At 46.1% G+C, this 56,117-nt stretch carries 72 protein-coding genes and 1 other annotated feature (1 of these 73 running past the window's edge); of the genes, 69 read left to right on the top strand and 3 right to left on the bottom strand.

The genetic code is table 11. The features are described 5' to 3' along the window. A protein-coding gene (gene disA, locus ACFTRD_RS31770) for a DNA integrity scanning diadenylate cyclase DisA (protein ID WP_062329505.1) crosses the window boundary here: on the top strand, positions 1-949 show its 3' portion. Its footprint begins 128 nt before the window's first position; the window shows 949 of its 1,077 coding nt (coding positions 129-1,077); its start codon lies beyond the left edge, outside the window; it ends in the stop codon at positions 947-949. 43 nt (positions 950-992) lie between these two features. After that, positions 993-1,724 (top strand): CDP-diacylglycerol--serine O-phosphatidyltransferase, encoded by a 732-nt coding sequence (gene pssA / locus ACFTRD_RS31765; protein WP_379386936.1) that lies wholly within the window; start codon positions 993-995, stop codon positions 1,722-1,724. Between the two features lie 110 nt (positions 1,725-1,834). Here pssA and ACFTRD_RS31760 read toward each other — a convergent pair whose 3' ends face one another. Beyond that, on the bottom strand, positions 1,835-2,230 hold the full coding sequence (locus ACFTRD_RS31760) for a nucleoside triphosphate pyrophosphohydrolase family protein (RefSeq protein WP_192271108.1): 396 nt from the start codon (positions 2,228-2,230) through the stop codon (positions 1,835-1,837). A gap of 174 nt (positions 2,231-2,404) precedes the next feature. Between ACFTRD_RS31760 and ACFTRD_RS31755 the strand changes: the two genes are divergently transcribed. From ACFTRD_RS31755 to ACFTRD_RS31445, 63 genes are all read left to right on the top strand, one after another. Continuing rightward, complete coding sequence (locus ACFTRD_RS31755; protein ID WP_379386934.1) at positions 2,405-3,490, top strand: PIN/TRAM domain-containing protein; 1,086 nt, start codon at positions 2,405-2,407, stop codon at positions 3,488-3,490. Positions 3,491-3,592: 102 nt separating this feature from the next. Further along, positions 3,593-4,285 carry a 2-C-methyl-D-erythritol 4-phosphate cytidylyltransferase gene (ispD, locus tag ACFTRD_RS31750; RefSeq protein ID WP_379386932.1) on the top strand — a complete coding sequence of 231 codons (693 nt, stop codon included), beginning with the start codon at positions 3,593-3,595 and terminating at the stop codon, positions 4,283-4,285. After that, positions 4,282-4,758, top strand: a complete 477-nt coding sequence (gene ispF / locus ACFTRD_RS31745) for a 2-C-methyl-D-erythritol 2,4-cyclodiphosphate synthase (RefSeq protein ID WP_379386930.1) — start codon at positions 4,282-4,284, stop codon at positions 4,756-4,758. The genes ispD and ispF overlap by 4 nt, the downstream gene beginning before the upstream one ends. Positions 4,759-4,793: 35 nt before the next feature. Continuing rightward, positions 4,794-6,257, top strand: coding sequence for a glutamate--tRNA ligase (gene gltX / locus ACFTRD_RS31740; RefSeq protein ID WP_379386928.1), 1,464 nt, complete (start codon positions 4,794-4,796; stop codon positions 6,255-6,257). Positions 6,258-6,851: 594 nt separating this feature from the next. Continuing rightward, a complete protein-coding gene (gene cysE, locus ACFTRD_RS31735) occupies positions 6,852-7,520 on the top strand; it encodes a serine O-acetyltransferase (RefSeq protein ID WP_192271103.1) in 669 nt (222 codons plus the stop codon). 26 nt (positions 7,521-7,546) lie between these two features. Next, the gene (gene cysS, locus ACFTRD_RS31730) at positions 7,547-8,947 is read left to right on the top strand and encodes a cysteine--tRNA ligase (RefSeq protein ID WP_379386926.1); all 1,401 of its coding nucleotides are present in this window, start codon (positions 7,547-7,549) and stop codon (positions 8,945-8,947) included. 71 nt (positions 8,948-9,018) lie between these two features. After that, complete coding sequence (locus tag ACFTRD_RS31725) at positions 9,019-9,465, top strand: Mini-ribonuclease 3 (protein WP_379386943.1); 447 nt, start codon at positions 9,019-9,021, stop codon at positions 9,463-9,465. Positions 9,466-9,550: 85 nt separating this feature from the next. Then, on the top strand, positions 9,551-10,297 hold the full coding sequence (gene rlmB / locus ACFTRD_RS31720) for a 23S rRNA (guanosine(2251)-2'-O)-methyltransferase RlmB (RefSeq protein WP_379386924.1): 747 nt from the start codon (positions 9,551-9,553) through the stop codon (positions 10,295-10,297). A gap of 5 nt (positions 10,298-10,302) precedes the next feature. After that, complete coding sequence (locus ACFTRD_RS31715) at positions 10,303-10,824, top strand: NYN domain-containing protein (protein WP_379386922.1); 522 nt, start codon at positions 10,303-10,305, stop codon at positions 10,822-10,824. 171 nt (positions 10,825-10,995) lie between these two features. Continuing rightward, positions 10,996-11,640 carry an RNA polymerase sporulation sigma factor SigH gene (sigH, locus tag ACFTRD_RS31710; RefSeq protein WP_024633601.1) on the top strand — a complete coding sequence of 215 codons (645 nt, stop codon included), beginning with the start codon at positions 10,996-10,998 and terminating at the stop codon, positions 11,638-11,640. A gap of 303 nt (positions 11,641-11,943) precedes the next feature. After that, complete coding sequence (gene rpmG / locus ACFTRD_RS31705) at positions 11,944-12,093, top strand: 50S ribosomal protein L33 (protein ID WP_072735843.1); 150 nt, start codon at positions 11,944-11,946, stop codon at positions 12,091-12,093. Positions 12,094-12,114: 21 nt separating this feature from the next. Beyond that, entirely contained in the window at positions 12,115-12,306 is a 192-nt protein-coding gene (gene secE, locus ACFTRD_RS31700; protein WP_024633600.1) for a preprotein translocase subunit SecE, read from the top strand. Positions 12,307-12,328: 22 nt separating this feature from the next. Continuing rightward, on the top strand, positions 12,329-12,862 hold the full coding sequence (gene nusG, locus ACFTRD_RS31695; protein ID WP_024633599.1) for a transcription termination/antitermination protein NusG: 534 nt from the start codon (positions 12,329-12,331) through the stop codon (positions 12,860-12,862). Between the two features lie 68 nt (positions 12,863-12,930). Further along, positions 12,931-13,356 (top strand): 50S ribosomal protein L11, encoded by a 426-nt coding sequence (rplK, locus tag ACFTRD_RS31690; protein ID WP_024633598.1) that lies wholly within the window; start codon positions 12,931-12,933, stop codon positions 13,354-13,356. Positions 13,357-13,451: 95 nt separating this feature from the next. Then, on the top strand, positions 13,452-14,144 hold the full coding sequence (rplA, locus tag ACFTRD_RS31685) for a 50S ribosomal protein L1 (RefSeq protein WP_379386918.1): 693 nt from the start codon (positions 13,452-13,454) through the stop codon (positions 14,142-14,144). Between the two features lie 67 nt (positions 14,145-14,211). Next, positions 14,212-14,359 (top strand) — a sequence feature (ribosomal protein L10 leader region). 23 nt (positions 14,360-14,382) lie between these two features. Beyond that, a complete protein-coding gene (rplJ, locus tag ACFTRD_RS31680; protein ID WP_062329488.1) occupies positions 14,383-14,886 on the top strand; it encodes a 50S ribosomal protein L10 in 504 nt (167 codons plus the stop codon). A 74-nt stretch (positions 14,887-14,960) separates the two neighbouring features. Then, entirely contained in the window at positions 14,961-15,323 is a 363-nt protein-coding gene (gene rplL / locus ACFTRD_RS31675) for a 50S ribosomal protein L7/L12 (RefSeq protein WP_062329486.1), read from the top strand. Between the two features lie 95 nt (positions 15,324-15,418). Then, on the top strand, positions 15,419-16,036 hold the full coding sequence (locus ACFTRD_RS31670; protein WP_379386915.1) for a class I SAM-dependent methyltransferase: 618 nt from the start codon (positions 15,419-15,421) through the stop codon (positions 16,034-16,036). Between the two features lie 392 nt (positions 16,037-16,428). Next, positions 16,429-19,974, top strand: a complete 3,546-nt coding sequence (gene rpoB, locus ACFTRD_RS31665) for a DNA-directed RNA polymerase subunit beta (protein ID WP_062329482.1) — start codon at positions 16,429-16,431, stop codon at positions 19,972-19,974. Between the two features lie 112 nt (positions 19,975-20,086). Beyond that, positions 20,087-23,701 (top strand): DNA-directed RNA polymerase subunit beta', encoded by a 3,615-nt coding sequence (gene rpoC / locus ACFTRD_RS31660; RefSeq protein ID WP_192271099.1) that lies wholly within the window; start codon positions 20,087-20,089, stop codon positions 23,699-23,701. Between the two features lie 204 nt (positions 23,702-23,905). Next, entirely contained in the window at positions 23,906-24,154 is a 249-nt protein-coding gene (locus tag ACFTRD_RS31655; RefSeq protein ID WP_379386912.1) for a ribosomal L7Ae/L30e/S12e/Gadd45 family protein, read from the top strand. A gap of 153 nt (positions 24,155-24,307) precedes the next feature. Continuing rightward, entirely contained in the window at positions 24,308-24,730 is a 423-nt protein-coding gene (gene rpsL, locus ACFTRD_RS31650; protein ID WP_056697677.1) for a 30S ribosomal protein S12, read from the top strand. A 90-nt stretch (positions 24,731-24,820) separates the two neighbouring features. Further along, a complete protein-coding gene (gene rpsG / locus ACFTRD_RS31645; RefSeq protein ID WP_007432586.1) occupies positions 24,821-25,291 on the top strand; it encodes a 30S ribosomal protein S7 in 471 nt (156 codons plus the stop codon). A gap of 47 nt (positions 25,292-25,338) precedes the next feature. Beyond that, positions 25,339-27,417: an elongation factor G gene (gene fusA, locus ACFTRD_RS31640; protein ID WP_379386908.1), complete on the top strand. Its 2,079-nt coding sequence runs from the start codon at positions 25,339-25,341 to the stop codon at positions 27,415-27,417. 98 nt (positions 27,418-27,515) lie between these two features. Further along, a complete protein-coding gene (gene tuf / locus ACFTRD_RS31635; RefSeq protein ID WP_062329473.1) occupies positions 27,516-28,706 on the top strand; it encodes an elongation factor Tu in 1,191 nt (396 codons plus the stop codon). A 436-nt stretch (positions 28,707-29,142) separates the two neighbouring features. Further along, the gene (gene rpsJ / locus ACFTRD_RS31630; RefSeq protein WP_017692074.1) at positions 29,143-29,451 is read left to right on the top strand and encodes a 30S ribosomal protein S10; all 309 of its coding nucleotides are present in this window, start codon (positions 29,143-29,145) and stop codon (positions 29,449-29,451) included. A gap of 45 nt (positions 29,452-29,496) precedes the next feature. Further along, entirely contained in the window at positions 29,497-30,120 is a 624-nt protein-coding gene (rplC, locus tag ACFTRD_RS31625; RefSeq protein WP_090905287.1) for a 50S ribosomal protein L3, read from the top strand. Positions 30,121-30,145: 25 nt separating this feature from the next. After that, positions 30,146-30,769, top strand: a complete 624-nt coding sequence (gene rplD / locus ACFTRD_RS31620) for a 50S ribosomal protein L4 (protein ID WP_192271095.1) — start codon at positions 30,146-30,148, stop codon at positions 30,767-30,769. Next, positions 30,769-31,059: a 50S ribosomal protein L23 gene (gene rplW / locus ACFTRD_RS31615; RefSeq protein ID WP_024633586.1), complete on the top strand. Its 291-nt coding sequence runs from the start codon at positions 30,769-30,771 to the stop codon at positions 31,057-31,059. The genes rplD and rplW overlap by 1 nt, the downstream gene beginning before the upstream one ends. Before the next feature lie 31 nt (positions 31,060-31,090). Then, the gene (rplB, locus tag ACFTRD_RS31610; protein WP_379386904.1) at positions 31,091-31,921 is read left to right on the top strand and encodes a 50S ribosomal protein L2; all 831 of its coding nucleotides are present in this window, start codon (positions 31,091-31,093) and stop codon (positions 31,919-31,921) included. Between the two features lie 71 nt (positions 31,922-31,992). After that, positions 31,993-32,271, top strand: a complete 279-nt coding sequence (gene rpsS / locus ACFTRD_RS31605; RefSeq protein ID WP_024633584.1) for a 30S ribosomal protein S19 — start codon at positions 31,993-31,995, stop codon at positions 32,269-32,271. Between the two features lie 35 nt (positions 32,272-32,306). After that, entirely contained in the window at positions 32,307-32,639 is a 333-nt protein-coding gene (gene rplV / locus ACFTRD_RS31600; protein WP_024633583.1) for a 50S ribosomal protein L22, read from the top strand. Positions 32,640-32,654: 15 nt separating this feature from the next. Then, positions 32,655-33,320: a 30S ribosomal protein S3 gene (gene rpsC / locus ACFTRD_RS31595; RefSeq protein ID WP_024633582.1), complete on the top strand. Its 666-nt coding sequence runs from the start codon at positions 32,655-32,657 to the stop codon at positions 33,318-33,320. Positions 33,321-33,322: 2 nt separating this feature from the next. Further along, positions 33,323-33,757, top strand: coding sequence for a 50S ribosomal protein L16 (rplP, locus tag ACFTRD_RS31590; RefSeq protein WP_017692082.1), 435 nt, complete (start codon positions 33,323-33,325; stop codon positions 33,755-33,757). Continuing rightward, entirely contained in the window at positions 33,747-33,944 is a 198-nt protein-coding gene (gene rpmC / locus ACFTRD_RS31585; protein ID WP_017692083.1) for a 50S ribosomal protein L29, read from the top strand. The genes rplP and rpmC overlap by 11 nt, the downstream gene beginning before the upstream one ends. Before the next feature lie 48 nt (positions 33,945-33,992). Beyond that, entirely contained in the window at positions 33,993-34,259 is a 267-nt protein-coding gene (rpsQ, locus tag ACFTRD_RS31580; protein ID WP_017692084.1) for a 30S ribosomal protein S17, read from the top strand. A 35-nt stretch (positions 34,260-34,294) separates the two neighbouring features. After that, a complete protein-coding gene (gene rplN, locus ACFTRD_RS31575) occupies positions 34,295-34,663 on the top strand; it encodes a 50S ribosomal protein L14 (RefSeq protein ID WP_024633579.1) in 369 nt (122 codons plus the stop codon). A gap of 39 nt (positions 34,664-34,702) precedes the next feature. Continuing rightward, complete coding sequence (rplX, locus tag ACFTRD_RS31570; RefSeq protein WP_024633578.1) at positions 34,703-35,056, top strand: 50S ribosomal protein L24; 354 nt, start codon at positions 34,703-34,705, stop codon at positions 35,054-35,056. Between the two features lie 32 nt (positions 35,057-35,088). Beyond that, entirely contained in the window at positions 35,089-35,631 is a 543-nt protein-coding gene (gene rplE / locus ACFTRD_RS31565; RefSeq protein WP_062329467.1) for a 50S ribosomal protein L5, read from the top strand. 73 nt (positions 35,632-35,704) lie between these two features. Further along, the gene (locus ACFTRD_RS31560; protein ID WP_013312154.1) at positions 35,705-35,890 is read left to right on the top strand and encodes a type Z 30S ribosomal protein S14; all 186 of its coding nucleotides are present in this window, start codon (positions 35,705-35,707) and stop codon (positions 35,888-35,890) included. Between the two features lie 32 nt (positions 35,891-35,922). Next, positions 35,923-36,321, top strand: coding sequence for a 30S ribosomal protein S8 (gene rpsH / locus ACFTRD_RS31555; RefSeq protein ID WP_017692088.1), 399 nt, complete (start codon positions 35,923-35,925; stop codon positions 36,319-36,321). Between the two features lie 30 nt (positions 36,322-36,351). Continuing rightward, positions 36,352-36,894 carry a 50S ribosomal protein L6 gene (gene rplF, locus ACFTRD_RS31550; protein ID WP_024633576.1) on the top strand — a complete coding sequence of 181 codons (543 nt, stop codon included), beginning with the start codon at positions 36,352-36,354 and terminating at the stop codon, positions 36,892-36,894. Between the two features lie 117 nt (positions 36,895-37,011). Further along, positions 37,012-37,380 (top strand): 50S ribosomal protein L18, encoded by a 369-nt coding sequence (gene rplR, locus ACFTRD_RS31545; protein WP_062329465.1) that lies wholly within the window; start codon positions 37,012-37,014, stop codon positions 37,378-37,380. A gap of 27 nt (positions 37,381-37,407) precedes the next feature. Further along, on the top strand, positions 37,408-37,905 hold the full coding sequence (gene rpsE, locus ACFTRD_RS31540) for a 30S ribosomal protein S5 (RefSeq protein ID WP_024633574.1): 498 nt from the start codon (positions 37,408-37,410) through the stop codon (positions 37,903-37,905). Between the two features lie 12 nt (positions 37,906-37,917). Further along, the gene (rpmD, locus tag ACFTRD_RS31535) at positions 37,918-38,103 is read left to right on the top strand and encodes a 50S ribosomal protein L30 (protein ID WP_017692092.1); all 186 of its coding nucleotides are present in this window, start codon (positions 37,918-37,920) and stop codon (positions 38,101-38,103) included. A 43-nt stretch (positions 38,104-38,146) separates the two neighbouring features. Then, positions 38,147-38,587 carry a 50S ribosomal protein L15 gene (gene rplO / locus ACFTRD_RS31530; RefSeq protein ID WP_192271091.1) on the top strand — a complete coding sequence of 147 codons (441 nt, stop codon included), beginning with the start codon at positions 38,147-38,149 and terminating at the stop codon, positions 38,585-38,587. Then, on the top strand, positions 38,587-39,885 hold the full coding sequence (gene secY / locus ACFTRD_RS31525; protein ID WP_192271089.1) for a preprotein translocase subunit SecY: 1,299 nt from the start codon (positions 38,587-38,589) through the stop codon (positions 39,883-39,885). Before rplO ends, secY begins: the two co-directional genes overlap by 1 nt. A 90-nt stretch (positions 39,886-39,975) precedes the next feature. Further along, positions 39,976-40,620 (top strand): adenylate kinase, encoded by a 645-nt coding sequence (locus ACFTRD_RS31520; RefSeq protein WP_024633570.1) that lies wholly within the window; start codon positions 39,976-39,978, stop codon positions 40,618-40,620. A gap of 4 nt (positions 40,621-40,624) precedes the next feature. Then, entirely contained in the window at positions 40,625-41,377 is a 753-nt protein-coding gene (map, locus tag ACFTRD_RS31515) for a type I methionyl aminopeptidase (RefSeq protein WP_024633569.1), read from the top strand. A 10-nt stretch (positions 41,378-41,387) separates the two neighbouring features. Further along, positions 41,388-41,693 (top strand): KOW domain-containing RNA-binding protein, encoded by a 306-nt coding sequence (locus ACFTRD_RS31510; protein ID WP_062329458.1) that lies wholly within the window; start codon positions 41,388-41,390, stop codon positions 41,691-41,693. 3 nt (positions 41,694-41,696) lie between these two features. Beyond that, complete coding sequence (gene infA, locus ACFTRD_RS31505) at positions 41,697-41,912, top strand: translation initiation factor IF-1 (RefSeq protein ID WP_017692098.1); 216 nt, start codon at positions 41,697-41,699, stop codon at positions 41,910-41,912. Between the two features lie 152 nt (positions 41,913-42,064). Then, positions 42,065-42,178, top strand: a complete 114-nt coding sequence (rpmJ, locus tag ACFTRD_RS31500) for a 50S ribosomal protein L36 (protein WP_003333770.1) — start codon at positions 42,065-42,067, stop codon at positions 42,176-42,178. A 20-nt stretch (positions 42,179-42,198) separates the two neighbouring features. Next, a complete protein-coding gene (gene rpsM, locus ACFTRD_RS31495) occupies positions 42,199-42,567 on the top strand; it encodes a 30S ribosomal protein S13 (protein ID WP_062329455.1) in 369 nt (122 codons plus the stop codon). 19 nt (positions 42,568-42,586) lie between these two features. After that, positions 42,587-42,982, top strand: coding sequence for a 30S ribosomal protein S11 (gene rpsK, locus ACFTRD_RS31490; protein ID WP_017692100.1), 396 nt, complete (start codon positions 42,587-42,589; stop codon positions 42,980-42,982). Between the two features lie 136 nt (positions 42,983-43,118). Continuing rightward, entirely contained in the window at positions 43,119-44,063 is a 945-nt protein-coding gene (locus ACFTRD_RS31485; RefSeq protein ID WP_024633566.1) for a DNA-directed RNA polymerase subunit alpha, read from the top strand. 34 nt (positions 44,064-44,097) lie between these two features. Next, on the top strand, positions 44,098-44,463 hold the full coding sequence (rplQ, locus tag ACFTRD_RS31480; RefSeq protein WP_017692102.1) for a 50S ribosomal protein L17: 366 nt from the start codon (positions 44,098-44,100) through the stop codon (positions 44,461-44,463). 159 nt (positions 44,464-44,622) lie between these two features. After that, on the top strand, positions 44,623-45,396 hold the full coding sequence (gene truA, locus ACFTRD_RS31475) for a tRNA pseudouridine(38-40) synthase TruA (RefSeq protein WP_379386892.1): 774 nt from the start codon (positions 44,623-44,625) through the stop codon (positions 45,394-45,396). Positions 45,397-45,601: 205 nt separating this feature from the next. Next, positions 45,602-46,039 (top strand): 50S ribosomal protein L13, encoded by a 438-nt coding sequence (rplM, locus tag ACFTRD_RS31470; RefSeq protein WP_024633564.1) that lies wholly within the window; start codon positions 45,602-45,604, stop codon positions 46,037-46,039. A gap of 19 nt (positions 46,040-46,058) precedes the next feature. After that, entirely contained in the window at positions 46,059-46,451 is a 393-nt protein-coding gene (gene rpsI / locus ACFTRD_RS31465) for a 30S ribosomal protein S9 (RefSeq protein WP_024633563.1), read from the top strand. A gap of 676 nt (positions 46,452-47,127) precedes the next feature. After that, positions 47,128-47,820, top strand: a complete 693-nt coding sequence (locus ACFTRD_RS31460; protein ID WP_379386889.1) for a phosphoadenylyl-sulfate reductase — start codon at positions 47,128-47,130, stop codon at positions 47,818-47,820. An 86-nt stretch (positions 47,821-47,906) separates the two neighbouring features. After that, positions 47,907-49,076 (top strand): sulfate adenylyltransferase, encoded by a 1,170-nt coding sequence (gene sat / locus ACFTRD_RS31455; RefSeq protein ID WP_379386887.1) that lies wholly within the window; start codon positions 47,907-47,909, stop codon positions 49,074-49,076. A gap of 67 nt (positions 49,077-49,143) precedes the next feature. Further along, positions 49,144-49,899: an N-acetylmuramoyl-L-alanine amidase CwlD gene (gene cwlD, locus ACFTRD_RS31450; RefSeq protein WP_379386885.1), complete on the top strand. Its 756-nt coding sequence runs from the start codon at positions 49,144-49,146 to the stop codon at positions 49,897-49,899. An 80-nt stretch (positions 49,900-49,979) separates the two neighbouring features. Continuing rightward, complete coding sequence (locus tag ACFTRD_RS31445) at positions 49,980-51,080, top strand: Mrp/NBP35 family ATP-binding protein (protein WP_379386883.1); 1,101 nt, start codon at positions 49,980-49,982, stop codon at positions 51,078-51,080. A 126-nt stretch (positions 51,081-51,206) separates the two neighbouring features. On the opposite strand, the gene gerD is transcribed toward ACFTRD_RS31445, so the two are convergent. Further along, entirely contained in the window at positions 51,207-51,992 is a 786-nt protein-coding gene (gene gerD, locus ACFTRD_RS31440; RefSeq protein ID WP_379386881.1) for a spore germination lipoprotein GerD, read from the bottom strand. Between the two features lie 125 nt (positions 51,993-52,117). Between gerD and ACFTRD_RS31435 the strand changes: the two genes are divergently transcribed. Together ACFTRD_RS31435 and tnpA are read left to right on the top strand one after the other, a co-directional pair. Then, positions 52,118-52,750, top strand: coding sequence for a KinB-signaling pathway activation protein (locus ACFTRD_RS31435; RefSeq protein WP_379386879.1), 633 nt, complete (start codon positions 52,118-52,120; stop codon positions 52,748-52,750). Between the two features lie 192 nt (positions 52,751-52,942). Continuing rightward, positions 52,943-53,416: an IS200/IS605 family transposase gene (gene tnpA / locus ACFTRD_RS31430; protein WP_379386877.1), complete on the top strand. Its 474-nt coding sequence runs from the start codon at positions 52,943-52,945 to the stop codon at positions 53,414-53,416. Positions 53,417-53,639: 223 nt separating this feature from the next. Here the strand turns inward: tnpA and pdaB are convergent, their stop codons facing one another. Next, a complete protein-coding gene (pdaB, locus tag ACFTRD_RS31425) occupies positions 53,640-54,416 on the bottom strand; it encodes a polysaccharide deacetylase family sporulation protein PdaB (protein ID WP_379386875.1) in 777 nt (258 codons plus the stop codon). A gap of 121 nt (positions 54,417-54,537) precedes the next feature. Between pdaB and ACFTRD_RS31420 the strand changes: the two genes are divergently transcribed. Further along, complete coding sequence (locus ACFTRD_RS31420) at positions 54,538-55,155, top strand: stage II sporulation protein M (protein WP_379386873.1); 618 nt, start codon at positions 54,538-54,540, stop codon at positions 55,153-55,155. A gap of 207 nt (positions 55,156-55,362) precedes the next feature. Beyond that, positions 55,363-55,593: a hypothetical protein gene (locus tag ACFTRD_RS31415; RefSeq protein WP_017692114.1), complete on the top strand. Its 231-nt coding sequence runs from the start codon at positions 55,363-55,365 to the stop codon at positions 55,591-55,593. Positions 55,594-56,117 lie beyond the last annotated feature (524 nt).

Below are 56,117 nucleotides of genomic sequence, written 5' to 3'. Positions count from 1 at the left end.
CAGCCCTGAAGTAATGGAAGTTGTGGATGGGGGATTCTCGATTAACTGCGACTTCTCCCCCAACTATCTGTATGAACTCGCCAAGATGGACGGTGCCATTATCCTTAGCGAGGATTTGAAGCGCATTCTATATGCCAATACCCAGCTCATCCCGGATTCTTCGATCTCCTCATCTGAGACAGGAATTCGTCACCGAACGGCAGAGCGGGTTGCCAAGCAAACGGGCAAATTGGTCGTATCCATATCGCAACGCCGGAATATTATTACCTTGTATCAGGGAACGCTTAGGTATTCGCTCAAAGAAATTGGGGTTATTTTGACCAAGGCGAATCAAGCGATTCAAACCTTGGAGAAATACAAAGCTGTATTGACACAGTCCCTTACGAATCTGAGTGCATCCGAATTCGAGGAACTGGTGACCATTCCTGAAGTGGTCAATGTCATTCAGCGTACAGAAATGGTTATGCGCATCAAAACGGAAATCAAACGGTACATTCATGAACTCGGTAACGAGGGACGACTGATCTCTATGCAGATGGAGGAGCTGGTCGGAACAACGGAGGAAGAAGCCTGGTTGCTCTACAAGGACTATGCCCGTGACGACAGTGATGACAAAATCCGCGATATTATTATAGGCCTGAAAAGGTTGTCTGACGATGAATTGCTGGATGCACATCATATTGTTCGCCTGTTGGGATACCCCTCGTCAGCGGCTACATCCGAAGATTCGGTTGCACCACGCGGATATCGGGTATTGAATAAGATACCCCGCCTGCCGAATGTCATCATCCATAACCTGGTGGATCAGTTTGAGCAATTGCCACATGTCATTATGGCTACCATTGAAGAGCTGGACGAAGTGGACGGGATTGGTGAGGTACGCGCGCGTACCATTAAAGAAGGTCTCAAACGTTTGCAGGAGCAGATGTTCATTGACAGACAGATGTAAGGATTTTCCTATAACGGCTTGAATATGATGAGGTGAAACAACGATGTTAACCAGATTCATTCCGAATCTCTTTACCCTAGGTAATCTGTTTCTTGGAATGATGGCGATTTTGCTTGCGATTGATGGGAATTACAGTTTGGCTGCAATCATGGTTATTGTTGCGATGTTGTTGGATGGTCTGGATGGGCGGGTAGCACGTGCACTCAATGCTCAGAGTGAATTCGGCAAGGAGCTCGATTCCTTGTCTGACATGGTATCATTTGGTGCAGCTCCGGCCCTGATTATATTTATGGTCTCGTTTCAGGATGCAGCGCCGGTTCTTGCCTGGGTCGCAACAGCCAGTTTTCCGATATGTGGAGCCATTCGGCTTGCCCGGTTTAATGTTCGTCCGGGAATCCCCGGATACTTCACAGGCCTGCCGATTCCAGCAGCCGGAGGGGTATTAGCTACCCTGTCCCTATTTAACAAGGATATTGGCCCTGTGAGTATGATGATTGCTACGTTGTTGTTATCCTATCTCATGGTGAGTTCGCTGAAATATCCGAATTTCAAAAAAGTTGGTTTGCCGCGTAAAGCGATCTGGATTGCACCTTGGGTTATCGTCTTCGCAGTATTGGTGGCGGTAATGTTTCCTGAACAATTGTCCAAATTGATCTTTATTCCACTTGTGCTATATGCCCTGTACGGGATGAAGCATAGTATGCGGACGGCCGCCTCCCGAAACCGGGCCAAAAAGCGTAAAGAAGAGAAGTCTTCTCGTCCTTCTGATCGCTAGGTATTCCTGCATTCTGGAATTCGGTTGGTTTGTGTTTCGAATATCAAATATATACAAAGAAAGCACGTACGCTCCTGTGCAGGAGTATACGTGCTTTTTGTTATTCAGATCTACGACAAATTGAACATCCCTAACGTCGAACATTTCTGTGACTCGTGATTCACGACTTCTTCCATGTTGATGTCCAGCAGATTGCAGAGAGCCGACATATAAAACAGGTTCCGCCCCAGTTCGGAGCTGATCACCTCTTTGCAATTCTCGCACAATTCACCTTCCACATGCGTTTCCAGCAGCCCTTTGGTTTTAGCGATATCACTCTCCGGGGCATATCTCTGCTTGGTGGCGTGCAGCTCAATGCAGCCGCATTCGGTAATGGCCTTGGACACGGCACGATTGACAGAAGCTCCGGCTTGTCCTGTTTTGGACAGTACATCAATCAGGCTGCGATGACGCAGCAACAGCTCGGAAACTTGATCCTGAAAAGCCTGTAAACTTAGCGTACTCATTTTGCTACTCACCTCGGGATATGAATTGAATTCATTATATGCCAATAATTTACCTTCTTTCAACTGACGATTGCAACATTTCCAAAAAGTTCTTCGAAAGCGGGATTAGCAATTTGGGAATTGGATCATACTGGATATAAACAAGAAGTTATATTGAAGGAGGTGCAGGGACTTATGTGGAAAAAAGGCATTTTAACTTTTACAGGATTGTGCGGTGCATGGTTCGGCTACACGGCATATCATCTGGCAGGAAAATCCGTCCCTTGGATGGCTGAGTGGATTCAGTCAGCAGGACTGTTGGGAGCTGGGGTATCAACGCTACTAGGAGCTGTATTGTTTATGTCTGTGTGCAGCATCGGAGGAACATTGATGGCAACCAGACTGCATAATGGGATTGATTCCTTGGCAAAAGTACCGATGAATGAACTCGCGGCAGGAGCGGCGGGTACCGTTGCGGGATTACTGGTGGCCTTGCTGCTGTATCCTTGTGTAGCCTGGCTTGGAACGGCCGGAGAGGTGCTTCAGGTGGCGCTGACGGTCGTATGTAGCTATACAGGCTACACGCTTGCCATGGCCAAGAAAGACGATCTGGGTGCCTTCTGGATGTCAGGACGATGGGGTCACCCTGAGGTTGATGAGGACAGGCGGATGGAAGAACACAAGATTCTGGATACCAGCGTTATTATCGATGGCCGCATCGCAGATATATGCAAAACCGGATTTATCGAGGGAACGATTGTGATTCCGGAATTCGTATTGGAGGAATTGCAGCATATTGCCGATTCATCGGATCTGCTCAAGCGAAACAGAGGCCGGCGCGGGCTTGATATTTTGAATAAAATTCAGAAGGAATTGGACGTCAAGGTCCTGATCTACGAGGGGGATTTCGAGGAAATTTCCGAAGTGGACAGTAAACTGGTTAAGCTGGCGAAAGTGCTTCAGGGCAAGGTCGTTACCAATGACTTTAACCTCAATAAGGTTTGCGAACTCCAAGGTGTATCTGTACTGAACATCAATGATCTGGCTAATGCGGTCAAGCCAGTGGTACTGCCGGGTGAGGAAATTCTGGTGCAGATCATCAAGGATGGCAAGGAGCATGGTCAGGGTGTGGCTTATCTGGATGACGGTACGATGATCGTTGTGGAAGGTGGACGCGAGTATATCGGCATGATGATGGAAGTGCTGGTGACCAGTGTACTGCAGACGTCAGCGGGACGAATGATTTTTGCCAAGCCGAAATTGTTGGAAAAAGCCCAATAAAGCGGTATGATGGGTAGTGTATCGTTGTAAGATATTTTATATCGCTTGCAGATATTTTATATCAATGAACGGTAAACTGACAGACAAGGCAGGGATCGCGGCATGGATAAAGGGTGGGGGGTTGTCATTGTGGCGGCAGGTCGGGGAACCCGGATGGGAACGACCGAGAGCAAGCAGTTTCTGCTGCTGCAGGACAAGCCCGTTTTCATACATACGCTTGAGGTGTTTGCGGCTCTGGACGAGGTCAGAGAAATGGTGCTGGTAACCGGAGCTGCAGATGTTGAACGCTGCCTGAATTGGGTAAAAGAATACCAACTGGAATCACGTGTACGTGTTATCCCCGGAGGGAAAGAGAGACAACATTCTGTGCATGGAGGCCTTAAGGCCTTGGGAACAGATTGGGTCCTCGTTCACGACGGGGTACGTCCTTTTATAAACCGTGAGCAGATTACAGGCTGCATGCAGGCCGCGATGTCGGGTGGAGCAGCTGTCCTGGCTGTTCCAGTGAAGGATACGATCAAACAAGTGAATGCGGAGGGTATCGTTACGGCGACGCCAGACCGCAGCAGTCTGTGGAGCATTCAAACCCCGCAGGCTTTTCGTCTTTCTTCGCTGCTGCTTGCCTATGAATCTGCGGAACGGGACGGATTTCTAGGGACGGATGACGCCATGCTGGCTGAGCGCCAGGGAATGTCGGTCAAGGTTGTGGAAGGCAGTTATGCGAACATTAAGTTAACGACGCCGGAAGATTTGGAGTACGCCGCGTTTTTGCTAGGGGGAGAGAAGAAGCGATGATACGTGTAGGACAGGGATTTGATGTACACCAGCTGGTAGAGGGACGCCCTTGCATTATTGGAGGAGTGACGATTCCTTATGAAAAAGGACTGCTGGGCCACTCGGACGCGGATGTGTTGCTGCATGCCATCAGTGATGCCATTCTTGGTGCACTTGCACTCGGGGACATTGGCAAACACTTCCCGGATACCAATCCGGAATTCAAGGATGCCGACAGCCTGAAACTGCTGGAGCATGTGTGGCAGCTGGTGAAAGAGCGCGGATACCGTCTGGGAAATATCGATTCAACCATTATTGCACAGAAACCAAAGATGGCACCTTACGTTCCGCAGATGGCCGAGGTCATTGCCAAGGCACTGGAAGCAGATGTAACACAGGTGAATGTCAAAGCGACTACAACAGAGCAACTGGGATTCCCCGGGCGGGGAGAGGGTATAGCTGCCCAATCGGTTGTTTGCCTTGTTCGCGTGTGATATTATCAACCAACTAGATACGGAGGGGATATTTTATGAGCACGGAAGTTCGTGTGCGCTACGCGCCGAGTCCAACGGGACACCTGCATATCGGGAATGCCCGTACAGCACTGTTCAACTATTTGTATGCCAAACATAACAACGGCAAATTCATTATTCGTATTGAAGATACGGATGTGAAACGCAATATTGCCGGTGGTGAAGAAAGCCAGCTGAAATACTTGAAATGGCTCGGAATCGAGTGGGACGAAAGTATTGATGTCGGCGGAGAGTACGGACCATACCGTCAGACGGAACGTCTGGATATCTATCGCAAATATACACAGGAACTGCTGGACAAAGGTCTGGCTTACCGCTGCTATTGCACGGAAGAAGAGCTGGAGCAAGAACGTGAGGAACAGACGGCACGTGGGGAAACTCCGCGTTATTCGGGCAAGCACCGTGATCTGACACCAGAGCAACAGAGTGCATTTGAAGCAGAGGGCCGTGTGGCAAGTATTCGTTTCCGTGTACCGGAAGAACGCATATATACATTTGATGACATGGTAAAAGGAACAATCTCATTCAACAGCAAGGAATCCGGCGACTTCGTTATTGTAAAAAAAGACGGCATTCCCACGTACAACTACGCAGTTGCTGTGGATGACCACCTGATGAAGATCTCCCACGTTCTGCGTGGAGAGGATCACATCTCCAATACACCACGCCAGCTGATGATCTATGAAGCGCTTGGCTGGGAGCCACCGCAATTCGGTCATATGACGCTGATCGTGAATGAGAACCATAAGAAACTGAGCAAACGGGATGAGTCCGTAATTCAGTTTATTGAACAATATGATCAGCTCGGCTATTTGCCTGAAGCGATGTTTAACTTCATCTCTTTGCTTGGCTGGTCGCCTGAGGGAGAGGAAGAGATCTTCTCGCAAGAGCAGTTAATCTCCATTTTTGATACGAAGCGTCTGTCCAAGAGCCCGGCGGTATTTGATACCCACAAGTTGGCTCACTTGAACAACCACTATATCAAAAATGCAGACCCGGATCGCATTGCTGAAATGGCGATTCCACATCTGCAAAAGGCAGGACGCATTGGCTCTGAGCTTTCACCTGAACAGAAAGAATGGGCATATTCCCTTGTTCATCTCTACCAGGAGCAGATGAATTCGGCCTCAGATATTGTGGAATTATCGGAAGTGTTCTTCCGTGCCCATCTGGAGATGGAGAGTGAAGGAGCTGCTGTACTCGCTGAGGAGCAGGTGCCAACCGTGCTGAAGGCATTTGCAGATAAAGTGCAGGCGAGCGACGAATTTACACCAAGCAAGATGGCTGCGCTGATTAAGGAAGTCCAGAAGGAGACCGGATTTAAAGGCAAGCAGCTGTTTATGCCAATCCGTGTAGCCCTGACAGGACAGACGCATGGCCGTGATTTGAACCAAACGATCGTACTGCTAGGCCGCGATACGGTTATTGATCGATTGCATGCTCAGGTAAAAGGCGCATAACATACACACTTGTTTCAGTCTGTTCTGGACTTGAGTAAAGAGCTTCGTTTAGACCGATATGAAGGAAGATTGTTGTCACTCCATAACCTTTTCGCTATAATAGCAACACAAAGGTTAAATGGTATGATTTTATCATTCATCATAGAAACAGCAAAGACCGGGAGAAGTAGGTTGAACCGGACAGATTCAGAGAGGATGGTCCCGCAGTAAAGAAGAAAGGTTCTTGCTGCGGTGGCTGTGAGCCATCCGCTGTCCGCCAATCGAAATGCACCCGTGAGCTGCATAGCCGAATCCGGCCCCGCCTCTTGCCCTATAGCAGAGAGGAAAACGTCAGGATAGGTTGTGACGGTTGGTTCCCGTTACGGAACTGTTGAGGGTTCATTCTTATGCAAGGGTATTAAGCCGCTATAATCGGCTGACCAGTCCCTGCATGTTAAAGCATGGACCGAGCAGAGTGGGACCGCGATAAACGCCTCTGCAGCTTAAACAGCTGCAGAGGCGTTTTCTATTTAATCGAGTCGGAAGTACACTACCATGAGGGCCGCGCCGTCCGGTAATCCGGAGGACGAAGACCTGAACAAGAGGGGAACGAGCATGTTCAAGAAGATCAGATCAGATATCCAGGCGGTGTTTGAAAACGATCCGGCGGCCCGGGGATGGTTTGAGGTTGTATTTACTTACTCGGGGCTGCATGCGATATGGGCGCACCGGGCGGCACACGTTTTATACAAGCGGAGATGGTTTTCATTGGCCCGGTTTATTTCGCAGGTCAGCCGTTTTATGACAGGTATCGAAATCCACCCCGGGGCTACGATCGGCAATCGGTTGTTTATTGACCATGGTATGGGCGTTGTGATTGGGGAAACGTGTGAGATTGGCGACGATGTTGTCATCTATCAGGGGGTTACACTTGGCGGAACGGGTAAAGAAAAAGGGAAGAGACATCCGACAATTGGCAATAATGTGGTTATCTCATCCGGAGCGAAGGTACTGGGGTCCTTCAGTGTGGGGGATCAATGCAATATTGGTGCAAACTCGGTTGTGCTGAAGGAGGTTCCTTCAAACAGCACTGTTGTAGGTATACCGGGTAGAATCGTGAAACAGGATGGTCGCCGGGTGGACCGTCTGAACCAGCAGCTTCCCGATCCGGTAATCGATTCCTTGCGCAGCATGCAGCAAGAGATCGAACGTTTGCGTGAAGAAGTGCGTACTTTGCAGAGTAACCGTGAAAGTGAGTTTTCCCGTGATACAATAGAAAAATGATGGAAACGGATGAAAGGAAAGTGACTATGACGCTTCAAATTTATAATACGATGAGTCGTACCAAAGAAAATTTTGTTCCCCAAGAGCCGGGGAAAGTAAAAATGTATGTGTGCGGACCGACGGTATATGATTACATTCATATCGGGAATGCACGTCCGGTTATCTTTTTCGACACGGTTCGAGGGTATCTGGAACAGACAGGGCATGAGGTGAACTATGTCGTGAACTTCACGGATGTCGATGACAAGCTCATTCGCAAAGCCGAGCAGCTTGGCACGGATGTTTCTCATGTTGCCGAAAAGTTTATTGCCGCATACTACGAGGATCTCGAAGGGCTGGGTATTCCGAAGGCAAGCAGTAATCCAAGAGTGACGGAGAACATGCCGCTCATTATTGATTTTATCCGTGAGCTGGTTGAAAAGGATTTTGCCTATGAAAATGGCGGTGACGTATATTATCGCACAGGCAAATTCGCGGAGTATGGCAAACTGTCGAAGCAAAACCTCCAGGAATTACAATTTGGAATCCGCATTGGTGTAGATGAGCGCAAAGAGCATCCTGAAGACTTCGTGCTGTGGAAGGCTGCGAAGCCGGGTGAAATCTACTGGTCCAGTCCATGGGGTGATGGTCGTCCAGGCTGGCATATCGAGTGCTCTGCCATGGCACGTGAGTATTTGGGGGACACGCTGGATATTCATGGTGGAGGACAGGATTTGCAGTTCCCGCATCATGAGTGCGAATGCGCTCAATCCGAGGTGTTGACTGGTAAACCGCTGGCAAACTATTGGATGCATAATGGGTTTATCCGTATCGATAATGAAAAAATGTCGAAATCACTCGGGAACGGAGTGCTTGTCAAAGATCTTCGCAATGAGTATAAACGGGAAGCCATTCGTTATTTCATGTTGTCTACCCACTACCGCAATCCATTGAACTTTACGGAAGATACGATGGAACAGGCACAGAATAGTGTGGACCGGATCGCCAATGCCGTAGGCAACCTCAATCATCGCTTGCAGGCTGTAAGCGTGGACCGACCTGTTTCAGCAGAGTTTTCAGCAAGACTGGAGCAGATTCGTCAGCAGTATCATGAGAAAATGCAGGATGACTTCAATACGCCTGATGCAATTACGGCACTGTTTGAATGGGCTGGGGAAGCGAACCAACTGTTGCAGCAAGATGTGGTAAACGCTGCGGACATTCGTGCGCTCCTGGAATTGTTCAGTGAGCTGAATGCGGTGCTTCGGATCTATACGGACGCTGAACCGGAGCTTTTGGATGAAGACATTGAGCGTCTGATTGAAGAGCGCACACAAGCGCGTAAGTCCAAAAACTGGGCACGGGCTGATGAAATTCGGGATGAACTGTCGGCGCAGGGCATCTTGCTTGAGGATACGGCTCAAGGGATGAGATGGCGGCGCAAATGACCGAGGAGCAGTCGAATAAGTTGTCTGAATCTGTCGAATTTACGGAGCAACAGCAGGGAGAAGAACAGTCCATACATGTTACACAGGGGGGATGGTTTCCATATCCCCCATCCCGTCCCGCGCGATTGATTCCTCCCATTGCACTCGCCTATATTGGTGATGCGGTATATGAGGTCGCTGTACGGCAATATCTGTTGTCCAAAGCCAATATGCGTCCCAACCATTTGCACCGCAGTGCAACCGGTCTGGTGTCAGCCAAGGCCCAGAGCCGCATTCTTACGGGTATTGAAGCTGATCTGACGGATGAAGAACGTGACATCGTTAGACAAGGTCGCAACGCCAAGTCAGGCAGTATTCCCAAAAATGCGGATGTTCTGGAATACAGACATGCAACTGCTCTGGAGTGTCTGATCGGTTACCTGTATAGTAGTGGTCTGCATGGTCGTATGATTGAACTGATTTCTAAGGGCATTGAGCATGCTGAACACGAGCAGAGTTCAAACAAGCCGAATAAATAATAGAAATTCAACAAAAGCCGCTTCTGTGGGTCAGCCTCTTTAGGTACCGATTCCAGCAGAGCGTTAAAGAGAGGATCGAACAACAATGGAAGAAGAATGGATCGCCGGTAAGCACTCCGTAACGGAGGCGCTGCGTTCAGGCCGGACCATTAATAAAATATGGATCGCAGATACAGCACAAAAACATCTGACGCAACCTATTATCGCGGAAGCGAAAAAACTAGGGATTGTCATTCAGCACGTAGACAAGCGTAAACTGGATCAAACGGTTCCTGGCATTCAGCACCAGGGTGTGGTGGCGCAAGCAGCTCCGTACGCTTATGTGGAGGTTGAAGATATTCTTGCTGCAGCGGCAGCGAAGAATGAGCATCCATTTTTGATTTTGCTGGATGAGATTGAAGATCCGCATAACCTTGGATCGATTTTGCGGACAGCCGACTGCACGGGTGCGCATGGTGTCATTGTACCCAAGCGGCGCTCAGCTGCTGTTACAGTGACTGTTTCCAAAACCTCAGCAGGTGCTGTTGAATATGTGCCAGTGGCTCGTGTAAGCAATCTGGGACAAACGATTGACCGTCTCAAGGAAGAAGGCATATGGGTGGTAGGTACGGATGTTGCTGCTCAGGAGAGCGTGTTTGGGAACGGAGTCTTTACAGGTCCGGTAGCTCTCGTGATCGGAAACGAAAACAAGGGAATGGGGCGACTCATTCGCGAGAAATGCGATGTGCTGATCAAATTACCGATGCAAGGACAGATTAATTCCCTGAATGCTTCCGTGGCTGCGGGTGTTGTCATGTATGAAGTGCTTCGTTCGCGCCAAGCGCAGGACTAGAAGATATGGCTGATTCCCGTGATGTGCTTCTTGTAGACGGGTACAACATGATTGGTGACTGGCCGGAGTTATCCAGATTGGCGGAGAACGGATTGGAGGAGGCCCGCAACAGGCTTCTCTCCCGTCTAGCCGATTACCAGGCATTCTCCGGTCTGAGAGTCATTGTTGTTTTTGACGCCTACCTCGTGCCTGGACTCGGTAAATCCTTTACACAGAGCAAAGTGCAGATTTTTTTTACAAAGGAAAAAGAGACGGCAGACGAATGCATTGAGAGACTCGTTCGGGAACTAAGCACGCGAAGACGCCAAATCTATGTGGCTACAAGTGATATGGTAGAGCAGCATGTCATTTTTGGACAGGGGGCTCTGCGTATATCTGCAAGGGAACTGTTGATCGAAGTGGAGCAGAACGAAAAAGAGTTACAGAAACGTCTGGAAGAAGATCAAGCCAAAACAACGCGAAATACTATCGGCGGGAAATTAAGTCCGGATGTTTTGAAGCAGTTTGAGCGATGGCGGCGGGAATAACAGCACGGTTTTACAGAATTTAGAATTTTGAAACTCTTGACAATTATGTTATTGATGTTCTTTTTTAGGCAGGGCGTGGTTGACGGTGTGAGGTACCATCATATATACTGGTCCTATATTTCATAGAGTAGAGTAACGGGGTACCTTGCGTTGCAGCCGGAGGGATTGTCTGTGAGTGTCGACCTCAAAGATATCATGTTATCCAAGTATGATTACCAAAGTGACGAAGACATTGTCGAAGCGGTCCGTGAAGGCGAGAGCGAAGCGCTGGAGTTTTTGATTAACAAATATCGCAACTTTGTACGCGCCAAGGCAAGATCTTATTTTCTGATTGGGGCTGACCGGGAAGATATCATTCAGGAAGGAATGATTGGACTCTATAAATCCATTAGGGATTTCAAAGGGGACAAGCTCGCTTCTTTCAAAGCCTTTGCCGAGTTGTGTATTACACGACAGATTATTACGGCAATCAAGACGGCAACACGTCAGAAGCATATTCCGCTTAATTCTTATGTATCACTGGACAAACCTATTTATGACGAAGAATCTGATCGTACGTTACTCGATGTGATTTGTGGAACTCAGGTCAGTGATCCGGAAGAGCTTATCATCAATCAGGAAGAGTTTGTGGGCCTGGAAGATAAGATGTCTGAGATTTTGAGTGATCTGGAACGTAAAGTATTGATGTTGTATCTGGACGGGAGATCTTATCAAGAGATTGCAGTCGATTTGGACAGACATGTGAAGTCCATTGACAATGCACTTCAGCGCGTCAAGCGTAAACTTGAAAAGTATCTGGAAGTACGAGATAATTAAACACATGTTGTCGTTGACGGAAAAGGCTCGGGGTTTGAGTCTTTTTTTGCTGCCTCAAGTTTATAAACTAAAAGAATGATTATACTAGTAATCGCTTGGTCCATGCAGGAGAAGAGAAAAACAGAGATGAGAAACGGAATGTGTTTGATAGGAACTTTTACCCAAAGATGAAAGGCTATTCTTTCATTGACATGGTTATACCCTTATGATAAAGTGTTTTAGGTAGGCCTAAATTCGCGGCTTTTTTTTAGGATCAATTTAGAGACTCCGCTTCAATGTGGAAGTCTTCGGGAGGTGTACATCATGCGGGTAATTATTACTTTGGCTTGTACGAACTGCAAACAAAGAAATTACACTACGACAAAAAACAAGCGTAATCACCCCGACCGCATGGAGATGAAGAAATTTTGCAAGTTTTGTAACGAGCAGACTTCTCATCGCGAAACCAGATAGTTTTTTGGAGGTGTAGTCGGCGTGAAACGTAGTTTCAAATCTCTGATTTCCTTTTTCTCTGAAAGCTGGGCTGAACTTAAAAAAGTTCGCTGGCCTAATCGTAAAGAGCTGACCAACTACACATTGATCGTTCTTGGTACTGTTGTGGTTATGACGCTGTTTTTTTGGGTCGTTGATATCGGCATCTCCGCTGTGATCGAAGCGATTATTTAAGAAGGGTCCCAGGTGGCTTGATATGGAAAAAAGATGGTACGTCGTTCATACCTATTCAGGGTATGAGAATAAGGTCAAAGCCAATTTGGAAAAACGCGTAGAGTCCATGGGCATGGAAGACAAGATTTTCCGCGTTCTTGTTCCTATGGAAGAAGAAGTGGTAAACAAGGACGGTAAGAAAAAAACCGTTATGCGTAAAGTTTACCCCGGATATGTCTTGGTGGAAATGGTCCAGACGGATGACTCTTGGTATGTTGTTCGCAACACACCAGGTGTTACGGGATTTGTCGGTTCGACAGGTTCCGGGTCCAAACCAACAGCCTTGCTGCCTGAAGAAGTGGAACAAATTCTGAAGCATATGGGCATGGTTGAGCCGAAGCCTAAAATTGAATTCGACATTAAGGAATCCGTACGTATTAAAGTTGGTCCTTTTGCGAATTTTGTGGGCTCCGTGGAAGAAATCTTGGTAGACAAAAGCAAGTTGAAAGTGCATGTGAACATGTTTGGACGGGAAACACCGCTTGAGTTGGAATATACGCAAGTGGAGAAGATATAGTCTCTTCAAGTTTCTTGTGGGAGGACCGAGAGGTCCGTTAACCACTATTTTGCAAGGAGGTGTCAATCATGGCAAAAAAGGTAATCAAAATGGTAAAACTGCAAATTCCAGCAGGTAAAGCGAATCCAGCGCCTCCGGTAGGTCCAGCTTTGGGTCAAGCAGGTGTCAACATCATGGCATTCTGTAAAGAGTTCAACGCTCGTACAGCCGATCAAGCGGGATTGATTATTCCTGTTGAAATCACAGTATTCGAAGACCGTTCCTTTACTTTCATCACTAAAACTCCACCAGCAGCAGTTCTGTTGAAAGTGGCAGCAAAAGTGGAAAAAGGATCCGGCGAACCGAACAAGAAAAAAGTCGCTACCGTTAAACGTGATGCGGTACGTCAAATCGCGGAACAAAAAATGCCTGACCTTAATGCAGCTGACGTTGAGTCCGCAATGCGTATGGTCGAAGGTACTGCCCGCAGCATGGGTATCACCATCGAAGACTAATTTTTCATCTGAAACATGGCTTCGTAAAGCCGGCCGATTCGCGGCCGGTTGATGTGGGAGGTATATCCGCTAACACCACAAAGGAGGAATATAACATGGCTAAACACGGTAAAAAATACCTGGAAGCTGCTAAGCTGATTGACAGCGAAGCAACTTACGAGCCTTCAGAAGCTGTAGAGCTTGTGAAAAAGGCAGCCACTGCAAAATTCGATGAAACAATCGAAGCAGCAGTACGCTTGGGCGTAGACCCACGTAAACAAGACCAGGCTGTACGTGGTGTTGTTGTCTTGCCTCACGGCACAGGTAAAACACAGCGCGTATTGGTATTTGCAAAAGGTGACAAAGCGAAAGAAGCGGAAGCGGCTGGCGCGGACTATGTTGGTGATGCAGACATGATCAACAAAATCCAACAAGGCTGGTTCGAATTCGACGTCTGCGTAGCGACACCGGATATGATGAGTGAAGTAGGTAAATTGGGCCGTCTGCTCGGCGGTAAAGGTCTGATGCCTAACCCTAAAGCCGGAACGGTAACTTTCGATGTCTCCAAGGCTGTTCAAGAAATTAAAGCCGGTAAAATCGAATATCGTCTGGATCGTGCAGGTCAAATTCATGCACCGATCGGTAAAGCTTCTTTCTCGGCAGAGCAACTGAATGAGAACCTTAAAGCTCTCATGGATGCTTTGACTCGTGCTAAACCGGCGGCAGCAAAAGGTGTTTATCTGAAGAATGTAAGTCTTTCTTCCACGATGGGCCCTGGCGCACGCGTGAACGCAGCAGCTTTTAGATAATATCTCTTGACAGGCTTGTCTTGTTCTGATATTCTATAAAAGTTGTGAGTCCGAGTGACTGACCGTTGACATTTGAATATGCTTGCCGTAGACAGTAGGTGCCATTTGGCTTAATTTCCTGCCGAGGTGTGATTATAGAACTTAGAACGATGCAAATCGGTTATGAGTATATATCAAGCCTTCGTGATTCTACGGAGGCTTTTCTTAATGGGATAAATTTGATCAGGAGGTGTACAGTTTGGCAAACGCAAAAGTGATTCAAGCAAAACAAGAGTCCGTTGATGCAGTAACAGCAAAATTGCGCGAGAGCGCTACTAGTGTTGTTGTTGACTATCGCGGTTTGAACGTTGCCCAAGTAACTGAGCTGCGTAAGCAGCTTCGTGAAGCCGGAATCGAATTCCAAGTGCTGAAAAACACGTTGCTTCGCCGCGCAGCAGCTGCAGCAGAACTGACAGAACTTAATGAAGTACTGACAGGACCTAGTGCAATTGCATTCAGCGCAGACGACGTTGTGGCTCCAGCCAAAATTCTGAACGACTTCGCGAAAAAGAACGATGCACTGGAATTGAAAGGTGCAGTTGTAGAAGGTCGCGTAATCGGAGTACAAGAAGTCAAAGCATTGGCAGAACTGCCATCCCGCGAAGGTCTTCTTTCCATGCTCCTCAGCGTGCTTCAAGCGCCAGTGCGCAACTTCGCGCTTGCGGTTAAAGCGGTTGCTGAAAAAGAAGAACAAGGCGCGTAAGCAACTTGATCTGAAAGCTGCTTAGGCAGTGATGAATTACAAAAAAAAATAATATTATATATGGAGGTTCAATCATGAGTAAAGAGCAAATCTTGGAAGCAATCAAAGGCATGACTGTACTGGAACTGAACGATCTCGTTAAAGCAATCGAAGAAGAATTCGGCGTAACTGCTGCAGCTCCAGTAGCTGTTGCAGGTGGCGGAGCTGCTGCAGCTGAAGCTGAGCAATCCGAGTTTGATGTAATCTTGACTAGCGCTGGTGCTTCCAAAATCAACGTTATCAAAGCAGTTCGTGAAATCACAGGTCTTGGCCTGAAAGAAGCAAAAGAAGTGGTTGACAACGCTCCAAAACCACTGAAAGAAAAAGTAAGCAAAGAAGAAGCAGAAGCGGTTAAAGCTAAGCTTGAAGAAGCAGGCGCTACAATCGAAGTTAAATAATTTAGCTTTTATAGGCTGAATGAACAAAACAACAAACCCCTTGACTTATATCAAGGGGTTTGTTGCTGTAATTGTAATGGAAAGTGAGTGAGGACATGTCCAATCACTATTATTCGGACAAACCGCAGGTGGCGCATGACAGACGGGCTACAGAAGCGGAGCTACGTGGATGGAAATTACGATTTATTACGGATGCAGGGGTATTTTCCAAAAACGGAATCGATTATGGCAGCAGAGTGTTGATTGATGCTATGGATTTGCCTGCTGGAGCTCATGTTCTGGATGTGGGTTGCGGATATGGACCGATTGGTCTTACAGCAGCCAAACTTGTACCGGATGGGCATGTCACCATGATCGATATCAATGAGAGAGCGATTGAGCTTTCCAGGGAAAACGCAAAAGCGAACGGCATAATGAATGTAACGGTTATGCAAAGTGATCTTCTGGCTGAAGTGAAAAAGGAAGACTATGACGTGGTTCTGACCAATCCGCCTATCCGTGCGGGGAAAGAAACGGTTCATACCATTTTTGAACAAGCGTATCGTCATTTGAAAATAGGTGGATCGTTATGGGTTGTCATTCAGAAAAAACAGGGAGCGCCTTCTGCGAAAGAGAAGTTGGAATCTTTGTTTGGTCGAGTGGAGGAAGTAACGAAGGACAAAGGCTACCGGATTTTTAAAGCGGTCAAGACGGAAGAGGCAAGTATAAGCTAATTTCAGTTTTGTAAAGTAAGCAGTGGAACATTTTTTTGCAATAGGACTATTGACTTGAAATTCAGGCCGTGGTATTATTGTAAAATGTCAGTATTAAGATGCCCTACTTGGCTTTAGCTAACTGAAAATGTCAACCTTTTTTTACGCCGAACGGGCTTATTATGCCTACGTTTGGCGTATAATATGTACATTTTGGGCAAACTGGGGATAAGTATCTTTTGGAAAGACATCCGCCGATCAAAGTTGCTCTTTTATCGAACGACATTCGAGTAAGGGCTTTTCTTTATTTGTGGATGCATTGCTTTGCTCTGTATGTGTACCATTATAAGGTTACAAACAGAGGTTCGCAACGAAATTTTTAAAGTGAGTAGACATTGAGGGGTGAGTTTAAGTTGGCAGGACATCTTGTTCAATATGGTCGACGCACTCGGCGCAGTTATGCACGAATTAACGAGATACTCGAAGTTCCGAACCTGATTGAAATCCAACAAAAATCCTATGATTGGTTTTTGGAGGAAGGGTTGCGCGAAATGTTCCAGGATATCTCGCCGATCCAGGATTTTACAGGTAACTTGATTTTGGAATTTATCGATTACAGTCTCGGTGAACCGAAGTATACAGTAGACGACGCGAAAGAGCGTGACGTTACTTATGCAGCACCGCTTCGGGTCAAAGTCCGGCTCATTAATAAGGAAACCGGAGAAGTCAAAGAGCAGGAAGTATTCATGGGAGATTTCCCGCTGATGACCGATACTGGCACATTTATTATTAATGGTGCTGAACGGGTTATTGTCAGCCAGTTGGTTCGCTCTCCTAGCGTTTACTTCAGTACCAAAGTTGATAAAAACGCCAAAAAAACGTATACCGCTACAGTTATTCCTAACCGCGGCGCTTGGCTCGAACTGGAGATGGACGCGAAGGATGTTGTATACGTCCGGATCGACCGTACACGTAAAATACCGGTGACGGTTCTCCTGCGTGCACTTGGTTTTGGCACAGACGCTGAGATTCTGGATCTGCTCGGTAATGACGAATATATCCGCAATACGCTGGACAAAGACAATACAGATTCCACGGAGAAAGCTCTGATTGAGATTTATGAGCGTCTTCGTCCGGGTGAGCCGCCAACGCTTGATAATGCGAAAAGCTTGCTCGTAGCTCGTTTCTTTGATCCAAAACGTTATGACCTGGCTAACGTAGGTCGTTACAAAATCAACAAAAAGCTGCACATCAAAAACCGTTTGTTCAATCAACGTTTGGCTGAATCTCTCATTGATACCGACACGGGTGAGATTATCGCCGAAGCGGGGCAAATGGTAGACCGTCGTTTGCTCGACGAAATTATGCCGCATCTGGAGAAAAACGTTGGATTCCGCACGTATCACGTGGCTAACGGTGTTTTGGATGCTAATGATATTCCAATGCAAACGATTGATGTGTTTTCACCAATTGAGGATGGTAAGGTTGTTAAATTGATTGCCAATGCTAACATTGATAAATCAGTGAAAAACGTAACACCGGCTGATATCATTTCCTCTATCAGTTACTTCATTAACCTTCTGCACGGCATCGGAAGCACAGATGATATCGATCACCTGGGTAACCGTCGTCTCCGTTCGGTCGGTGAACTCTTGCAAAATCAGTTCCGGATCGGTTTGTCCCGTATGGAGCGTGTGGTTCGTGAGAGAATGTCCATTCAGGATGCTAACGTAATCACGCCTCAGGCTCTGATTAACATACGTCCTGTTATCGCATCCATTAAAGAGTTCTTTGGTAGCTCCCAATTGTCACAGTTTATGGATCAAACGAACCCATTGGGTGAATTGACGCATAAACGCCGTCTGTCCGCACTCGGACCGGGTGGTTTGACACGTGAGCGTGCAGGCATGGAAGTCCGTGACGTCCATCCATCCCACTATGGCCGGATGTGTCCGATCGAGACACCAGAGGGACCAAACATTGGTTTGATCAACTCTCTGTCTACATTTGCCCGGGTGAACGAATATGGTTTCATTGAAGCTCCATATCGCTGGGTAGATCCGAAGACGGGTGTCGTAACCGAGCAAATCGATTACCTGACAGCAGACGAAGAGGACAACTATGTCATCGCTCAAGCGAATGCGAAGCTGAATGAAGATAGTACTTTTGCCGAAGAAGCGATCATTGTACGTTACAACAAGCAATCGGATAACATCCTCACGATGCCGAGTGAGCGAGTGGACTACATGGACGTATCTCCGAAGCAAGTGGTATCCGTCGCTACGGCGCTCATTCCGTTCCTCGAGAACGATGACTCCAACCGTGCGCTCATGGGATCGAACATGCAACGGCAAGCCGTTCCACTCTTGATTCCTAAAGCTCCGCTGGTCGGAACAGGTATGGAACACAAAGCCGCGAAAGATTCCGGTGTATGTATTGTCTCCAAATATGACGGGATTATTGAACGTTCTTCTGCGAATGAAATTTGGTTGCGTCGTATTGAAGAAGTTGATGGTCAAGAAGTCAAAGGCGATATCGTTAAATATAAATTACACAAATTTATGCGTTCAAACCAAGGAACATGCATTAACCAGCGTCCGATTGTCAAAAGAGGTGCTGTTGTCAAAGCTGGCGACATCCTCGCAGACGGTCCTTCAACGGAAATGGGTGAATTGGCACTGGGACGTAACGTCGTCGTTGCCTTCATGACTTGGGAAGGCTACAACTACGAGGATGCGATCCTGCTCAGTGAAAAACTCGTTAAAGAAGATGTGTATACATCCATCCATATCGAGGAATATGAGTCGGAAGCACGTGATACCAAGCTCGGACCTGAAGAGATCACACGTGATATCCCGAATGTTGGGGAAGAAGCGCTGCGTAATCTGGATGAGCGCGGTATTATCCGCATCGGTGCTGAGATCAGTGCCGGCGACATTCTGGTTGGTAAAGTAACACCGAAAGGTGTAACAGAACTGACTGCTGAAGAGCGTCTCCTGCATGCGATTTTCGGTGAGAAAGCGCGTGAAGTACGTGATACTTCCTTGCGTGTTCCTCACGGTACTGACGGTATCGTAGTCGACGTAAAAGTATTTACCCGTGAAAACGGTGATGAACTGCCTCCAGGTGTGAACCAGCTCGTTCGTGTCTATATCGCTCAAAAACGGAAAATTTCCGAGGGTGATAAAATGGCCGGACGTCACGGTAACAAAGGGGTCGTCGCTCGTATCCTGCCGGAAGAAGATATGCCATTCCTGCCGGATGGAACACCGGTTCAGATCGTTCTTAACCCGCTGGGCGTACCTTCCCGGATGAACATCGGTCAAGTACTTGAAGTTCACTTGGGTATGGCAGCCATGCAGCTCGGTATTCACGTAGCAACGCCTGTATTCGACGGAGCGAAGGAGTATGACGTCTTCGATACGATGGAAGAAGCAGGCATGCAGCGTAATGGTAAAACCGTTCTATACGATGGCCGTACCGGAGAAGAGTTTGAACGTGAAGTTACTGTCGGCGTCATGCACATGATCAAGCTGGCACACATGGTTGACGATAAAATCCATGCTCGTTCTACAGGTCCTTACTCACTCGTTACGCAACAGCCTCTGGGTGGTAAAGCTCAGTTTGGTGGTCAACGTTTCGGTGAGATGGAAGTATGGGCGCTTGAGGCTTATGGTGCCGCTTATACACTGCAAGAGATCTTGACTGTTAAGTCCGATGATGTTGTAGGTCGGGTGAAAACGTATGAGTCCATCGTCAAAGGCGAGAATGTTCCGGAACCAGGTGTTCCTGAGTCATTCAAAGTATTGATCAAAGAGCTGCAAAGCTTGGGTATGGACGTTAAGATTTTGAGCGAAGATGAGCAAGAGATTGAAATGAAAGAAATGGACGATGAAGATGACGCTGCGAGCGATAAGCTCAGCCTCAACCTTGAGGGTACAGAGGTCGGAGCGGAGTAACCGCTTCGGGCGCATGATGACCGGCGTTTTTCATCAGGCTCGCGTCTTGCTCCGGCTTCGGCCGGAGGGGGCGTAACCTAGAATACAGGACTTGGTTAAGGAGGGTTGCTCCTTGTTGGACGTCAACAATTTCGAATACATGAAGATCGGGCTTGCTTCCCCAGAAAAAATTCGTTCTTGGTCCCGCGGAGAAGTGAAAAAACCGGAAACGATCAACTATCGTACGTTGAAACCGGAAAAAGAAGGGCTGTTCTGCGAAAAGATTTTTGGCCCTACAAAAGACTGGGAATGTCATTGCGGTAAATACAAACGCGTCCGTTATAAAGGCGTTGTCTGTGATCGTTGTGGCGTTGAAGTTACACGTGCGAAAGTACGCCGCGAACGGATGGGTCATATTGAGCTCGCTGCTCCGGTATCGCACATCTGGTACTTCAAAGGTATTCCGAGCCGCATGGGTCTCGCTTTGGATATGTCTCCAAGATCTCTCGAGGAGATTATTTATTTTGCATCATATGTAGTAACCGATCCAGGAGAAACTCCACTGGAGAGAAAACAGCTGTTGTCCGAGAAAGAATACCGCAGCTATCGTGAAAAATACGGATATGGTTTCCAGGCTGGCATGGGTGCCGAAGCGGTTAAGAAATTGCTTCAAGACCTTGATATAGACAAAGAGCTCGAGTTTCTGAAAGAAGAGCTCCGGACTGCACAAGGACAACGTCGTAACCGTGCAATCAAACGTTTGGAAGTTATCGAAGCATTCCGCAACTCGGGTAACAAACCTGAGTGGATGATCATGGATGTACTTCCTGTTATCCCGCCGGAACTTCGTCCAATGGTACAGCTGGATGGTGGACGTTTTGCAACGTCTGACCTGAATGATCTGTATCGCCGTGTAATCAACCGGAACAACCGTCTGAAACGTCTGCTTGACCTTGGCGCACCAGACATTATCGTGCAAAATGAGAAACGGATGCTGCAGGAAGCGGTTGACGCATTGATCGACAACGGTCGTCGCGGACGCCCTGTAACAGGTCCGGGTAACCGTCCATTGAAATCTCTCAGCCACATGCTGAAAGGTAAACAAGGACGTTTCCGTCAGAACTTGCTCGGTAAACGGGTTGACTATTCCGGTCGTTCCGTTATCGTGGTTGGACCTTACCTGAAAATGTATCAATGTGGTCTGCCAAAAGATATGGCACTTGAACTGTTCAAGCCTTTCGTCATGAAAGAGCTTGTAAATAAAGGGCTTGCCCACAACATCAAGAGCGCTAAACGTAAAGTTGAGCGTGTAAGTCCTGAAGTATGGGATGTTCTTGAAGAAGTAATCAAGGAGCATCCGGTTCTTCTGAACCGTGCCCCTACGCTTCACCGTCTCGGTATTCAAGCATTTGAACCGATTCTTGTTGAAGGTAAAGCGATTCGTCTTCACCCACTCGTATGTACGGCTTACAATGCCGACTTTGACGGTGACCAAATGGCCGTGCACGTTCCATTGTCCGCTGAAGCTCAAGCGGAAGCACGTATCCTGATGCTTGCATCAGGCAACATTTTGAACCCGAAAGACGGTAAACCGGTTGTTACCCCTTCCCAGGATATGGTGCTTGGTTCTTATTACCTGACCATGGACAACAAGGAAGAAAAGGGAACAGGTATGATTTTGCGTACAGTTAACGAAGCGGTATCTGCGTATCAACGTGGAACTGCAGGATTGCATGCACGTGTAGCCATCCCGGTTAGAGCACTTGGTAAAACCATCTTCACCGAAGAGCAACAAGATGCAATGTTGCTGACTACCATCGGCAAAATCATCTTTAATGAAATCTTCCCGGCAAGCTTCCCTTACATCAATGATGCAACACGTGCAAACCTGTACCAAGGTACTGCAGAGCATTCATTTGTGTATGAAAAGGGTGCTGACCTTAGAGAAGCCATCATGAATGCTCCTTTGGCTGGCGGTGTGGGTAAAGAATACCTCGGTTCTATCATCGCACGTTGTTTTGAAATTTATCACACAACGGAAACAGCCGTTATTTTGGATAAAATCAAACAACTCGGATTCACATACTCCACTCGTGCCGGTATTACGGTTGCGGTATCGGATGTTATCGTACCGCCTGAGAAATTTGAAATTCTCAGACAGTCCGAAGAAAAAGCGCAAATCGTTACGAACCAGTACCGTCGTGGTCTGATTACAAACGAGGAGCGTTATGACCGCATCATTGACATCTGGTCGAAATCGAAAGATGATATCACCGAGATTCTGATGAAATCGATGGACCGTTACAATTCCATCATGATGATGGTTGACTCTAAAGCGCGTGGTAACAAATCGCAAATCACCCAATTGGGCGGTATGCGTGGTCTGATGGCCAACCCATCCGGTCGGATCATCGAACTCCCAATCAAATCGAACTTCCGTGAAGGTCTGACGGTACTCGAATACTTCATCTCGACTCACGGTGCCCGTAAAGGTTTGGCCGATACGGCTCTGCGTACAGCGGATTCAGGTTACCTGACTCGTCGTCTCGTAGACGTGGCACAAGACGTAATCGTGCGTGAAGATGATTGTGGAACAGATAAAGGCTTCACGGTAAGTCGAATCCAGGATGGTAAAGAGGTTATTGAGGATCTCTACGACCGTATTGAAGGCAGATACTGCTTCGAGACTGTTCGTCATCCGGAAACAAAAGAAATTATTGCACACCGCAATGAACTGATTGACTCCGACAAAGCTGAGGCAATCATTAAAGCGGGTGTAACCAAATTGCAAATCCGCTCCGTACTCAGCTGCCGTGCAAGTCACGGTGTCTGCAAGAAGTGTTACGGTCGCAACCTGGCAACAGGTAAACACGTGGAGATTGGTGAAGCAGTTGGTATTATCGCAGCACAATCCATTGGTGAGCCGGGAACACAGCTTACAATGCGTACGTTCCACACCGGTGGTGTAGCCGGAGACGATATTACGCAAGGTTTGCCGCGTATTCAGGAGTTGTTTGAGGCTCGTAATCCTAAGGGTCAAGCAACGATCAGTGAGATTGATGGTGTTGTTAAAGAGATTCGCGAAGCGAAAGATCGTCGTGAAATCGAAATTCAAGGTGAGGCAGAATCCAAAGTTTACTCTGTTACCTACGGTTCCCGTGTACGCGTAAGCGAAGGCATGGAAATTGAGGCAGGCGACGAATTGACTGACGGTTCTATCGATCCTAAAGAAATGCTGCGCATTAAAGGCGTACGTGGCGTACAAAACTACATTTTGCAGGAAGTACAGCGCGTATACCGTAACCAAGGCGTAGAAATTAACGATAAACACGTTGAAGTTATGATCCGTCAAATGTTGCGTAAAATCCGTATCGTTGATGCGGGAGATACAACGCTATTGCCAGGATCATTCGTGGATACTCATGAGTACGAAAGAGCTAACAAAATAGCGATTCTGAGTGATAAAGAGCCAGCGGTTGCAAAACCAATCTTGCTCGGTATTACAAAAGCGTCTCTGGAAACAGACTCTTTCCTCTCAGCGGCTTCGTTCCAAGAGACTACACGTGTATTGACAGATGCGGCGATCAAAGGTAAAGTCGATCAGCTGCTCGGTCTGAAAGAAAATGTAATTATCGGTAAATTGATTCCTGCAGGTACAGGTATGCACCGTTACCGCAGCATCAAATTTGCCGAGCCAGAAGATGGTCAATCTTCAGTAGAAGAACTTGAGCCAGTTTCTGTTGATTAATTAATTCGCTCTCTCATAAGAGAGTAGAATAGATTTTTGTACGCCGGGAGACGGACGACTGTTTCATACAGGCGGACGTTTCCCGAAACGGCAAAATTGCAAATTAATGTTTTGTAATTAGCATTGACATTGCTTGCGCTAGATGCTAATATATCAAAGGTGCGTGGGCAGCTGTTGTATATGGTCCTATTCGGAGGAATGAACATGTCTAATGAAAAAGGTCTGCAAGATGCTCATGTCAAAATTGGTACCAAACAGACCATGCGGATGGTTCAATCAGGAATGGCTTCTGAGGTCTATGTGGCTGAAGATAGTGATCCGCAGCTCACTTCCAAAATCATTGCCTTATGTGAACAACACAATGTGAAGTACACGAAAGTGGATACAATGAAAAATCTCGGCAAAGCTTGCGGGATTGGAGTGGGAGCAGCGATGGCTGCTGTCGTCAAATGATAGGGTAAGGAACGTTTTTGTCCGAGAACTTTTAGGGATTCTCCAAGGCAAAAACTTTTCATTTGTCTTTTTATGAACCGCCTGGGTCTGTGGACTTAGCGAAAAGAGGTTTATAAAGAAACATGAACAATTGAGGAAGGGGGTGGCAATCACATGCCAACTATTAACCAACTGGTACGTAAAGGACGTCAAGCAAAAGTTGACAAGTCCAAATCGCCAGCTTTGCAAAAAGGGTTCAACGCTTTGAAACGTGAATCGACTAACATCAGTGCCCCACAAAAACGTGGTGTCTGCACTCGTGTAGGTACAATGACTCCACGTAAACCAAACTCTGCACTTCGTAAGTATGCCCGTGTTCGTTTGACGAACCGTCTCGAGGTAACTGCTTATATCCCGGGTATCGGACATAACCTTCAAGAGCACAGTGTTGTGTTGATCCGCGGAGGTAAAGTTAAAGACCTTGCAGGAGTTCGTTATCACATCGTTCGTGGAGCTCTTGATACAGCAGGCGTTAACAATCGTATGCAAGCACGTTCGAAATACGGTGCTAAACGTCCAAAAGCTAAAAAAGCCTAAACCATTATAAGAAGCTATTCTGAATACCTTCTAGGTTAAGGCCATAGAAGGTGCAGGAATCAGCTGAAGAAGAAAGAAAGGGGGATATCCATGCCACGCAAAGGTCCAGTTACGAAAAGAGACGTGTTGCCAGATCCGGTATACAACAGCAAGTTGGTTACTCGTTTGATCAACCGCATCATGCTCGACGGAAAACGCGGTGTTGCTCAAAGCATTCTGTATAATGCGTTCAAGTTGATTCAAGAACGTACGGGTAATGACCCGATGGAAGTATTTGAAGCAGCAATCAAGAATATCATGCCAGTCCTGGAAGTTAAAGCTCGCCGTGTCGGCGGTGCCAACTACCAAGTACCAATCGAGGTAAAACCAGAGAGACGTACTTCCCTGGGATTACGTTGGCTCGTGAACTACTCCCGCAACCGCGGTGAGAAAACAATGGAAGAGCGTTTGGCGGCTGAGATCATCGACGCTTCCAACAACACAGGCGCTTCCGTTAAGAAACGTGAAGATACGCACAAAATGGCTGAAGCGAACAAAGCGTTTGCTCACTACCGTTGGTAGGATTCAGTTCACAATAATAACTTCTATTTTGAAGGGAGACCCAATTCATGGCAAGAGAGTTCTCCTTGAAAAATACACGTAATATCGGGATCATGGCTCATATTGACGCGGGTAAAACCACTACAACTGAGCGGATCTTGTTCTACACAGGCCGTACGCACAAAATCGGTGAAGTACACGAAGGTGCTGCTACAATGGACTGGATGGAACAGGAACAGGAGCGCGGAATTACGATTACTTCCGCTGCGACTACCGCTGCTTGGAAGGGCCACCGCGTTAATATCATTGATACCCCGGGACACGTTGACTTCACTGTTGAAGTTGAACGTTCCCTTCGTGTATTGGACGGAGCAGTTGGTGTATTCAGTGCGAAAGAAGGCGTTGAGCCTCAGTCCGAAACCGTATGGAGACAGGCTGACAAGTACGGCGTACCTCGTATCGCTTACGTAAACAAAATGGATATCATCGGTGCTGACTTCCTGAACGTTGTATCTGACATGCGTGATCGCCTTCAAGCGAACGCTGTTGCGATTCAACTTCCAATCGGCGCTGAAAATGATTTCAAAGGTATCATTGATATCGTTGCTCAAAAGGCTCATATGTACAAAGATGACCTGGGACAAGATATCGAAGAAACCGAAATTCCTGCAGAATTTGCAGATCAAGTTGAAGAACTTCGCAACGAGTTGATTGAGCGCGTTGCTGAACTGGATGAAGATTTGACAATGAAATACCTGGAAGGCGAAGAGATCACAATTGATGAGATCAAATCCGTACTCCGTAAAGGTGTTGTAGATGTTAAGATCTTCCCGGTTATCTGTGGATCCTCATATCGTAACAAAGGTGTTCAACTGATGTTGGATGCTGTTATCGACTACTTGCCAGCTCCAACAGATGTACCATCAATCACAGGTCATCTTGAAGATGGAACTGAAGCAGTTCGTAAGTCCTCTGATGAAGAGCCATTCTCCGCATTGGCATTCAAAATCATGACTGACCCTTACGTTGGTAAATTGACATTCTTCCGCGTATACTCCGGTGTTCTTCAATCCGGTTCATATGTCTTGAATGCCACTAAAAACAAACGTGAGCGTATCGGTCGTATCCTTCAAATGCATGCGAACAGCCGTCAAGAGATCACTGAAGTTTACTCCGGTGATATTGCAGCTGCCGTAGGTTTGAAAGATACGGGTACAGGTGATACACTATGTGATGAGAAAAATCCGGTTATCCTGGAGTCAATGAACTTCCCTGATCCGGTTATCGAAATCGCCGTTGAACCTAAAACCAAAGCTGACCAAGATAAAATGGGTGTTGCTCTCGGTAAGTTGACTGAAGAGGATCCAACTCTTCGTGCTCATACTGACGAAGAAACAGGTCAAACCATCTTGGCAGGTATGGGTGAGCTTCACCTTGATATCATCATCGACCGTATGCGTCGTGAGTTCAAGGTTGAAACTACTGTGGGTAAACCACAAGTAGCTTACCGTGAAACATTCCGTGCTCCAGCGCGCGTTGAAGGTAAATTCGTACGTCAATCCGGTGGTCGTGGTCAATACGGTCACGTATGGGTTGAATTCGAACCTCTAGAACCAGGTACAGGCAGCCAGTTCGAAAGTAAGGTTGTCGGTGGATCTGTTCCAAGAGAATACATTCAACCAGCTCTTGCGGGAATTGAAGAGCAAATGAAAAACGGCGTTATCGCAGGCTTCCCGCTTGTTGACGTTAAGGCTACAATCGTAGATGGATCTTATCATGATGTCGATTCCAACGAGATGGCATTTAAAATTGCCGGATCGATGGCGCTGAAAGCAGCAAAAGACAAATGTAGTCCAGTTCTGCTTGAGCCAATCATGAAAGTGGAAGTAACTGTTCCGGAAGAGTACATGGGTGACGTAATGGGTATGCTTAACTCCCGTCGTGGCCGCATCGAAGGTATGGATTCCCGTAGTGGAGCTCAAATCATTCGCGCTAAGGTACCTCTCTCCGAAATGTTCGGATACTCCACAACTCTTCGTTCCGGTACTCAAGGACGCGGCGTATTCTCCATGGAGCTCTCTCACTATGAAGAAGTTCCTAAGAGCATCGCTGAAGAGATTGTTGCAAAAACAAAAGGCACCGAGTAGTTTTCTCACACTAGATTCAAGTGCATAAGAATCTCGTATTCTTTGCACTTCGCCTAGTGTAAACATAAAATATATAATTTTAAGGAGGCCACGTTCAAATGGCAAAGGCTAAATACGAACGTAATAAACCACACGTTAACATTGGTACTATCGGTCACGTCGACCATGGTAAAACAACTCTGACTGCTGCAATCACTACTGTATTGTCCAAAACTTATGGTGGTGCAGCTGTAGCATTCGACCAAATCGACAAAGCTCCAGAAGAGCGCGAGCGCGGTATCACAATCTCCACAGCACACGTTGAGTATGAAACTGACACTCGTCACTACGCTCACGTAGACTGCCCAGGTCACGCCGACTATGTTAAAAACATGATCACTGGCGCGGCACAAATGGACGGAGCTATCTTGGTAGTATCCGCAGCTGACGGCCCAATGCCACAAACTCGTGAGCACATCTTGCTCTCCCGTCAAGTAGGCGTACCTTACATTGTTGTATTCTTGAACAAATGTGATATGGTCGAAGACGAAGAGTTGTTGGAATTGGTAGAGATGGAAGTTCGCGACCTTCTTAACGAATATGAGTTCCCAGGTGACGATACTCCAATCACTCGTGGATCCGCTCGTGAAGCTCTGCAAAACCCTGATGGTGAGTGGGCTCAAAAAATCGTTGAGATGTTCAAAGAAATCGATACTTACATCCCACTGCCTGAGCGTCAAACTGACAAGCCTTTCTTGATGCCTGTCGAGGACGTATTCTCCATCACTGGTCGTGGTACTGTTGCTACAGGCCGTGTAGAGCGTGGTACTGTTAAAGTCGGCGAAGAGATCGAAATCGTTGGTATCACTGAAGAAACTAAAAAATCCGTAGTTACAGGCGTTGAGATGTTCCGCAAATTGCTGGATTCCGCTCAAGCTGGTGACAACATCGGTGCCCTTCTTCGTGGTGTAGACCGTAACAACATCGAGCGTGGCCAAGTTTTGGCTAAACCAGGTTCTGTTAAGCCTCACACAGAATTCACTGCTCAAATCTACGTTTTGACTAAAGAAGAGGGTGGACGTCACAAACCATTCTTCACTGGTTACCGTCCACAGTTCTACTTCCGTACAACTGACGTAACAGGCATCATCAACTTGCCTGAAGGTACAGAAATGGTAATGCCTGGTGATAACATCACTGTTACTGTTTCCCTGATCTCCCCAATCGCGATTGAAGAAGGAACTAAGTTCTCCATTCGTGAAGGCGGACGTACAGTTGGTGCCGGTTCCGTAGCTAGCATCCAAAAATAATTCGGCATAACGCTGAGTAAGCATATGAAACAGTGTACTGGAACGAGTAACATTGTATTGTAACGAAGCTTCGGAAGAGTTCTTTATCCGACATCGGATAAAGAACTCTTTTATTATGTATATGATTCGGAACCTGCGTCATAAGGTTGAAGAGCATTCAGGCTTGTGGAGAAAGATTGGTTAAGGCAGCTTGCATATGGAACGAAACAACGCATTAAACAAAGTCATTTCAGATGAAAAGATAAGTTTAAATGTTTTTCTTAAATATGCTTGCAATATGCCCATCTTTTCTATATAATAATGAATGTTGTTCTGTGACGTTGCGATGATGTGAGAGGTTACTGGCACACCCGGCCCCTTTGCCATGGGACAGTGGCTAGAAAATTTTCACGGAGTATGTCCGATACCAAATTGGGCGATAGAAGGAGGGACTAAAATGGCAAAGCAAAAAATTCGTATTCGTTTGAAAGCTTACGACCACAGAATTCTTGATCAATCCGCGGAGAAAATTGTTGAAACTGCAAAACGTTCGGGTGCTGGTGTATCCGGTCCGATTCCGCTTCCAACTGAAAAACAAATCATTACTATTCTTCGTGCGGTGCACAAGTACAAGGATTCTCGGGAACAATTCGAACAACGCACACATAAGCGTTTGATCGACATCGTTAACCCGACTCCACAAACTGTGGATGCCTTGATGCGCTTGGATCTGCCGTCCGGTGTAGATATCGAAATTAAATTGTAATCTAAAGCAACAAAAGATTATTCATAAAGGAAAAGAGGTGTCAACATGAAAGGTATCTTAGGAAAAAAACTTGGAATGACTCAAGTCTTTACACCTGAAGGTAACGTTGTTCCAGTAACAGTTATCGAAGCAGGACCTTGTGTTGTTTTACAAAAGAAAGATCTTGAGAACGATGGCTACGAAGCAGTTCAAATCGGTTACTCCGATAAGAAAGAGAAAAATGCTAACAAGCCAGAAGCAGGACACGCTAAAAAAGCGAATACTGCACCTAAGCGCTACGTTCGTGAACTTCGCGGAATTAACATCGCGGAATATGAAGTTGGCCAAGAATTGAAAGCTGACATTTTCGCAGAAGGCGAGTTCGTTGACGTAACAGGTATTTCTAAAGGTAAAGGTTTTGCCGGCGTAATTAAACGTTGGGGACAAAGCACTGGACCTATGTCTCACGGTTCTCGTTATCACCGTGGCCCAGGTTCGATGGGTTCGATCCAAGCTAACCGCGTTCCTAAAGGCAAACACTTGCCAGGACACATGGGACATGAGACTGTTACAATCCAACGTCTTGAAGTTGTTAAAGTAGACGCTGAACGTAACGTGTTGCTCGTGAAAGGTTCCATTCCTGGACCGAAGAACAGCCTTGTAAAAGTTAAAGAAACGGTGAAAAAATAACCACTGAAGAAAGGAGGAACACAAAATGCCAAAAGTATCAGTTTACAATGTAGATGGTAGCCAAGTAGGCGAAGTTGAATTGAACGATGCGGTTTTCGGAATTGAGCCGAACCAACACGTTCTGTACGATGCAGTTCTTATGCAACGCGCTTCCCTTCGTCAAGGTACCCACAAAGTAAAAGGACGTTCTGAAGTACGTGGCGGTGGACGTAAACCTTGGAAACAAAAAGGTACAGGTCGCGCTCGTCAAGGTTCGATTCGTTCTCCACAATGGAAAGGCGGCGGTATCGTATTTGGTCCGACACCACGGAGCTATGCATACAAACTGCCTAAGAAAGTTCGCCGTTTGGCGATCAAATCAGCTCTTTCATCCAAAGTGCTCGACAATGACATTATCGTTCTGGATGCTCTCTCGCTGAGCACACCTAAAACAAAAGAATTTGCAGCCATCTTGAACAACTTGAAAGTTGGACGCAAAGCTTTGATCGTAGCTCCTAGCTATGATGATAATGTGGCTCTTTCCGCACGGAATATTCCTGGCGTGAAATTCGTAGCTGCTGACGGCATTAATGTTCTTGACGTGCTTTCGCACGACAAACTGATCATTACGAAAGAAGCAGTTCAGAAGGTAGAGGAGGTGCTCGCGTAATGAAGGATCCTCGTGATATTGTAAAACGTCCGATTATTACGGAACGTACTGCTGACATGATGAATGACTTGAAATATGTATTTGAAGTCGATATCCGTGCAAACAAAACCGAGATCAAAAAAGCCGTAGAAGCTATTTTCAACGTAAAAGTGAAAAACGTGAACACTCTGCGTGTTCCAGCTAAGCCTAAACGGTACGGACGTTATTCCGGATATACAAGCGAATGGAAAAAAGCGTTTGTAACGCTGACACAAGACAGCAAAACGCTTGAGTTCTTTGAAACTGTATAATTGAAATTTTTGAAGTAAGGAGGGAAACCTAGTGCCAATCAAAAAGTATAAACCAACATCCCCGGCAAGACGGAACATGTCCGTTTCTACATTTGAGGAAATCACCACAGATAAGCCGGAGAAATCGTTGTTGGCCCCGTTGAGCAAACAAGCAGGCCGCAACAACCAAGGTAAAATTACAGTTCGTCACCACGGTGGTGGACACAAACGTAAATACCGTATCATTGACTTCAAACGTACTAAAGATGGAATACCGGGCCGCGTTGCTACGATTGAGTATGACCCGAACCGTACATCCAACATCGCTTTGATTCACTACGCTGATGGTGAGAAACGTTACATCATCGCTCCTAAAGGTCTGAAAGTTGGCGATCAAGTATTCTCCGGTCCTGAAGCAGACATCAAAATCGGTAACGCACTGCCACTTGAAAACATTCCAGTAGGTACCGTTATCCACAACATCGAGTTGAAACCAGGTAAAGGCGGACAATTGGTTCGTGCTGCTGGTACAGAAGCTCAATTGCTTGGTAAAGAAGAAAAATACGTATCTGTTCGTCTCTCTTCCGGAGAAGTTCGTCGTATTCTGAAAGTTTGCCGTGCAACAATCGGATCTGTTGGTAACCAAGACCACGAGCTCATCAAAATCGGTAAAGCCGGTCGTAGCCGTTGGTTGGGACAACGTCCTGAAGTTCGTGGTGTAGTAATGAACCCTAACGATCACCCACACGGTGGTGGTGAAGGTCGTGCTCCAATCGGACGTAAATCGCCAATGTCACCATGGGGTAAACCTACTCTTGGTTACAAAACGCGTAAGAAAAATAAAGCTTCTGATAAATACATCATTCGCCGCCGCACGAAGTAATACACTCTGTGCATAACTTCGTGAGGCATCTGCGGATGCATAATAGCTACGTTTGAAGGGAGGATCTCCACATGGGTCGCAGTTTGAAAAAAGGGCCATTCATTGATGGCTACATGCTGAAAAAGGTAGAAGAGATGGAAGCATCCGGTAAAAAGCTTGTTATTAAAACCTGGTCCCGTCGTTCTACAATTTTCCCGCAATTCATCGGACACACATTTGGCGTATATGATGGTCGTAAACACGTGCCAGTATACGTAACTGAGGACATGGTCGGACACAAACTGGGTGAGTTCGCTCCAACCCGTACGTACAAAGGCCATACTGATGATGACAAGAAAACAAGAAGATAAATGAACATCTTTAATGTTTGAGAGGAGGTTACACAATGGAAGCAAAAGCACATGCTAAGTTTATCCGGATTGCTCCTCGTAAAGTTCAACTCGTTGTTGACTTGATTCGCGGCAAGCAAGTTGGTGAGGCGGTTGCCATTCTCCGTCACACTCCGAAATCCGCTTCTCCGATTGTTGAGAAGTTGCTTAACTCCGCGATTGCAAATGCGGAACATAACTATTCTTTGGATGTTAATAACTTGGTCATTTCGCAAGCTTACGTGAACCAAGGACCGACAATGAAACGTTTCCGCCCTCGTGCAATGGGACGTGCAAGTCGTATTAACAAACGTACTAGCCACATCACTTTGGTGGTATCTGAAAAGTAGAAGGAGGGGAAATGTGTGGGCCAAAAGGTAAATCCAGTCGGACTCCGTGTCGGAATTATCCGTGACTGGGAATCTAAGTGGTATGCAGGTAAAGACTTCGGCGATCTTTTGATGGAAGACGTGAAAATTCGTGAATTCCTGAAAAATAAATTGAAAGACTCCGCTATGTCTCGTGTTGAAATCGAGAGAGCGGCTAACCGCGTAAACGTAACGATTCACACTGCGAAACCAGGTATGGTTATCGGTAAAGGTGGTTCGGAAGTTGAAAATCTGCGTAATCAAATCACGAAAATCGCAGGCGGTAAAAAAGTACACATCAACATCTCTGAAATTAAGAACCAAGACCTGGACGCAATCCTGGTAGCAGAAAGCATTGCACAACAATTGGAACGTCGTGTTTCTTTCCGTCGTGCGTTGAAACAAGCTATTCAAAGAACAATGCGCTCTGGTGCAAAAGGTATTAAAACGCAAGTGGGCGGACGTCTTGGCGGTGCTGAGATTGCTCGTTCGGAAGGCTACAGCGAAGGAACTGTTCCACTGCACACGCTTCGTGCCGACATCGACTACGGTACAGCAGAGGCTCATACAACTTACGGCCGTATCGGCGTAAAAGTATGGATCTATCGTGGAGAGGTTCTTCCTACGGCTAAGAAACAAGCTGCTAAGGAAGGAGGCAACTAATCATGTTGGTACCAAAACGTGTAAAACACCGTAAGCAACAACGTGGACATATGAAGGGCCAGGCTAAAGGCGGAACTACGCTGAACTTTGGCGAATACGGTCTGCAAGCTACGGAACCGGCTTGGATTACGAACCGTCAAATCGAAGCGGCTCGTATTGCGATGACTCGTTACATCAAACGTGGTGGTAAAGTTTGGATCAAGATCTTCCCAGACAAACCAATCACTCAAAAGCCTCTCGAGGTTCGGATGGGTAGCGGTAAAGGTAACGTAGAAAAATGGGTTGCAGTTGTGAAACCAGGTAAGATCATGTTTGAACTTGCTGGTGTACCGGAGGAGATCGCACGCGAAGCGATGCGTCTTGCCGCTCACAAACTGCCAATCAAAACGAAGTTTGTGAAACGTGAAGAATTGGGTGGTGAAGCAAATGAAAGCTAGTGAATTTCGCAACCTAACCTCTGCTGAAATCGAGCAAAAGATTGCCGGATTTAAAGAAGAACTCTTTAACCTCCGCTTTCAACTCGCTACCGGTCAGCTGGATAACCCGACTCGAATCCGTGATGTGCGGAAAGAAATAGCTCGTGCTAAAACCATTATCCGTGAAAGAGAATTGGGAATCGGTTAATTAGGGATCGGATGTATATTCCGTCCGTAATCAGGAAGGAGGCCAACAATGAGCGAAGAACGTAACGCACGTAAAGTGCAAACCGGTAAAGTGGTCAGCGATAAAATGGACAAAACGATTGTTGTTGCTGTAGAAACTTACAAAAAACACAACCTGTACCATAAACGCATTAAGGTTACTAAAAAATTCAAAGCGCATGACGAAGAAAACACTGCGAAAATCGGTGACACGGTGAAAATCATGGAGACTCGTCCGCTTTCGAAAGATAAACGCTGGAGACTTACTGAAATCGTAGAAAAAGCGGTTATCATCTAATGCATCAGCAGCATAGCTGAAAGGAGGAATACTAAATGATTCAACCATTTACACGTTTGACTGTGGCTGACAACTCCGGTGCGAAGGAACTGATGTGTATCCGCGTACTCGGCGGTACGGGACGTCGTACAGCTCAAATCGGTGATCTGATCGTTTGTTCTGTAAAACAAGCAACACCAGGCGGCGTTGTCAAAAAAGGTGATGTAGTTAGAGCGGTTGTCGTTCGTACGAAACGTTCTGTACGTCGTAAAGACGGTTCCTACATCGGTTTTGATGAAAATGCAGCAGTTGTTGTAAAAGACGACAGAAGCCCACGTGGAACACGTATTTTCGGACCTGTTGCTCGTGAACTTCGCGAGAAAGACTTCATGAAAATCGTTTCCTTGGCCCCAGAAGTTATCTAAAGCTTAATCTCGTGATGTTAGAAACAGGAGGTGTACGAAATGCCAAGAGTGAAGAAAGTTCTGGAATCCCATAACAATAAACTTCATGTTAAAAAAGAAGATACAGTTATGGTGATCAGCGGTAAAGACAAAGGTAAAAAAGGCCGTGTCATCGCTGCTTATCCTCGTGAGAACCGCGTCCTTGTGGAAGGTGTTAACATGATTAAAAAACACCAGAAGCCTAACCAGCAAAATCCGCAAGGCGGCATTATCGAGAAGGAAGCTCCGATTCACGTTTCCAACGTAATGCACATCGATCCAAAGAGCGGAAAAGTAACCCGTGTAGGTTACAAAGTGTTGGATAACGGAAAGAAAGTGCGCGTTGCTAAACGTTCCGGAGAAATTATCGACTAATTGAACCGAATGAGAAAGGAGGTATATGATTCATGGCAGCAAGAATGAAAGAACGTTACCTGAACGAAATCGCTCCTGCTTTGATGCAGAAGTTTAACTATACAACGGTAATGCAAGTGCCGAAAATCGAGAAAATCGTTATCAACATGGGTGTGGGCGATGCTGTCCAAAACTCCAAAGTGTTGGATTCCGCTGTAAACGATTTGCAACTGATTGCAGGACAAAAACCTGTTATCACTCGTGCTAAAAAATCTATCGCAGGTTTCAAACTGCGTGAGAACATGCCTATCGGTGTGAAAGTAACTTTGCGCGGCGAGCGCATGTACTTCTTCCTCGATAAACTGTTCAACGTTACGCTTCCTCGTGTCCGCGACTTCCGCGGTGTATCGAGCAAAGCTTTCGACGGACGTGGTAACTATACACTGGGTCTGAAAGAACAACTGATCTTCCCAGAGATCGAGTATGATAAAGTAGACAAAGTCCGCGGTATGGATATTGTTATTGTTACAACGGCGAAAACAGACGAAGAGTCCCGTGAATTGCTCACGCAATTGGGAATGCCTTTCGTTAAATAATGTTGGTATAACGTTTCCGGGTGTCTGGAAAGACTCCCTTTTCTCCGAAATTATTTAGGAGGTGTCAGGCTAAGTGGCAAAAACTTCGATGAAAGTTAAACAACAACGTACACCAAAGTTTAAAGTACGTGCTTATACACGCTGTGAGCGTTGCGGACGTCCACATTCGGTACTGCAGAAGTTCAAAATTTGCAGAATTTGCTTCCGTGAATTAGCTTATAAAGGCCAGATTCCTGGCGTGAAAAAAGCAAGCTGGTAAAAAGTCCTGAACGGGAAGGAGGTTAACTCACAATGACTATGTCTGATCCAATTGCAGATATGCTTACTCGTATTCGTAACGCGAACACAGTTCGTCACGAAACGGTAGAAATGCCTGCTTCGACAATGAAAAAACAAATCGCCGATATCCTTAAGCGTGAAGGTTTCATCCGTGACGCTGAAGTTATCGATGATAACAAACAAGGGATTATCCGTGTTTTCCTGAAATACGGTCAAAATAACGAGCGCGTTATCACTGGTCTGAAAAGAATCAGTAAACCTGGTCTTCGTGTTTACACGAAAAGCAACGAAGTACCTCGTGTACTTGGTGGTCTGGGTATCGCGATTATCTCGACATCCAAAGGTATCATGACGGACAAAGAAGCTCGTCAATCAAAATCCGGCGGAGAAGTCGTCTGCTACGTTTGGTAATATAACGTCACAAGATAGGAGGTGCAACATATGTCTCGTATTGGTCGCAAACCAATTACAGTACCAAGTGGTGTGGACATCACACTGGACAACACCGTTATTACGGTAAAAGGACCAAAAGGATCTTTGACTCGTGAACTTCATAAAGACATGAAGGTTACAGTTGAAAACAACGAAATTACAGTTGTGCGTCCTTCCGATAACAAAACTCACCGTTCTTTGCACGGCACAACGCGTAGCGTTGTAAACAACATGGTGAGTGGTGTTACTGAAGGATTCGCAAAATCTCTGGAGCTGGTTGGGGTCGGATATCGTGCAAGCAAATCCGGAGATAAAATCGTTCTGAACGTTGGCTACTCTCACCCGGTTGAAATTACACCGGAAGCGGGAATCGAATTCGAAGTTCCTTCGAACACGAAAATCATCGTTCGCGGAATCGACAAAGAGCGTGTAGGTGCTTACGCTGCTAAAATCCGTTCCGTTCGTGAACCTGAGCCATACAAAGGTAAAGGTATTAAATATGAAGGCGAGCGTATCATCCGTAAGGAAGGTAAAGCCGGTAAGAAGAAATAAGATTTCTCTTACCGCCTTTGCGCGGTTTTCGGCTTGCTTGCTTCTTGTGTTTCTAATATACCCCGTGGCTTCTGGTTTGAAGCCAGCGAGGTAACCTGAAAGGAGTGAATCCCAGAGATGATTACGAAACAAGATAAAAACAAGGCTCGTCTGAAAAGACACCTGCGTGTTCGTAAGAAAATCCAAGGAACGGCAGCACGTCCTCGTTTGAACGTATTCCGTTCTGGTAAACATATGTATGCTCAAATTATCGATGACGTAGCTGGTGTTACGATCGCTTCCGCGTCTACTGTTGACAAAGAACTGAGCGGCGACATCAAAAACGGCGCATCTGTTGAATCTGCTCGTAAAGTTGGCGAACTCGTTGCTAAACGTGCAAAAGACAAAGGCGTTTCCAACATCGTATTTGACCGTAGCGGATATCTGTACCATGGTCGTATCGCAGCATTGGCTGCAGCGGCTCGTGAAGCAGGACTTGAGTTTTAAGATATTTTTCAAAAGGAGGTTAACGACTTGCGTGTAGATCCGAATACTTTGGAACTGTCTGAAAGAGTTGTAAATATTAATCGCGTAGCTAAAGTAGTAAAAGGCGGACGCCGTTTCAGCTTTAGCGCACTGGTTGTAGTCGGCGACGGCAACGGCTGGGTTGGAGCTGGTATCGGTAAAGCGGGCGAAGTACCTGATGCAATTCGCAAAGGTATTGAAGACGCTAAGAAAAACCTTGTACACGTTCCACTCGTAGGAACTTCGATTCCTCACTTGGTAACAGGTAAGTTCGGCGCAGGACGCGTTCTGTTGAAGCCAGCATCTGAAGGTACTGGTGTTATCGCTGGTGGTCCTGTACGTGCGGTTCTCGAACTTGCTGGTGTAGGTGACATTTTGACAAAATCTCTGGGTTCTTCGAATTCCATGAACATGGTCAATGCGACTTTGGAAGGTTTGTCCCGTTTGAAACGTGCTGAAGACGTGGCAAAACTGCGCGGCAAATCCGTCGAAGAGCTTCTGGGTTAAGGAGGGAATCTCATGGCTAAATTAGAAATTACCCTCGTCCGCAGCTTGATCGGACGTCCGGAGACGCAAAGAACAACTGTGAAAACATTGGGCTTGCGCAAAATCAACAGTAAAGTGGTTCAAAACGATAATCCTGCCATTCGTGGTATGATTAACAAAGTAAGCCACTTGGTCGCTGTTAAAGAAGTAGAAGCTTAAAAAAGGGTTAATCCCACAAATCTTTAAGGAGGTGCAACGAACGATGAAGTTACATGAGCTTTCACCATCTCCTGGATCCCGCAAAGAACGTAAACGTCTTGGTCGCGGTCCAAGTAGTGGTACAGGTAAAACATCAGGTCGCGGTCACAAAGGACAAAACGCTCGTTCCGGCGGTGGTGTTCGTCCGGGCTTCGAAGGTGGACAAAATCCATTGTATCGTCGCTTGCCAAAACGCGGTTTCGTAAACCCAACTCGCAAAGAATATGCAGTTGTGAATACTGAAGACCTGAACAGTTTTGCTGCGGGTACTGAAGTAACTCCAGAATTCTTGATGACGAACGGCGTAGTGAAAAACGCTAAATCCGGAATCAAAATCCTGGGTAACGGTGAAGTCACTGTGAAGCTGACTGTTAAAGCTAACAAGTTTTCTCAATCTGCGGTGGAGAAAATTGAAGCTGCCGGCGGTACAACCGAGGTGATTTAATGTTCAAGACCCTAAAGAATATCTGGCGGGTTGAAGATCTGCGCAAAAGGGTATTATTTACCCTTTTTGTACTGATCATTTACCGCATCGGCTCCTTTGTTCCCGTACCGGGTGTCAACAAAGATGTGTTCGAAGCGACAAATTCTGCGGGTAAAGAAGTTTTTGGACTTCTCAATACGTTCTCGGGTGGAGCGCTCTTCCAGTTCTCGATATTTGCGCTCGGGATCGTGCCTTACATCACTGCGTCTATCATAGTACAGTTGCTTTCCATGGACGTTATTCCAAAATTAGCGGAGTGGGCTAAGCAGGGTGAACAAGGTAAGAAGAAATCTGCACAACTGACCCGTTATTTAACGGTAGGTCTGGCATTGATTCAAGCGTTTGGTACGTCGATCGGATTCAACCGCTTGTACAATACAGAGATGGTTCCTAATGCGACCTTTGCAGATTATATCTTGATCGCGATTGTACTTACGGCCGGTACTTCATTCCTGATGTGGCTTGGTGAGCAGATCACCGAGAAGGGCATAGGAAACGGGATTTCGATTTTGATCTTTGCGGGTATCCTATCCACGGTGCCTAATATTATCAAACAAACAATCGAATCCGACTTTATCCAAGCTGATCAACTGTTCATGAACATTCTTAAAGGGGTAATCGTTGCAATTGTTATTGTACTGATTATCATAGGGGTCATTTACATTCAGCAGGCGATTCGGAAAATTCCTGTACAGTACGCTAAACGTGTCGTAGGTAACAAAATGTACGGTGGACAGAATACACATATCCCGCTGAAGATTAATGCAGCAGGTGTTATCCCTGTCATCTTTGCATCATCGTTGTTGATGTTCCCATCGATCATCGCAAACTTCTGGGCTGATCGCGGTTGGGCACAGTGGATCGGAGCCAATCTCACTACACATAAACCTTTGGGTATGTTACTGTATGTAGTGATGATTTTCGGATTCACATTCTTCTATACTTTTGTACAGATGAATCCACAACAGATGGCTGACAATATGAAAAAGAACGGCGGTTACATCCCAGGCATTCGTCCGGGTAAAGCAACCGAGAAATATCTGACCCGTGTCATGACTCGTTTGACAACGGCAGGTGCCATCTTCTTGGCAGTCATTTCCGTTCTGCCTGTAATTTTGGGGGCACTTTCTGGTTTGCCTCAATCTGCGCAAATAGGGGGAACATCTCTCCTGATCGTAATCGGTGTTGCGCTGGATACGATGAAGCAAATCGAAAGCCAATTGATCAAACGCCACTACAAAGGTTTTATCAATAAATAGGCAATAGGTACCGGTCAAGCTAAGATTTACTTGCCGGCACCTATTGTGCTGTTTGTTGATGTAGGGTAGTCTTGGAGGGAGTGACATAACGTGAACATCCTATTCATGGGCCCTCCGGGGGCAGGAAAAGGAACGCAAGCAGACGTCATTGTGAAAGAGTTCGGTATTCCCCACATTTCAACAGGCGATGCATTTCGTCTCGCGATTAAGCAGGGAACTCCCATTGGCCTGAAAGCCAAGGAATATATGGATCAAGGATTGCTCGTACCAGATGATGTAACGATCGGCATCGTTGAAGAACGTTTGCAGCAGCCTGACTGCAGAGAAGGATTTCTCTTGGATGGTTTTCCAAGAACCCTGTCTCAAGCAGAAGCGCTCGATGGTATTTTGGATCGACTGAACTCAGGTCTCGATCATGTAATCAACCTGAAAGTGGACCGCAATAAATTGCTCGCCCGTCTGACGGGTCGTCGCATTTGTAAGAACTGTGGCGCCACTTATCATGTCGTGTTCAATCCGCCCAAGCAGGAAGGTATTTGTGATAAATGCGGCGGTGACTTGTACCAGCGCTCTGATGATAATGAAGAGAGCGTAGGCACACGTCTCGACGAATATATCAACAAAACAGCACCACTCCTCACATTTTATGAGAACAAAGGTCTTCTTCGTCAAATGGACGGAGAGCAGGATATCGATCAAGTCTCTCATGAAATCGTGTCCCTGCTGCGAGGTTAATTGAATGATCATTGGTAAGTCCGAAACGGAACTGGGCTTGATGAGGGAAGCAGGGAGAATCGTTGCAGAAACGCATCGTCTCTTGGCAGAGCATATCGCTCCCGGTATTACGACTGGAGAACTTGACCATATGGCCGATCAATACATCCGCAGTCAAGGAGCTGTGCCGTCTTTCAAAGGTTATAACGGTTTCCCTGCCAGTGTGTGCGCTTCAGTGAATGAAGAGTTGGTGCATGGATTTCCCGGCAAACGCAAGTTGAACGAGGGCGATATCGTTACGTTTGACATTGGCGCGCAGTACCAGGGGTATCACGGAGATTCTGCCTGGACTTATCCAGTCGGCCGTATTTCCGAAGAAGCCCGTCGTCTTCTGGACGTTACCGAGGCTTCGTTATACGCAGGTCTGGCGCTGGTAAAACCGGACGTTCGCTTGTTTACAATATCTCATGCGATTCAGAAATATATTGAAGATGAAGGGTTCTCGGTAGTGCGTGAATATGTCGGTCACGGCATAGGAGCTGATCTCCACGAAGAACCACAGATTCCGAACTATGGTCTTCCTGATCGGGGACCACGGCTTAAAGCAGGCATGGTGCTGGCCATAGAGCCGATGGTTAACGCAGGTAGAAGGTATGTGAAAACGTTGGAAGATAACTGGACTGTCGTCACGGTTGATGGATCGTTATGCGCCCACTTTGAACACACCGTAGCAGTTACACCAGAAGGCATGGAAATTTTCACAAAACTGAATGCGTAGGTGATAAGGCATGAACAATCAGTCTAATCCGCAGCTCGGTCAACTTGTGAAGATCCGTAAAGGCCGCAATGCGGACCAAGCCGCAGTAATTGTTGCTATAGCGGACAGCAGGTTCGTATATATTGCGGATGGAGACAAACGTAAGTTTGATCAACCCAAGAAGAAGAATATTCTTCATCTTGAACTCCAGCCGATGATTAGCAGCGAGGTTGTAAACAGTTTAAACGAGAGTGGTCGGGTGACAAACGGAAAGCTCCGCTTCGCGGTTCATTCGTTTCTGGAATCCACGAACATAGCTGAAGAGAAAGGAGACTGACTAATGGCCAAGGAAGATGTCATTGAAGTGGAAGGTACGGTTCTCGAACCGCTACCGAATGCAACGTTTAAGGTTGAGCTTGAGAACGGTCATCAAATTCTCGCTCACGTTTCCGGCAAGTTGCGGATGCACTTTATCCGTATCCTGACTGGAGACAAAGTGGTTGTTCAGTTATCGCCTTATGATTTGACAAAAGGTCGTATAACTTACCGTAAATAGTAGTAGACAGTTGCAATGAACTGTGAAGCTTATGAAGCGGGTTTTGCCCGGCAAAACTTGCGAAAGCTTCGAAGCCGGTTTTACAATAGTAGAACAAGGTCAATGCTTACGAAGAGGGTTTTGCTAAGCAAAACTTTGAGGAGGTAATTCACATGAAGGTAAGACCTTCGGTCAAGCCGATTTGCGAAAAATGCAAAGTCATTCGCCGCAAAGGGAATGTTATGGTTATCTGTGAAAATCCGAAACACAAACAAAAACAAGGTTAAAGAAGGGGGTGTAGCGTAAAATGGCACGTATAGCTGGTGTGGATTTGCCACGTGATAAGCGCGTTGAGATCGCCTTGACTTATATTTTCGGAATCGGTAAAACGACTTCCCAGAAAATTCTGAGCACAACAGGCATCAATCCGGACACTCGTGTTCGTGATTTGACGGAAGATGAAGTCAGCAAATTGCGTGAAAGTATCGACAAAGAGGTCAAAGTAGAAGGTGACCTGCGTCGTGAAATCTCTTTGAATATTAAACGTTTGACGGAGATCGGTTGTTACCGTGGAGTTCGTCATCGTCGTGGTCTGCCTGTTCGTGGACAACGTACGAAAACGAATGCTCGTACTCGTAAAGGTCCTCGTCGTACTGTAGCGAACAAGAAGAAATAATAAGGGGGGATAAGAGAAAATGGCTAAACCGAAAAAAGTCGTACGTACTAAACGTCGTGACCGTAAAAATATTGAATCTGGCGTGGCACATATCCGCTCCACGTTCAATAACACTATCGTTACCATTACGGACCCTCACGGAAATGCAATTTCGTGGGCAAGCTCAGGCGGCCTCGGATTCAGAGGTTCCCGTAAATCGACTCCGTTTGCTGCACAAATGGCTGCTGAGACTGCTGCCAAAGCTGCAATGGAACATGGGATGAAAGCCGTTGAGGTTATGGTTAAAGGACCAGGCGCAGGCCGTGAAGCAGCGATCCGCTCTTTGCAAGCTGCAGGTCTTGAAGTTAACCTGATCAAAGACGTAACTCCAGTCCCGCATAACGGATGCCGTCCTCCAAAACGTCGTCGTGTCTAATGAGATTTGCCCCTGCGTGTGGTATATTTCCAGCACAATCTGCTAATAATGGTTGTTTAGGCATACTACTACATGTTTTCGCAAGAGAAGGTAAATGTTTCATAGAGGACCGACGTTTTGAAGGAGGGGTATTGCAGTGATTGAAATCGAAAAGCCGAAAATTGAGACGGTAGACGTCAACGATGATGGCACCTATGGGAAATTCGTAGTAGAACCGCTGGAGCGCGGATACGGTACGACGCTTGGAAACTCGCTTCGCCGAATCTTACTCTCGTCACTGCCGGGTGCGGCAGTGTCTTCGGTTCAAATCGATGGCGTTCTGCATGAATTTGCTACAGTTCCTGGCGTAATGGAAGATGTTACGGAGATTATTCTTAACCTGAAAGCTTTGTCGCTCAAAATTCATTCGGACGAGGAGAAAGTGCTCGAGATTGATGCTGAAGGCGAAGGAGCAATTACGGCTGGAGATATCCGTGCTGACTCCGATGTGGAAATCCTTAACCCGGATCTTCATATTGCTACGCTCGGACCAGGTTCGAGACTTCACATGCGTATTTTTGCCAATCGCGGTCGCGGCTACGTCCAGGCAGATCGGAATAAACGCGATGACCAGCCGATCGGCGTCATCCCAGTCGATTCCATCTTCACCCCGATCAGCCGCGTTAACTACGCTGTGGAAAATACGCGTGTCGGCCAAGTAACCAACTATGACAAGCTCACGTTGGAAGTTTGGACTGACGGAAGTATTCGTCCTGAAGAGGCTGTAAGCCTCGGCGCTAAAATTTTGACCGAGCACTTGATGCTCTTCGTGGGTCTTACAGACGAAGCGAAAGATGCAGAGATCATGGTCGAAAAAGAAGAAGACAAAAAAGAAAAAGTACTCGAAATGACGATCGAAGAGCTGGATCTCTCTGTTCGTTCCTACAACTGCCTCAAACGTGCCGGTATTAATACCGTGCAAGAGCTGACTACGAAAACAGAAGAAGACATGATGAAAGTCCGTAACCTCGGGCGCAAGTCTTTGGAAGAAGTTCAAGAGAAGCTTGAGGAACTCGGTTTGGGACTCCGTACAGAAGAATAGACAGCCGAGTGCTTGAAGTGAAGGAGGGAAAACAATGGCATACCAAAAGTTGGGCCGTAATTCCAGCGCGCGTAAAGCTTTGTTCCGTGACCTGGTAACCGACCTGTTCTTATACGAACGCATTCAGACAACTGAAGCGAAAGCAAAAGAGGTTCGCTCTATTGCTGAAAAACTGATCACTAAAGCGAAAAAGGGAGATCTTCATGCCCGTCGCCAAGTGGCAGCTTATGTTCGCCGCGAAACAATCGATGGTGAGCAAGATGCAATCCAAAAACTGTTTAGCGAATTGTCCGGTCGTTACGCTGAGCGTCCAGGTGGATACACTCGTATCCTTAAACTGGGACCTCGTCGTGGTGACGCTGCGCCTATGGTTTACTTGGAACTGGTTGACCGCGCGTAAAACAGATGAGATGAGGAAAGGGGACAGAATCACTGATTCTGGATTAACCCTTTTTTTCTCTTCATTTCGGAATTCGTGCTGTAATAGAAGCTCCGGAAGGGGCTTCTTTTGCTGTTCGGGATAGGGACATGTATAGTATGGAACAAAGGTGAGGTAATAATGCGCAACTTGTGTATGACGTTAACTTATGATGGTACGGCCTATTACGGCTTTCAGGTTCAGCCGGGAGGGAATACCATTCAGGACCATCTCGAAGATGCCATTCGTGCTTTAACCGGCGAGAAGGTTAAAATTATGGGTTCAGGCAGAACGGATGCGGGCGTTCACGCACGTAGACAGATCTTCAATTTCCTTACGGATTCCCAGATCCCGATTGAACGTTGGTGTATTGCGCTCAACTCCAGATTACCATCGGATATTATCGTTATTGATGCGGTAGAAGTGCCATCCGATTTTCATTCTCGCTATGCAGCGAAAAAGAAGACATATCGGTATACCGTTAATGCGAATCAATTCCCGGATGTATTCAACCGAAGATTGCAATATCATCATCATGCCAAGCTGGACATTGAGGCAATGCAGGAAGGGTTGCGTCATTTTATCGGTACGTATGATTTCACTTCCTTTGCTTCACGCAAGTCTCAGAAAGACAATCATGTCCGTTCGGTATACGAAGCATGGATAGAAGTGGACCGTTCAATGTGCAGAGATCATCCGCGCGATCAGGGTGTCATTCACATCTATGTGAGCGGCAACGGCTTTTTGCAGCATATGGTTCGTATTATTGTAGGTACACTGCTGGAGATCGGAGAGGGCAAACGGAGAGCCTCTGATGTACCGAATATGATTGCTGCATGCAATCGTTCTGCTGCAGGACCTACTGCAGTTAGTTGCGGTTTAATGCTCTGGGATCTTGAATACAGAAAAGATTAAATTTGCGAAGTAAAATGCTTAATTAACACTTGCGATTTAAGCTCCTATCCTGTAATATAAAAGTTGTGTTTTCTTAATGGCTTTCCCACAGCCCCAATTAAGAGGGTCACATCGAAAGAATTATCCATCAACACCTAAAGTTATAACCTAATGAATGAAGATAAATGAATATAATGATGTTGAACATTTTAAGGAGGAACTTTTCATGCGTACCACGTACATGGCGAAGCCTAACGAAGTTGAGCGCCAATGGCACATCATTGATGCCGAAGGCAAAACGCTCGGACGTTTGGCGAGCGAAGCAGCTGCTTTGATCCGCGGCAAACATAAGCCACAATTCACTCCACATGTGGACACTGGCGATTTCGTTGTTATCATCAATGCAGAGAAAATTGTATTGACTGGTAAGAAAATGCAAGGTAAAAAATACTACCGTCACTCGATGCACCCAGGTGGTTTGAAAGTAACTACAGCTGAAGAGATGGTTAAAAACAAACCGGAACGTATGTTGGAATTGGCTGTTCGCGGTATGCTTCCTAAAACTCGCATGGGTGAGAAAATGAAGCTGAGACTTAAAGCGTACAGAGGCACTGAGCATCCACATGCAGCACAAAAACCAGAAGTTTACGAACTTCGCGGTTAATTAAAAGGAGGACAGTTTCATGGCACAAGTACAATACTATGGGACAGGTCGTCGTAAACATTCGGTAGCTCGTGTTCGCCTTGTACCGGGTGAAGGACGCATTGTCATCAATAAACGTGATATTAATGAATACTTCGGTTTGGAAACACTCAAACTGATCGTAAAACAACCACTGAACCTTACAGAAACACTCAGCAACTATGATGTTCTTGTTATCGCTCATGGTGGCGGTATCTCCGGTCAAGCCGGCGCAATCCGTCATGGTATCTCCCGCGCTCTGCTCAAAGCAGATCCGGAATACCGTGCTTCCCTGAAAAAAGCAGGATTCCTGACTCGTGACCCACGGATGAAAGAGCGTAAAAAATACGGTCTCAAAGCCGCACGTCGCGCACCTCAGTTCTCCAAACGTTAATATGCATTGTAAGCCTTTGGCCCCGGTCAAAGGCTTTTTTGTATTTTCCAGACTAATTAGGCTACATTAAATTGCTCACTACACAGGTGATGCAGCGGCGTAGCTTCAGGTTCCTCTGCAACGATTAAATGTTCTTTCCCTACTAATATTCCTATATTCCTATAGTCCGATTTTCCGAAATCCTCTGATCCATTTCTCGCTTAGAATATCACAATGTTTGTAATCTACTCATTTTTCGCACCCCATTCTCATCAGTTTTTCTTATGGTTTTGATAAAGGGACCTTACAAATGAAGATTACCATCGCACATTTATTTCAATACTAAATCCTCTATTATATTCTTTATTCCTTAGGATCTATAGAATGGTTCTAAACTTCGTTTTATCCATTTGGCGCCATAAACCCAGCACTGGCAATGGATTTCGATAATGAGGAAAAAGGGATAAGGTGAAAATCGATGATGCAACCCATGAATGATTTTATCCTATAATCTATTGAATGCGTAATTAAGACCAACTTATACTCAGGTGAACAAACAAAAAAGGGGCTCTTATTGAAGTAATTTACCACATGGGAGGCATTGACATCCCCAATGAAAGATTTATACTATACATAATTCATATTAGATTAGTCGGCTTTAGTATTTGTTGAAAAGCAGAATGGGGGAAATGCAGAGATGAACTTGTTGGAGAAGGAAGACCTTGCACGCAAGAAAGCTGAAGAGTTGGAGCATGCGAGTCCAGAGGATATTATTCGTTATGCCATTGAGACGTTTCCAAATATCACTTTTGCATGCAGCTTCGGTGCGGAAGATGTTGTACTTGTAGATATGCTTCAGAAGATCAGCCCATCTACGGATATATTTTATCTTGATACGGATTTTCATTTTAAGGAAACATACGAAACACGTGACAAAATGAAAGAGAAATACAATCTTGATTTTGTACGTGTTACTCCGAAAATTACTCCTGAAGAGCAGGCAGCTCAACATGGAGAGCAATTGTGGAAATCAGATCCGAATGCTTGCTGTAACATTCGTAAGGTTGAGCCACTGACACGCATCCTTTCACAGTATGATGCATGGATTACCGGAATACGGAGGGATCAGGCTCCAACCCGTGCAAATTCGAAGAAGGTCGAATATGATACCAAGTTCGGTCTCATGAAGTTCAACCCGATTGCCCACTGGACAACAGAAGATGTATGGGATTATATTCGTGCCAATAACGTCGTGTACAACCCACTGCATGATCAGAATTATCCGAGTATCGGCTGTGAGTATTGCACACGTCAGGTTATGCCTGGAGAAGATCCACGAGCGGGACGCTGGTCTGGAAATGATAAAACGGAATGTGGGCTTCATAAATAAATCCGTTTAGAATATGCGTTAGATGTTATAGTGCTATGAATTCAATCTTGGGGACATAAAAAATGAAGTAACAGGGAGCTGACAAGATGACTTCGATTCTGCCTCATGGAGGTACGCTGATTCAGCGTGTCGTACAAGGAGAAGAACGGGAACAATTATTACGGGAGAGCGAGAAACTTTCCTCTCTACGTATCAACAGCTGGACCATTTCCGATTTGGATCTGATTGGTGTGGGTGCATTTTCACCGCTTCAGGGTTTCATGAATGAAGAAGACTATTTGTCGGTTATATCTCGTATGCGTCTTGCTGACGGAACAGTATGGAGTATACCGATTACTCTGGCTGTAGATGAACAGCAGGCTGCATCGCTCCAGATCGGTGAGACTGTGGCACTTATTGGCGATGATGACGGGGTAACCTATGGTCTGCTGGAAGTGAAGAGTGTATACAATGTCGACCAAGGTGAAGAAGCGCGTCGTGTTTTCAAAACCGATGATCCAGAGCATCCGGGTGTGAAAAAGCTATTGGAACGACCTGCAACTTATGTGGGAGGACCGATTCAGGTTTTAAATCGCCCCAAACCAGCAAAATTCGAACAGTTTTATTATGATCCTGCTGAGACACGGAAGACGTTCCAGGATAAGGGGTGGAAGACCGTCGTCGGTTTTCAGACAAGGAATCCGGTCCATCGTGCCCATGAGTACATTCAGAAGAGCGCAATGGAGATAGTAGACGCTCTGTTCTTAAACCCGCTTGTAGGGGAAACGAAGTCAGATGACGTGCCTGCTGATGTGCGAATGAAGAGTTACCTGGTTTTGCTGGAGAACTATTATCCGGCCGATCGTGCGTTTCTCGGGGTGTTCCCGGCTGCTATGCGGTATGCTGGTCCACGTGAGGCGATTTTCCATGCTATGGTTCGCAAAAATTACGGTTGTACCCACTTTATTGTAGGCCGTGACCATGCAGGTGTGGGTGACTACTATGGAACGTATGAAGCTCAGGAGATCTTTACTAACTTTACAGCCGAAGAACTCGGAATCACTCCTTTGTTTTTCGAGCATAGTTTCTTCTGTACCAAATGTGGAAACATGGCATCCAGCAAAACTTGTCCACATGATAAAGAACACCATATGGCGCTTTCCGGCACCAAAGTACGCGGGTTGCTCCGTGACGGCCAGTGCCCTCCTCCTGAATTTACACGTCCTGAGGTAGCTGAGGTGCTGATTGAAGGAATGGCTGAGCAAGTCCGCTCCTAACGGTATATTTGTCCATCTTGTCCCATATAGATGATTAGAATCATTTATAGAGACGAGGTGGTTTTTTATGCGTAAAAATATGGGGAAGCACTTTGTGGTCTGGATCAGGTTGCGTACAATCAAGAGGGTCATGCTAAGCCTCTGTCTGCTTGCGATGTTTGTTGTGGTAGTCACGTATGAACTCCCTTCATCCAAAATGTCCGGTTACTGGAGTTTGCCGTTAGCAGGTAAAGTCATAGCCATTGATGCCGGGCATGGAGGACCAGATGGGGGAGCAGTCAGTAAGCAGGGAGTCATTGAGAAAGACATCAATTTGTCCATTGCCTTATATGTGCGCGATTATCTGCAGCAGGCTGGGGCCTTGGTTGTGATGACCCGAGAAATAGACACCGATCTGGCTGCTTCAGATACCAAAGGGTACTCCAAACGCAAGACGGAAGATCTGAAACAAAGGGTAAGAAGAATCGAAGATAAACAAGCGGATCTTTTTATCAGTATTCACATGAATAGTGTTCCTTCGAACCGGTGGAGTGGCGCGCAAGTTTTTTATACACCCAACCATCCCGACAATGAAGGACTGGCCAACCTGCTCCAGCAAGAAATGATTCGTAATTTGGAGAATACAGATCGAATAGCTAAAACGGTTAATACGGTTTACTTGCTCCAGGCCCTAAAAATCCCCTCGGCACTTGTGGAGGTAGGATTCCTTTCTCATCCGGAAGAGGCGCGTATGCTTGCCGATGAAGCCTATCAGCGCAAAGTGGCTGCATCGATCTATAACGGCATTCTCCGTTATTCCTCAGGAGAACGTCCTAAAAGTTAGTCATTATTAGAAAGGTAATGATATAATTGGACCAGCATACCTAAATTACATGCCAATAGATAAAGCTGAGGTGCTGTCTGATGTTATCAAAAGAACAGATACTTGAACTATTGCAGCCATTACTGGAACCGCAATTGGGAGTAAGTTTGACCGAACTCCAGTGGATCCGCGATGTCATGGTTAAAGAAAATCATGTTGCTCTTACCATTGTGACGTTGGAGAACCACTCAGAAGAGACCACTGCTCTTAGTGATGCCGCGCGCAATCTGTTGTCCCAACACGGAGTGAATGATGTACATATTCGTCTGCGTGCAGCGTCTGAGCATGAGCGTGAGAGCCTGAATAGGGGACAAGCCGAAGATGAGGGTGAGCAGGACGAAGTGCTTGTAAAAGGCCACGCAGCAGGGCTGGATGGGCATGAGTTGTTAAGTCCTGAATCCGGAGTTCGCTTTATTGCGGTCGCAAGTGGTAAGGGAGGCGTGGGCAAATCAACCGTAACCGTTAATCTGGCTACAGCTCTGGCGCGTCAAGGCAAGAAGGTTGGTTTGATTGATGCAGATATATACGGCTTCAGTGTACCTGATATGATGGGGATTGAAGAATATCCAGTCGTTGAGGATGGAATCATTCAGCCTGTAGAGCGGTTTGGTGTAAAAGTAATGTCCATGGGATTCTTTATTCGAGAGAACAATCCGGTGATTTGGCGTGGACCAATGTTAGGGCGGATGTTGCGTCAATTCTTTACCGATGTAAATTGGGGGGAGCTGGATTACATGTTGCTCGATCTGCCTCCCGGAACGGGTGACGTCGCATTGGACGTGCATCAGATGCTGCCACATAGCAAAGAAATCATCGTTACAACACCGCATGCAACAGCTGCCTTTGTAGCTGCACGTGCAGGTGCCATGGCGATTCAGACGGAACATGAGCTGCTTGGTGTTGTGGAGAACATGGCTTATTATGAATGCAGCAAATGCGGGGAGAAGGATTACGTATTTGGCCGAGGGGGCGGTGGAACTCTTGCCGAGAGCCTGCATACAACTTTGCTAGCGCAGATTCCATTGGGAACGCCGGACAACCATATTTCGGAACCGGACTTTTCCCCATCTGTTTATAAGGCAGAGTCGCGAATTGGAGCGATTTACGATGAAGTTGCTCAATCTATTGATGCCAATTTTTAAATTTTTGAATATGTAAAATGTAAAAACAAAAGCCCACATCTTCGAATGCGGGCTTTTGTGCTTCTATATGCGTATCCCTACATAACTTCTTCAGTTGGAAGAATTTGGAACGGTTTTATCAATATTTTAAGATCCTCCGCTACTTCCTCCATCACCGCCGCTGCCGCCATCTCCTCCATCACCGCCGCCGCTACCGCTACCGCCATCTTCACCTTTACTTTTACCTTTACCTTGTTGATCCCCTTGACCGCCGCTTTCAGTTTTGGGCTGGAGTTCATCCTGTACTACTTTCTTTAATAAGGTTAGCACCTCCATGCGAAACAAAGGGTTCTGCATGACTTCTTGCATAACAGTCATCGTTTGTTTACGGTATTCAGGTGTTTTGGTCATGTCCATGAACATCTTGGATACATCAGGGGATTTCATGACATCTTCAATCGACTTTTGATACGTTGGGTCTTTGATCAATTGCATATGCAGTTGTTTGCTTTGAGCATTGATTACTTTGGCGAATTCGCCTGCGAATTGAGGGTCTGTCATGATTTTCTCGAATTCCTTCTTGTACTCTGGAGCAGTGATGGTATCTTTTACAGCAATACGTATTTGTTCCGAAGATTGCATAGGCATTAACATTTTCATTCCCACTGTTCCAGATCCACCGCCTGCACCACCACCTGCACCACCACCTTGGCCGGCGCCCCCACTTTGTCCCCCTCCAGAAGAACTTTGTCCTGTAAGAGCTTCTTCAACCGCTTTTTTTCCTTCGTCACTTTTGAGAATATCCACGACCATCGTTTTCATCTCTTTATAACCGCCCTGAGGAGGCGAGTAATTCTGATCTGAGCCACAGCCGGCGAGCATGACGGATAGTCCAATTACGACACAGCATAACTGCCACAAAGGCCGTTTCATGTGCACAACCCCTCCTTGATTAGATACTGGATGTAGTATGTGATGGTAAACCGCTAAATATGTTGAATGATGATGGTTTTTTGCTGTGAAGGTTGGTAAAATAAACTCTCGGGGGTGGAAAACATTTGAATTTACGTAAATGGTTTTTCCTATTTTGGTCAGCTTTGCTGATTGGGGCTGCAGGATCATTAGTGACGGGTCTAATTATGATGTTGGTTAATGGAGAAAAAACGAATGGGGTAACCGATTTTTTAATTTATCTCCTGATTTTGTTTGGGTCCGGAATTATGATTAGCGTGTATTCGCAGATGGGTTTTTTCGCATACTTGATATTGAACTATATGGGCAAAGGTGTATTTTCAAAACGAAGTTGGCAAATGGTACAGATTGTTTTAACCGTGTTGGCTTTGCTTGATGTGATGTTTTTACGCTTGTTTGTCGGTGGGGAACGAGAACGCCTATCCGATATTGTGCTTGGAATCATTATTTTGGCAGCTGGAATTGTTACCGCTTACGTAAAGGTAAAGCAGACGCATATTACGGCCCTGGTGCCTACGCTCTTTTTCATGGTAGCTGTTACCGTGGTGGAGACGATCGGTGTGCTGCGAATTGATGTGAATGCGGCCACCATCTTTATTGTGGTTCCACTGCTAATCTGTAATGCATACCAAATGCTAATATTGCATAGGCTGGTGGATGGAGCCATGGAGGAACGGGCAAGCGAAAAGAAAGAGCAAATACAAGAAAGCCATGCGTAACGATTATCTTAAAAACGCCAAAAAGAGCTAACCAGGTTAGCTCTTTTCATTATGGCTTTAGCCAGTTGAGTGCGTGAAACGCGCGAAACAAAAAACCACCCGCTATGCGGGTGGAGGGGTCGAGGGTTTGACCACCATGACCATTCCAATAAAATTGAGATGTTCAGGCTCAAAAGGAAGGAATGGTCATCAATGGCAACCAAGAGCTACAGCCTAGCTCACACAAAGTGGATGTGTAAATACCATATTGTGTTCACCCCGAAGTATAGACGGAAAGAAATCTATAATCAAGTAAGACGAGATTTAATCGAAATCTTCAAACGTTTGTGTAAATACAAAGGAGTAGAGATTATAGAAGGCCACATGATGCCCGATCATGTCCACATGTTGGTGGCGATTCCACCGAAAATGGCAGTCTCAACGTTCATGGGATATCTAAAGGGAAAAAGTTCGCTAATGATATTCGAAAAACATGCCCAGTTGAAGTATAAATACGGAAATCGAGAGTTTTGGGCAGAAGGGTACTATATGAGTACAGTGGGTCTAAATGAAGCAACGGTAAGAAAGTATATTCGTGAGCAAGAGGCACATGATCAAGCAGTAGATAAGCTGAGTGTAAAAGAATACGAAGATCCATTTAGCAGTAATCGGAGCAAAAAGAAGTAAAACCAGTTTAACTGGTAAGTGAAAGTGACAAAAAACACTGAGCCTGGACAGATCTGCTGTCAGGCTAGCGTCTTTAGGCGCAGTTTGGCAACAGGGGGTTATACCCCAAGAGCAAACCACCCGTTGGACGGGTGGTCATGATTTATGGTGATTCAGCGCTTTTACTGGATAACTCCAAAGGTTACGATTACGTTAGATGCAGCAGCAAGCTATGCGGTTAACGTTACTGTGCGCTGGCCTGGTCGCGAACCTCTTTACCTTTAACACTTGAATGATTGAGCAGTTCGGAAACAGTCACGAATTCATACCCTTGCTTTTTTAACTTGTCGATAATGACAGGCAATGCTTCGTGCGTTTGTTTCGATGAATCACTGGCGTGCAGCAGCACGATGTCACCCGGATGTGCCTTGCTGACAACACGATCAACAATGGTTTGTACACCAGGGTTCTTCCAATCCTGCGAATCGGTATCCCACTGGACCACTTGATAGTTTAGGCTACTGGCTACCTGAAGAACTCGTTTGTCAAAATCCCCATTAGGCAGGCGCAGTAATTTCGGTTCTTTTCCCGTTAAATCGGTTAAAATGCTATGAGCTGTAGAAATTTCCTTGCGTATTTGATCTTCAGTCAAGCTGCTGTAGTTGTCGTGTTTGTGCCCGTGGCTGCCAATCTCGTATCCTGCGTCTTGGATGGCTTTTACAATCTCGGGGTGTGTCTTACTCCAGGGGGAGGACAAGAAGAAAGTGGCCTTCTGAACTTTATTATCCTGAAGGACCTTCAGAATAGGTTCTGTCCTTTTATCTCCCCAGCTAATGTCAAAGGTGAGTGCAATCACCTTCTTTTCGGTCGGAACGCTGTACACGGCGGATGGTGCATCCTCCGAGAATACAGAAATATTGCCGCTCTCCAGATAAATAATCCCGATAGCAAAGACGGCAGCAACCAGCACAATCAGGAAACGTTTGATCTTTTTGCCGCTAAATACATAGAACGAGTTCATTCAATAAGCGCCCCTCTCCCTTAAGAAATGCTTGTTTACTCTCCAATGTATGCTCGTACCTCGCAGTTATTCGTATCAGACGGTTTGTTTGTCCATCATCTTGTTTCCACAGGAGGTTATCATGTTAAAATTCAGTACATTTCTCAGAGCTCTAGGTTCGATTAGGAGTGCATTAATTTGGTCAGTTGTGCTGTTTGTTGTTGGCATAGGTGCAGGGTGGGTTGGTACGGGTCCGCTGGAGGATTTGTTGTTAAAACAGATTGGGGGACTCAGAGAGGTCAGTGAACGACTGGAGCAGGGGGGGAATGTGCAATGGAACTTCTTCCTGTTTATCTTTTTCAATAATGCCATCAAAAGCGTACTTGTGATATACGCCGGTCTGTTCTTTGGTATTCTACCTGTCATTTTCCTGTTGATTAATGGAATGGTTATCGGTTTTCTGGTACACACCACAATGAACTATGGGGCAAGCTTTTTCGATATTGTCGTTAAGGGACTACTTCCCCATGGAATTATTGAAATTCCGGTCATTATTATCGCATGTGCATTCGGATTAAGATTTGGTGGGTTGGTTCTCAAAAGTCTTTTCAAATTTGGTGGGGACAAACGAAATAAGCTCGGCAGCCAGTGGGGTTCGTTTATGCGCACTACCGTAACCGCCTCCTATTGGATTGTTATATTGCTTCTTGTTGCAGCGATAATCGAAAGTACACTCACGTACAGCCTGGTGCGAGGATAAATTAATATGGGATGACATTCATAAATTTTCAGAAAGTTGACCATAACAATAAAACGGGTTTCAGAAGCAGCCACAAAAAGGCAAACAAAGATGATCCTGGGATTGCTTCTCAAACCGGCGTTGTCCAATATAGAGCTCTGACCGAAAGGGCATGAACTTGAATACATAGGCACGCCATTATCCATATGCAGAAAAAGGAGAACTCTAATGCTGGGTATGCTGTTTAACGAGAAGGAATGCAAAGAACTGGATTATGTATTACGCAAAGAACTTGATGAAATGTTGTTCGATTTAAGTGATAACCGTCTCGATCAAGAGATTAAATACGCCATAGCGAGCCGCTACAAGACAGTATTCAGGATGTATGCACGCTTTGCGCCACCCAAAGAGCTATCCAAATATGCAAGAGGCGGTAAATTAAAAAAGTCCAAGCCATAATGATATGCCCATAAGGATAATTCAGTTGAACAATACAAGAGAGGTGCGGCCCGTATAGCCAGAGCTGTACCTCAAACATTATGAATGAGATATAAGGTTAAAGAAGAGAAGAGCTTGGGAGGGGATAGGAAACAATTTGTCGAAAAAGGGTTGACCTTTTTTGTTCAATATGATAAATTAATTTTCGTTCCTTTTTTAAGGAGAAGTTAACTGAAACAAGCACCAAAATATAGTAATGAGAATTAAACCAAAAAAAGTGCTTGCCAAGTAAACTTAAACATGATATATTATAAAAGTCGCCGCTGAAAACACGGTGATGCGAAAAACAGCAACAAATTGAATGTTTGATCTTTGAAAACTGAACAACGAGTGAGTAACGATCTTGCTTGCGAGGTCGACGCTGAGAAATCGGTATTCGTCTTCGGACGGTATGATTTCGAAGCACAAATGAGATTTTTAATCTCGTCAGATTCAAAATGAGCTAATCGCTCTTTTCAATACTTTATTGGAGAGTTTGATCCTGG

Origin of the sequence: Paenibacillus sp. NPDC056933 (assembly GCF_042674385.1) — a bacterium.
GTDB lineage: Bacteria > Bacillota > Bacilli > Paenibacillales > Paenibacillaceae > Paenibacillus.
This window is presented reverse-complemented; position numbering and strand designations above follow the sequence as displayed.

Coding starts and splice junctions, on each gene's coding strand:
- rplO (WP_192271091.1), top strand. CDS start 38,147: ATGAAGTTACATGAGCTTTCACCATCTCCTGGATCCCGCAAAGAACGT.
- rpsL (WP_056697677.1), top strand. CDS start 24,308: ATGCCAACTATTAACCAACTGGTACGTAAAGGACGTCAAGCAAAAGTT.
- ACFTRD_RS31670 (WP_379386915.1), top strand. CDS start 15,419: ATGTCCAATCACTATTATTCGGACAAACCGCAGGTGGCGCATGACAGA.
- rplX (WP_024633578.1), top strand. CDS start 34,703: ATGCCAAGAGTGAAGAAAGTTCTGGAATCCCATAACAATAAACTTCAT.
- truA (WP_379386892.1), top strand. CDS start 44,623: ATGCGCAACTTGTGTATGACGTTAACTTATGATGGTACGGCCTATTAC.
- rlmB (WP_379386924.1), top strand. CDS start 9,551: ATGGAAGAAGAATGGATCGCCGGTAAGCACTCCGTAACGGAGGCGCTG.
- map (WP_024633569.1), top strand. CDS start 40,625: ATGATCATTGGTAAGTCCGAAACGGAACTGGGCTTGATGAGGGAAGCA.
- rplL (WP_062329486.1), top strand. CDS start 14,961: ATGAGTAAAGAGCAAATCTTGGAAGCAATCAAAGGCATGACTGTACTG.
- gltX (WP_379386928.1), top strand. CDS start 4,794: ATGAGCACGGAAGTTCGTGTGCGCTACGCGCCGAGTCCAACGGGACAC.
- rplK (WP_024633598.1), top strand. CDS start 12,931: ATGGCAAAAAAGGTAATCAAAATGGTAAAACTGCAAATTCCAGCAGGT.
- rpmG (WP_072735843.1), top strand. CDS start 11,944: ATGCGGGTAATTATTACTTTGGCTTGTACGAACTGCAAACAAAGAAAT.
- ACFTRD_RS31755 (WP_379386934.1), top strand. CDS start 2,405: ATGTGGAAAAAAGGCATTTTAACTTTTACAGGATTGTGCGGTGCATGG.
- ACFTRD_RS31420 (WP_379386873.1), top strand. CDS start 54,538: ATGTTAAAATTCAGTACATTTCTCAGAGCTCTAGGTTCGATTAGGAGT.
- ACFTRD_RS31655 (WP_379386912.1), top strand. CDS start 23,906: ATGTCTAATGAAAAAGGTCTGCAAGATGCTCATGTCAAAATTGGTACC.
- fusA (WP_379386908.1), top strand. CDS start 25,339: ATGGCAAGAGAGTTCTCCTTGAAAAATACACGTAATATCGGGATCATG.
- gerD (WP_379386881.1), bottom strand. CDS start 51,992: ATGAAACGGCCTTTGTGGCAGTTATGCTGTGTCGTAATTGGACTATCC.
- ispD (WP_379386932.1), top strand. CDS start 3,593: ATGGATAAAGGGTGGGGGGTTGTCATTGTGGCGGCAGGTCGGGGAACC.
- nusG (WP_024633599.1), top strand. CDS start 12,329: ATGGAAAAAAGATGGTACGTCGTTCATACCTATTCAGGGTATGAGAAT.
- ACFTRD_RS31510 (WP_062329458.1), top strand. CDS start 41,388: ATGAACAATCAGTCTAATCCGCAGCTCGGTCAACTTGTGAAGATCCGT.
- ACFTRD_RS31760 (WP_192271108.1), bottom strand. CDS start 2,230: ATGAGTACGCTAAGTTTACAGGCTTTTCAGGATCAAGTTTCCGAGCTG.
- rpmD (WP_017692092.1), top strand. CDS start 37,918: ATGGCTAAATTAGAAATTACCCTCGTCCGCAGCTTGATCGGACGTCCG.
- rplA (WP_379386918.1), top strand. CDS start 13,452: ATGGCTAAACACGGTAAAAAATACCTGGAAGCTGCTAAGCTGATTGAC.
- rpsM (WP_062329455.1), top strand. CDS start 42,199: ATGGCACGTATAGCTGGTGTGGATTTGCCACGTGATAAGCGCGTTGAG.
- pssA (WP_379386936.1), top strand. CDS start 993: ATGTTAACCAGATTCATTCCGAATCTCTTTACCCTAGGTAATCTGTTT.
- cwlD (WP_379386885.1), top strand. CDS start 49,144: ATGCGTAAAAATATGGGGAAGCACTTTGTGGTCTGGATCAGGTTGCGT.
- rplF (WP_024633576.1), top strand. CDS start 36,352: ATGTCTCGTATTGGTCGCAAACCAATTACAGTACCAAGTGGTGTGGAC.
- rplE (WP_062329467.1), top strand. CDS start 35,089: ATGGCAGCAAGAATGAAAGAACGTTACCTGAACGAAATCGCTCCTGCT.
- rplW (WP_024633586.1), top strand. CDS start 30,769: ATGAAGGATCCTCGTGATATTGTAAAACGTCCGATTATTACGGAACGT.
- tuf (WP_062329473.1), top strand. CDS start 27,516: ATGGCAAAGGCTAAATACGAACGTAATAAACCACACGTTAACATTGGT.
- rpmJ (WP_003333770.1), top strand. CDS start 42,065: ATGAAGGTAAGACCTTCGGTCAAGCCGATTTGCGAAAAATGCAAAGTC.
- ACFTRD_RS31415 (WP_017692114.1), top strand. CDS start 55,363: ATGCTGGGTATGCTGTTTAACGAGAAGGAATGCAAAGAACTGGATTAT.
- ACFTRD_RS31460 (WP_379386889.1), top strand. CDS start 47,128: ATGAACTTGTTGGAGAAGGAAGACCTTGCACGCAAGAAAGCTGAAGAG.
- tnpA (WP_379386877.1), top strand. CDS start 52,943: ATGGCAACCAAGAGCTACAGCCTAGCTCACACAAAGTGGATGTGTAAA.
- rplD (WP_192271095.1), top strand. CDS start 30,146: ATGCCAAAAGTATCAGTTTACAATGTAGATGGTAGCCAAGTAGGCGAA.
- rpsH (WP_017692088.1), top strand. CDS start 35,923: ATGACTATGTCTGATCCAATTGCAGATATGCTTACTCGTATTCGTAAC.
- rplR (WP_062329465.1), top strand. CDS start 37,012: ATGATTACGAAACAAGATAAAAACAAGGCTCGTCTGAAAAGACACCTG.
- rplN (WP_024633579.1), top strand. CDS start 34,295: ATGATTCAACCATTTACACGTTTGACTGTGGCTGACAACTCCGGTGCG.
- rplQ (WP_017692102.1), top strand. CDS start 44,098: ATGGCATACCAAAAGTTGGGCCGTAATTCCAGCGCGCGTAAAGCTTTG.
- ispF (WP_379386930.1), top strand. CDS start 4,282: ATGATACGTGTAGGACAGGGATTTGATGTACACCAGCTGGTAGAGGGA.
- ACFTRD_RS31715 (WP_379386922.1), top strand. CDS start 10,303: ATGGCTGATTCCCGTGATGTGCTTCTTGTAGACGGGTACAACATGATT.
- rplP (WP_017692082.1), top strand. CDS start 33,323: ATGTTGGTACCAAAACGTGTAAAACACCGTAAGCAACAACGTGGACAT.
- rpmC (WP_017692083.1), top strand. CDS start 33,747: ATGAAAGCTAGTGAATTTCGCAACCTAACCTCTGCTGAAATCGAGCAA.
- secY (WP_192271089.1), top strand. CDS start 38,587: ATGTTCAAGACCCTAAAGAATATCTGGCGGGTTGAAGATCTGCGCAAA.
- sat (WP_379386887.1), top strand. CDS start 47,907: ATGACTTCGATTCTGCCTCATGGAGGTACGCTGATTCAGCGTGTCGTA.
- rpsJ (WP_017692074.1), top strand. CDS start 29,143: ATGGCAAAGCAAAAAATTCGTATTCGTTTGAAAGCTTACGACCACAGA.
- rplM (WP_024633564.1), top strand. CDS start 45,602: ATGCGTACCACGTACATGGCGAAGCCTAACGAAGTTGAGCGCCAATGG.
- cysE (WP_192271103.1), top strand. CDS start 6,852: ATGTTCAAGAAGATCAGATCAGATATCCAGGCGGTGTTTGAAAACGAT.
- ACFTRD_RS31445 (WP_379386883.1), top strand. CDS start 49,980: ATGTTATCAAAAGAACAGATACTTGAACTATTGCAGCCATTACTGGAA.
- cysS (WP_379386926.1), top strand. CDS start 7,547: ATGACGCTTCAAATTTATAATACGATGAGTCGTACCAAAGAAAATTTT.
- rplC (WP_090905287.1), top strand. CDS start 29,497: ATGAAAGGTATCTTAGGAAAAAAACTTGGAATGACTCAAGTCTTTACA.
- infA (WP_017692098.1), top strand. CDS start 41,697: ATGGCCAAGGAAGATGTCATTGAAGTGGAAGGTACGGTTCTCGAACCG.
- rpsQ (WP_017692084.1), top strand. CDS start 33,993: ATGAGCGAAGAACGTAACGCACGTAAAGTGCAAACCGGTAAAGTGGTC.
- rpsS (WP_024633584.1), top strand. CDS start 31,993: ATGGGTCGCAGTTTGAAAAAAGGGCCATTCATTGATGGCTACATGCTG.
- rpsK (WP_017692100.1), top strand. CDS start 42,587: ATGGCTAAACCGAAAAAAGTCGTACGTACTAAACGTCGTGACCGTAAA.
- rpsG (WP_007432586.1), top strand. CDS start 24,821: ATGCCACGCAAAGGTCCAGTTACGAAAAGAGACGTGTTGCCAGATCCG.
- rplV (WP_024633583.1), top strand. CDS start 32,307: ATGGAAGCAAAAGCACATGCTAAGTTTATCCGGATTGCTCCTCGTAAA.
- pdaB (WP_379386875.1), bottom strand. CDS start 54,416: ATGAACTCGTTCTATGTATTTAGCGGCAAAAAGATCAAACGTTTCCTG.
- rpsI (WP_024633563.1), top strand. CDS start 46,059: ATGGCACAAGTACAATACTATGGGACAGGTCGTCGTAAACATTCGGTA.